The sequence below is a fragment of the Staphylococcus debuckii genome (genome assembly GCF_003718735.1).
Classification (GTDB): Bacteria; Bacillota; Bacilli; order Staphylococcales; family Staphylococcaceae; genus Staphylococcus; species Staphylococcus debuckii.
Map to the genome: position 1 here is coordinate 1,499,460 of NZ_CP033460.1, position 57,671 is coordinate 1,557,130.

General features: G+C 34.8%; 56 protein-coding genes, 1 other RNA gene, 1 pseudogene and 1 riboswitch (1 of these 59 only partly in view). Of the genes and pseudogenes, 18 read left to right on the plus strand and 40 right to left on the minus strand.

Annotated elements, in window-relative coordinates; all coding sequences use genetic code 11:
• Window positions 1-376: 376 nt before the first annotated feature.
• On the minus strand, window positions 377-1,285 hold the full coding sequence (locus tag CNQ82_RS07005; protein ID WP_123144678.1) for a CvfB family protein: 909 nt from the start codon (window positions 1,283-1,285) through the stop codon (window positions 377-379).
• A 181-nt stretch (window positions 1,286-1,466) separates the two neighbouring features.
• Here CNQ82_RS07005 and CNQ82_RS07010 point away from each other — a divergent pair, with 181 nt between their 5' ends.
• From CNQ82_RS07010 to lysA, 9 genes are all read left to right on the plus strand, one after another.
• Complete coding sequence (locus tag CNQ82_RS07010) at window positions 1,467-3,068, plus strand: ABC-F family ATP-binding cassette domain-containing protein (RefSeq protein WP_123144679.1); 1,602 nt, start codon at window positions 1,467-1,469, stop codon at window positions 3,066-3,068.
• 473 nt (window positions 3,069-3,541) lie between these two features.
• A riboswitch (Lysine riboswitch) is annotated at window positions 3,542-3,718 on the plus strand.
• An 84-nt stretch (window positions 3,719-3,802) separates the two neighbouring features.
• Window positions 3,803-5,005, plus strand: a complete 1,203-nt coding sequence (locus CNQ82_RS07015; protein WP_123144680.1) for an aspartate kinase — start codon at window positions 3,803-3,805, stop codon at window positions 5,003-5,005.
• An 82-nt stretch (window positions 5,006-5,087) separates the two neighbouring features.
• On the plus strand, window positions 5,088-6,077 hold the full coding sequence (locus CNQ82_RS07020) for an aspartate-semialdehyde dehydrogenase (RefSeq protein WP_123144681.1): 990 nt from the start codon (window positions 5,088-5,090) through the stop codon (window positions 6,075-6,077).
• Window positions 6,078-6,079: 2 nt separating this feature from the next.
• Complete coding sequence (gene dapA / locus CNQ82_RS07025) at window positions 6,080-6,964, plus strand: 4-hydroxy-tetrahydrodipicolinate synthase (RefSeq protein ID WP_123144682.1); 885 nt, start codon at window positions 6,080-6,082, stop codon at window positions 6,962-6,964.
• The gene (gene dapB / locus CNQ82_RS07030; protein WP_123144683.1) at window positions 6,964-7,692 is read left to right on the plus strand and encodes a 4-hydroxy-tetrahydrodipicolinate reductase; all 729 of its coding nucleotides are present in this window, start codon (window positions 6,964-6,966) and stop codon (window positions 7,690-7,692) included. The genes dapA and dapB overlap by 1 nt, the downstream gene beginning before the upstream one ends.
• A gap of 21 nt (window positions 7,693-7,713) precedes the next feature.
• Window positions 7,714-8,433, plus strand: coding sequence for a 2,3,4,5-tetrahydropyridine-2,6-dicarboxylate N-acetyltransferase (gene dapD, locus CNQ82_RS07035; protein WP_123144684.1), 720 nt, complete (start codon window positions 7,714-7,716; stop codon window positions 8,431-8,433).
• A gap of 110 nt (window positions 8,434-8,543) precedes the next feature.
• Window positions 8,544-9,707 (plus strand): M20 metallopeptidase family protein, encoded by a 1,164-nt coding sequence (locus tag CNQ82_RS07040; protein WP_123144685.1) that lies wholly within the window; start codon window positions 8,544-8,546, stop codon window positions 9,705-9,707.
• Window positions 9,704-10,780 carry an alanine racemase gene (locus tag CNQ82_RS07045; RefSeq protein ID WP_123144686.1) on the plus strand — a complete coding sequence of 359 codons (1,077 nt, stop codon included), beginning with the start codon at window positions 9,704-9,706 and terminating at the stop codon, window positions 10,778-10,780. The genes CNQ82_RS07040 and CNQ82_RS07045 overlap by 4 nt, the downstream gene beginning before the upstream one ends.
• A 1-nt stretch (window position 10,781) precedes the next feature.
• Window positions 10,782-12,044: a diaminopimelate decarboxylase gene (gene lysA, locus CNQ82_RS07050; RefSeq protein WP_123144687.1), complete on the plus strand. Its 1,263-nt coding sequence runs from the start codon at window positions 10,782-10,784 to the stop codon at window positions 12,042-12,044.
• Between the two features lie 271 nt (window positions 12,045-12,315).
• Here lysA and cspA read toward each other — a convergent pair whose 3' ends face one another.
• Both cspA and msaA read right to left on the minus strand, forming a co-directional pair.
• Window positions 12,316-12,516 carry a cold shock protein CspA gene (cspA, locus tag CNQ82_RS07055; RefSeq protein ID WP_015900294.1) on the minus strand — a complete coding sequence of 67 codons (201 nt, stop codon included), beginning with the start codon at window positions 12,514-12,516 and terminating at the stop codon, window positions 12,316-12,318.
• Between the two features lie 352 nt (window positions 12,517-12,868).
• Window positions 12,869-13,177, minus strand: coding sequence for a regulatory protein MsaA (gene msaA, locus CNQ82_RS07060; RefSeq protein ID WP_123144688.1), 309 nt, complete (start codon window positions 13,175-13,177; stop codon window positions 12,869-12,871).
• A gap of 158 nt (window positions 13,178-13,335) precedes the next feature.
• Here msaA and CNQ82_RS07065 point away from each other — a divergent pair, with 158 nt between their 5' ends.
• From CNQ82_RS07065 to CNQ82_RS07080, 4 genes are all read left to right on the plus strand, one after another.
• On the plus strand, window positions 13,336-13,605 hold the full coding sequence (locus CNQ82_RS07065; RefSeq protein ID WP_123144689.1) for an acylphosphatase: 270 nt from the start codon (window positions 13,336-13,338) through the stop codon (window positions 13,603-13,605).
• Between the two features lie 15 nt (window positions 13,606-13,620).
• Complete coding sequence (locus CNQ82_RS07070; RefSeq protein WP_123144690.1) at window positions 13,621-14,238, plus strand: 5-bromo-4-chloroindolyl phosphate hydrolysis family protein; 618 nt, start codon at window positions 13,621-13,623, stop codon at window positions 14,236-14,238.
• Between the two features lie 20 nt (window positions 14,239-14,258).
• Window positions 14,259-15,386, plus strand: coding sequence for a toxic anion resistance protein (locus tag CNQ82_RS07075; protein ID WP_123144691.1), 1,128 nt, complete (start codon window positions 14,259-14,261; stop codon window positions 15,384-15,386).
• 163 nt (window positions 15,387-15,549) lie between these two features.
• The gene (locus CNQ82_RS07080; protein WP_123144692.1) at window positions 15,550-16,470 is read left to right on the plus strand and encodes a diacylglycerol/lipid kinase family protein; all 921 of its coding nucleotides are present in this window, start codon (window positions 15,550-15,552) and stop codon (window positions 16,468-16,470) included.
• 109 nt (window positions 16,471-16,579) lie between these two features.
• On the opposite strand, the gene brnQ3 is transcribed toward CNQ82_RS07080, so the two are convergent.
• The 5 genes from brnQ3 to CNQ82_RS07105 form a co-directional block, all read right to left on the minus strand.
• Window positions 16,580-17,923: a branched-chain amino acid-like transporter carrier protein BrnQ3 gene (brnQ3, locus tag CNQ82_RS07085; RefSeq protein ID WP_123144693.1), complete on the minus strand. Its 1,344-nt coding sequence runs from the start codon at window positions 17,921-17,923 to the stop codon at window positions 16,580-16,582.
• A gap of 270 nt (window positions 17,924-18,193) precedes the next feature.
• Window positions 18,194-20,083, minus strand: a complete 1,890-nt coding sequence (locus tag CNQ82_RS07090) for a vWA domain-containing protein (RefSeq protein WP_123144694.1) — start codon at window positions 20,081-20,083, stop codon at window positions 18,194-18,196.
• Window positions 20,084-20,095: 12 nt separating this feature from the next.
• Complete coding sequence (locus CNQ82_RS07095; protein WP_123144695.1) at window positions 20,096-20,887, minus strand: AAA family ATPase; 792 nt, start codon at window positions 20,885-20,887, stop codon at window positions 20,096-20,098.
• A 91-nt stretch (window positions 20,888-20,978) separates the two neighbouring features.
• Window positions 20,979-21,182, minus strand: coding sequence for a DUF6501 family protein (locus CNQ82_RS07100; protein WP_095105331.1), 204 nt, complete (start codon window positions 21,180-21,182; stop codon window positions 20,979-20,981).
• 33 nt (window positions 21,183-21,215) lie between these two features.
• Window positions 21,216-22,031 (minus strand): VOC family protein, encoded by an 816-nt coding sequence (locus CNQ82_RS07105; RefSeq protein WP_123144696.1) that lies wholly within the window; start codon window positions 22,029-22,031, stop codon window positions 21,216-21,218.
• Window positions 22,032-22,203: 172 nt separating this feature from the next.
• Here CNQ82_RS07105 and CNQ82_RS07110 point away from each other — a divergent pair, with 172 nt between their 5' ends.
• Window positions 22,204-22,383, plus strand: coding sequence for a Mid2-like cell wall stress sensor domain protein (locus CNQ82_RS07110; RefSeq protein WP_123144697.1), 180 nt, complete (start codon window positions 22,204-22,206; stop codon window positions 22,381-22,383).
• Between the two features lie 127 nt (window positions 22,384-22,510).
• On the opposite strand, the gene sucB is transcribed toward CNQ82_RS07110, so the two are convergent.
• The 19 genes and pseudogenes from sucB to CNQ82_RS07200 form a co-directional block, all read right to left on the minus strand.
• On the minus strand, window positions 22,511-23,788 hold the full coding sequence (sucB, locus tag CNQ82_RS07115; RefSeq protein ID WP_123144698.1) for a dihydrolipoyllysine-residue succinyltransferase: 1,278 nt from the start codon (window positions 23,786-23,788) through the stop codon (window positions 22,511-22,513).
• 11 nt (window positions 23,789-23,799) lie between these two features.
• Entirely contained in the window at window positions 23,800-26,595 is a 2,796-nt protein-coding gene (locus CNQ82_RS07120) for a 2-oxoglutarate dehydrogenase E1 component (protein WP_123144699.1), read from the minus strand.
• 196 nt (window positions 26,596-26,791) lie between these two features.
• A complete protein-coding gene (locus CNQ82_RS07125) occupies window positions 26,792-28,156 on the minus strand; it encodes a HAMP domain-containing sensor histidine kinase (RefSeq protein WP_123144700.1) in 1,365 nt (454 codons plus the stop codon).
• Window positions 28,153-28,815 carry a response regulator transcription factor gene (locus CNQ82_RS07130; RefSeq protein WP_123144701.1) on the minus strand — a complete coding sequence of 221 codons (663 nt, stop codon included), beginning with the start codon at window positions 28,813-28,815 and terminating at the stop codon, window positions 28,153-28,155. Before CNQ82_RS07130 ends, CNQ82_RS07125 begins: the two co-directional genes overlap by 4 nt.
• 117 nt (window positions 28,816-28,932) lie before the next feature.
• Window positions 28,933-29,049 (minus strand): annotated as a pseudogene (locus CNQ82_RS13295) (hypothetical protein); the annotation flags it as partial.
• 169 nt (window positions 29,050-29,218) lie between these two features.
• Entirely contained in the window at window positions 29,219-29,842 is a 624-nt protein-coding gene (locus CNQ82_RS07135) for a phosphatase PAP2 family protein (RefSeq protein ID WP_095105316.1), read from the minus strand.
• Window positions 29,843-30,931 (minus strand): undecaprenyldiphospho-muramoylpentapeptide beta-N-acetylglucosaminyltransferase, encoded by a 1,089-nt coding sequence (locus CNQ82_RS07140; RefSeq protein WP_123144702.1) that lies wholly within the window; start codon window positions 30,929-30,931, stop codon window positions 29,843-29,845.
• A gap of 11 nt (window positions 30,932-30,942) precedes the next feature.
• On the minus strand, window positions 30,943-31,452 hold the full coding sequence (locus CNQ82_RS07145; protein ID WP_123144703.1) for a GNAT family N-acetyltransferase: 510 nt from the start codon (window positions 31,450-31,452) through the stop codon (window positions 30,943-30,945).
• A 12-nt stretch (window positions 31,453-31,464) separates the two neighbouring features.
• Window positions 31,465-32,973, minus strand: coding sequence for a S41 family peptidase (locus CNQ82_RS07150; protein ID WP_123144704.1), 1,509 nt, complete (start codon window positions 32,971-32,973; stop codon window positions 31,465-31,467).
• A 119-nt stretch (window positions 32,974-33,092) separates the two neighbouring features.
• Window positions 33,093-33,314, minus strand: a complete 222-nt coding sequence (locus tag CNQ82_RS07155; RefSeq protein ID WP_123144705.1) for a YozE family protein — start codon at window positions 33,312-33,314, stop codon at window positions 33,093-33,095.
• Window positions 33,314-33,814, minus strand: a complete 501-nt coding sequence (locus CNQ82_RS07160; RefSeq protein ID WP_123144706.1) for a PTS sugar transporter subunit IIA — start codon at window positions 33,812-33,814, stop codon at window positions 33,314-33,316. Before CNQ82_RS07160 ends, CNQ82_RS07155 begins: the two co-directional genes overlap by 1 nt.
• Window positions 33,815-33,816: 2 nt before the next feature.
• Window positions 33,817-34,257, minus strand: coding sequence for a peptide-methionine (R)-S-oxide reductase MsrB (gene msrB / locus CNQ82_RS07165; protein WP_123144707.1), 441 nt, complete (start codon window positions 34,255-34,257; stop codon window positions 33,817-33,819).
• The gene (msrA, locus tag CNQ82_RS07170; protein ID WP_095105291.1) at window positions 34,250-34,777 is read right to left on the minus strand and encodes a peptide-methionine (S)-S-oxide reductase MsrA; all 528 of its coding nucleotides are present in this window, start codon (window positions 34,775-34,777) and stop codon (window positions 34,250-34,252) included. The genes msrB and msrA overlap by 8 nt, the downstream gene beginning before the upstream one ends.
• Window positions 34,778-34,870: 93 nt before the next feature.
• Window positions 34,871-35,707 carry a DegV family protein gene (locus tag CNQ82_RS07175; protein WP_123144708.1) on the minus strand — a complete coding sequence of 279 codons (837 nt, stop codon included), beginning with the start codon at window positions 35,705-35,707 and terminating at the stop codon, window positions 34,871-34,873.
• Between the two features lie 11 nt (window positions 35,708-35,718).
• Window positions 35,719-36,201 (minus strand): dihydrofolate reductase, encoded by a 483-nt coding sequence (locus CNQ82_RS07180; protein WP_095105285.1) that lies wholly within the window; start codon window positions 36,199-36,201, stop codon window positions 35,719-35,721.
• Between the two features lie 43 nt (window positions 36,202-36,244).
• Complete coding sequence (locus CNQ82_RS07185; protein WP_123144709.1) at window positions 36,245-37,198, minus strand: thymidylate synthase; 954 nt, start codon at window positions 37,196-37,198, stop codon at window positions 36,245-36,247.
• A 107-nt stretch (window positions 37,199-37,305) separates the two neighbouring features.
• Window positions 37,306-37,740: a bacilliredoxin BrxA gene (brxA, locus tag CNQ82_RS07190; RefSeq protein ID WP_123144710.1), complete on the minus strand. Its 435-nt coding sequence runs from the start codon at window positions 37,738-37,740 to the stop codon at window positions 37,306-37,308.
• A gap of 77 nt (window positions 37,741-37,817) precedes the next feature.
• On the minus strand, window positions 37,818-38,936 hold the full coding sequence (locus CNQ82_RS07195) for a conserved virulence factor C family protein (protein ID WP_123144711.1): 1,119 nt from the start codon (window positions 38,934-38,936) through the stop codon (window positions 37,818-37,820).
• A 15-nt stretch (window positions 38,937-38,951) separates the two neighbouring features.
• Window positions 38,952-39,146, minus strand: a complete 195-nt coding sequence (locus CNQ82_RS07200) for a zinc-finger domain-containing protein (RefSeq protein WP_095105265.1) — start codon at window positions 39,144-39,146, stop codon at window positions 38,952-38,954.
• Between the two features lie 205 nt (window positions 39,147-39,351).
• Between CNQ82_RS07200 and CNQ82_RS07205 the strand changes: the two genes are divergently transcribed.
• Both CNQ82_RS07205 and CNQ82_RS07210 read left to right on the plus strand, forming a co-directional pair.
• The gene (locus tag CNQ82_RS07205; RefSeq protein WP_123144712.1) at window positions 39,352-40,059 is read left to right on the plus strand and encodes a queuosine precursor transporter; all 708 of its coding nucleotides are present in this window, start codon (window positions 39,352-39,354) and stop codon (window positions 40,057-40,059) included.
• A 46-nt stretch (window positions 40,060-40,105) separates the two neighbouring features.
• Window positions 40,106-40,498, plus strand: coding sequence for a ribonuclease HI family protein (locus CNQ82_RS07210; protein ID WP_123144713.1), 393 nt, complete (start codon window positions 40,106-40,108; stop codon window positions 40,496-40,498).
• Window positions 40,499-40,547: 49 nt separating this feature from the next.
• Here CNQ82_RS07210 and CNQ82_RS07215 read toward each other — a convergent pair whose 3' ends face one another.
• The 8 genes from CNQ82_RS07215 to CNQ82_RS07250 all read right to left on the minus strand — a co-directional run bounded on the left by CNQ82_RS07215 (window position 40,548) and on the right by CNQ82_RS07250 (window position 48,963).
• Window positions 40,548-41,435: a 5'-3' exonuclease gene (locus CNQ82_RS07215; protein WP_095105257.1), complete on the minus strand. Its 888-nt coding sequence runs from the start codon at window positions 41,433-41,435 to the stop codon at window positions 40,548-40,550.
• Between the two features lie 20 nt (window positions 41,436-41,455).
• A complete protein-coding gene (locus CNQ82_RS07220) occupies window positions 41,456-44,902 on the minus strand; it encodes a dynamin family protein (RefSeq protein WP_123144714.1) in 3,447 nt (1,148 codons plus the stop codon).
• 159 nt (window positions 44,903-45,061) lie between these two features.
• Window positions 45,062-45,958 carry an EamA family transporter RarD gene (gene rarD / locus CNQ82_RS07225; RefSeq protein ID WP_123144715.1) on the minus strand — a complete coding sequence of 299 codons (897 nt, stop codon included), beginning with the start codon at window positions 45,956-45,958 and terminating at the stop codon, window positions 45,062-45,064.
• A 25-nt stretch (window positions 45,959-45,983) separates the two neighbouring features.
• The gene (locus tag CNQ82_RS07230; RefSeq protein WP_123144716.1) at window positions 45,984-47,108 is read right to left on the minus strand and encodes a THUMP domain-containing class I SAM-dependent RNA methyltransferase; all 1,125 of its coding nucleotides are present in this window, start codon (window positions 47,106-47,108) and stop codon (window positions 45,984-45,986) included.
• 139 nt (window positions 47,109-47,247) lie between these two features.
• Window positions 47,248-47,630, minus strand: an RNA gene (rnpB, locus tag CNQ82_RS07235) — RNase P RNA component class B.
• 93 nt (window positions 47,631-47,723) lie between these two features.
• A complete protein-coding gene (gpsB, locus tag CNQ82_RS07240) occupies window positions 47,724-48,053 on the minus strand; it encodes a cell division regulator GpsB (protein ID WP_095105251.1) in 330 nt (109 codons plus the stop codon).
• Window positions 48,054-48,065: 12 nt separating this feature from the next.
• Complete coding sequence (locus CNQ82_RS07245; RefSeq protein ID WP_123144717.1) at window positions 48,066-48,632, minus strand: SLOG family protein; 567 nt, start codon at window positions 48,630-48,632, stop codon at window positions 48,066-48,068.
• A complete protein-coding gene (locus CNQ82_RS07250) occupies window positions 48,625-48,963 on the minus strand; it encodes a DUF1798 family protein (RefSeq protein WP_123144718.1) in 339 nt (112 codons plus the stop codon). Before CNQ82_RS07250 ends, CNQ82_RS07245 begins: the two co-directional genes overlap by 8 nt.
• A 270-nt stretch (window positions 48,964-49,233) precedes the next feature.
• Between CNQ82_RS07250 and recU the strand changes: the two genes are divergently transcribed.
• Both recU and CNQ82_RS07260 read left to right on the plus strand, forming a co-directional pair.
• Window positions 49,234-49,860 carry a Holliday junction resolvase RecU gene (gene recU, locus CNQ82_RS07255; protein WP_123144719.1) on the plus strand — a complete coding sequence of 209 codons (627 nt, stop codon included), beginning with the start codon at window positions 49,234-49,236 and terminating at the stop codon, window positions 49,858-49,860.
• On the plus strand, window positions 49,857-52,142 hold the full coding sequence (locus CNQ82_RS07260) for a transglycosylase domain-containing protein (protein ID WP_123144720.1): 2,286 nt from the start codon (window positions 49,857-49,859) through the stop codon (window positions 52,140-52,142). The genes recU and CNQ82_RS07260 overlap by 4 nt, the downstream gene beginning before the upstream one ends.
• 44 nt (window positions 52,143-52,186) lie before the next feature.
• On the opposite strand, the gene CNQ82_RS07265 is transcribed toward CNQ82_RS07260, so the two are convergent.
• The 5 genes from CNQ82_RS07265 to CNQ82_RS07285 all read right to left on the minus strand — a co-directional run.
• On the minus strand, window positions 52,187-52,519 hold the full coding sequence (locus CNQ82_RS07265; protein ID WP_123144721.1) for a YpoC family protein: 333 nt from the start codon (window positions 52,517-52,519) through the stop codon (window positions 52,187-52,189).
• A 13-nt stretch (window positions 52,520-52,532) separates the two neighbouring features.
• Window positions 52,533-53,204: an endonuclease III gene (nth, locus tag CNQ82_RS07270; protein WP_123144722.1), complete on the minus strand. Its 672-nt coding sequence runs from the start codon at window positions 53,202-53,204 to the stop codon at window positions 52,533-52,535.
• 4 nt (window positions 53,205-53,208) lie between these two features.
• Window positions 53,209-53,886: a DnaD domain-containing protein gene (locus tag CNQ82_RS07275; protein WP_123144723.1), complete on the minus strand. Its 678-nt coding sequence runs from the start codon at window positions 53,884-53,886 to the stop codon at window positions 53,209-53,211.
• 111 nt (window positions 53,887-53,997) lie between these two features.
• Window positions 53,998-55,290, minus strand: a complete 1,293-nt coding sequence (gene asnS, locus CNQ82_RS07280; RefSeq protein ID WP_123144724.1) for an asparagine--tRNA ligase — start codon at window positions 55,288-55,290, stop codon at window positions 53,998-54,000.
• A gap of 179 nt (window positions 55,291-55,469) precedes the next feature.
• Window positions 55,470-57,671: the 3' portion of a helicase C-terminal domain-containing protein gene (locus tag CNQ82_RS07285; RefSeq protein WP_123144725.1), read on the minus strand. The gene runs 489 nt beyond the window's last position; 2,202 of the gene's 2,691 nt are visible here — the last part of the coding sequence; its start codon lies off the right edge, out of view; the stop codon is at window positions 55,470-55,472.

A 57,671-nucleotide genomic window follows, 5' to 3' on the forward strand; every position in this document is an offset into this window, starting at 1 on the left:
TGCGTATTGTTAATTCAAAATAGAGGAATTGTAAATTAATCGTGAATGGAACACCGCTTTAAATTTACAATCTTTACAAAGTTAATATAACGTCTGAAACCCTTGTAGCAGCAACGTTTTAATACTGCGTTAATATTAAGTTCATAATTGCTCAATGCGATTTTAAAAGATAATTTGCAGAAAAAAATTTGAAAAAGATTTTGTTTAGAGGATATTTCGAGGTTTTATCTAGGATAATACTTAATTTTAAGCTATTTTTTACAGTTATATTACAATTGAGAAAGGTTGGAGATTACTATAATCTTAATTAAAATCAAGTTGTTATCCCGGTAAAAAATAAGAGCGGAGACATTATTTGGCCCCAGCTCTTTATCAGTTATTCATTTTCAGAAGCAGCAAGTGCTTCTCCTTTTTTAGTTAAACGTATTTTTCCAGTTTCAATGTCAATGATTTTTCTTTTGTAGAGATGTCCGATAGCACGCTTGAATGCACCTTTACTCATATTGAAGACTTCTTTAATGGCTTCCGGACTGGATTTATCCCAAAATGGAAGTTCACCGTCATATTCTACAAGTAAATCAAACACGACTTGTCCATCTTCGTCTAAACGTTCATGTGCAAATGGTAAGAAAGAACCATTCAATTCCCCTTTTTCATTATGACCAATTACGCGAATTTCAACAAGTTCCCCTAATCTAGGTTCAGATTTTCGTTCACTTTCGTGTACAAAAATTTTATAGCCGTCTTTAGATAATAAGAAACTTCCTACTTTCAATACACGGTAAGGTCTTGCTTCTATCATCTTATTTTGCATTTCATCATTGTTTACTGGAGTATACATTTGGCTGACGATGGTTTCAGTAGCTAAACGCGCAAACATTTGCTTCTCACTATCGATACGTAAAGTAGCTAAGACATAATCACCATTTTGCGGCCAGAGTGATTTTATCTTCGGAAGATCTTCCCAAGGAATCAATACTTCTCTTGGCAATCCGGCATCAACTTTTGCGCCGTCTCTATCAGTTTTCAATACTTTCACGTAATCATACTTGCTTGTTGTAATATCAGGCATGTTTTGAGTCGCAAACAATTCGCCTGAACGGTTAGGATAAATGAAGAAACTATATTCCTCTCCCACTTCTAAATTATCATCTTCATTGACTTCTGATTGGTTTAGTTTTACTTTTTCACCGTTAGGACCTTCTAATTCATAAGTTGAACCATTTAATCCTAATACTTTCAAGAATTCAATTGATCCAATAATATCATTTTCTCTTAAAGCCATATTTACTCCTTTGTCTTTCAGTATTAGAAACATTATAACACGTTCGAGTATTGAATTTACAGTTTCATTCAAAACAACACCTTTTAATGAAGAAACACGTCAAAAAACTTATCCCGTCGAAAGAATCGCTTATCTATGGTATAATTCATGCGTTAGAAATATCAATTTATGGAGGAACTACATGTTACAAGTTACTGATGTGAGCTTGCGATTTGGCGATCGCAAATTATTTGAAGACGTAAATATCAAATTTACAGAAGGTAATTGCTATGGATTAATAGGTGCTAATGGCGCCGGCAAATCAACATTTTTAAAAATATTATCAGGCGAGTTAGATTCACAAACTGGTCATGTTTCTATGGGGAAAAATGAACGCTTAGCAATATTAAAACAAGATCATTTTGCTTATGAAGATGAGCGAGTGTTAGATGTAGTAATAAAAGGTCATGAACGTTTATTTGAAGTCATGAAAGAGAAAGACGAAATTTATATGAAGCCGGACTTCAGCGATGAAGATGGAATTCGTGCAGCAGAACTTGAAGGTGAGTTTGCTGAAATGAACGGTTGGAATGCTGAAGCGGATGCAGCTACCCTACTTTCTGGTTTAGGTATTCCTGCAGAATTACAAGATAAAAAAATGTCTGAACTTGAAAATAATCAAAAGGTGAAAGTGTTATTAGCACAAAGTTTATTCGGCGACCCTGACGTGCTATTACTTGATGAGCCTACGAATGGTTTAGATATTCCTGCCATCAATTGGTTAGAAGATTTCTTAATCAATTTTGAAAATACCGTTATTGTAGTTTCTCACGACCGTCACTTCTTAAATAACGTCTGCACGCATATTGCAGATTTAGACTTTGGTAAAATCCAAGTATACGTAGGAAATTATGATTTCTGGTATCAATCAAGTCAATTAGCTCAAAAAATGGCTCAAGAACAAAACAAGAAAAAAGAAGAAAAAATTAAAGAGTTGCAAGATTTCGTGGCACGCTTTTCTGCGAACGCTTCTAAATCCAAACAAGCAACAAGCCGTAAAAAACAATTAGAAAAAATTGAATTAGACGATATTCAACCTTCTTCACGCAGATATCCATTTGTTAAATTTACACCAGAACGTGAAATCGGTAATGATTTATTATTCGTAGAAAATCTTTCTAAAACAATCGATGGCGAAAAAGTATTAGATAATATTTCATTTACAATGGATCCAAATGATAAAGCGGTATTAGTCGGTGACAGTGAAATTGCTAAGACTACTTTATTAAAAATCTTAGCAGGTGAAATGGAACCAGATGAAGGCAGTGTCAAATGGGGCGTTACAACTTCACAAACCTACTTCCCTAAAGACAACTCAGAATACTTTGATGGTGTAGATATGACCTTGGTAGATTGGTTACGTCAATACGCACCTGAAGATGAACAAACTGAAACGTTCTTACGTGGTTTCTTAGGCCGTATGTTATTCAGCGGCGAAGAAGTTAAGAAAAAAGCCAGTGTCTTATCCGGGGGCGAAAAAGTACGTTGTATGTTAAGTAAGATGATGTTATCGAGTGCTAATGTTTTATTAATGGATGAACCAACAAACCATTTAGATTTAGAAAGCATTACAGCTGTGAACGATGGTTTGAAATCATTTAAAGGTTCAATTATCTTCACTTCACATGACTTTGAATTTATTAATACGATTGCTAACCGTGTAATTGATTTAAATCCTGAAGGTGCTGTTTCAAAAGAAATCAGTTATGAAGAATATCTCAAAGAAACAGGCGTGTTAAGTTAAATATATACTATTATATTACGGACTGGGGCATTAATCTGCCTCAGTCCGTAATTTCTGTATTGGCAGTAGCTATCTGAATAGAAAATACGCTTGTTCCAAGCTTTTTTCTATTCTAGTTAGCTTTGCCGGGGCAGAACGACGAAATAATTTTAACCAATGTTATTTCTGTTCTGCTCCCTATTCTAGTTAGCTTGGCCGGGATGAGACGACGAAATAATTTGGATCAATTTTATTTCTGTCTCGCTCCCCTTACCATTTTTGTATGTTTTAATTAAGCATTTTAGGTTATAATGTTTCTAGCAAGGTAATGATGAATGCAAATTGGATAACGCCCTACTTTTATAGAATTTACACTAATTGAGTAAATGGATTTCAGAATAGAGGTTTTTTTCAGTAAATTTTTAAAAATCTTATTTTTCTGGTTTACTTCTCAATTTGAACTATGTATAATGTGAGTCATACTAATTAAATAAATATTTTGATGAGGCGCATCAATCAAGAGTATTTGTCGTTCTAACTGTCTGCTTACAGTCGGCAAAGAAAGGGTGAGATGCCGAAGTGATTATAAAGGCAAGTTATAATCGCTGGACTTTCAGGTTAAGAGCTAACAGTCTGTCATTATTACCAAATAATGGAGTGCATCACTTGTATATAAATCTACGAGCAAGTTCGCATTCCGGACTTGCTTTTTTATATATGTGATTCTCCCCTATTATCGAGGAGGATATTAAAAGATGAAGAGAAGTGTTTTAAAGTTCGGTGGTTCGTCGGTCAGTGATTTTACGAAAATTAAAAATATTGCTGAAATGCTGAAGGATAGAATAGAAAATGGCGAACAATTAATTGTAGTTGTCAGTGCAATGGGGAAAACCACTGATCAACTAATGGAAAATGTTGCTGCTTTGACAGCTGAACCTAAACAGCAAGAACTTGCCCTTTTACTTACAACGGGCGAGCAGCAAACGGTCTCCTACCTGTCGATGATATTGAATGATATCGGGGTGAACGCGAAAGCAATGACAGGTTATCAAGCCGGCATTAAAACAGTAGGCCATCATTTGAAAAGCAGAATTGCTGAAATTAATCCAGAAACTTTCGACAAAGCCTTTGAAACCAATGATGTTTTAGTAGTAGCTGGTTTCCAAGGAATCAATGAGGAATTTGAACTGACGACATTAGGTCGCGGCGGTTCAGATACTACTGCAGTTGCACTTGCAGCAGCTAACCAGACACCTTGTGAAATCTATACAGATGTCGATGGCGTATATGCCACCGATCCTAGAGTATATAAAGATGCAAAGCGCTTAAGTATAGTCTCTTATGAAGAGATGATGGAAATGAGTGCACTAGGTGCAGGTGTATTGGAAACGCGCAGTGTCGAGTTAGCAAATAATTATAATATCCCGTTATATTTAGGCAGAACATTATCAAACGTGAAAGGAACATGGATTATGTCACAAACAGAAATTTTAGAGAAGAAAGCAGTAACAGGAGTAGCGTTAGATACACATATGATGCACGTAACTATCAGCTATCCCCTTTCAGATAATCAATTACTGACAGCATTATTTACTGAGTTAGAAGAAGGACAAGTCAATGTAGATATGATTTCTCAAATTGTTAACTTAGATGGCTTGCAGCTTTCTTTTTCAATTAAAGATACTGATCTCACTCAAATTAAAGGGATTTTGGAAAAATTATCAGAAAGTTACAAAGCTTTAGATTATAATTTAAATGATGAATACGTCAAAATTTCTTTAATCGGTTCTGGTATGAGAGATATGTCAGGCGTAGCTTCTAAAGCGTTTATCAGTCTTATTAACGCAGGTATTCCTTTTTATCAGACTACGACTTCAGAAATTAGCATCTCTTACGTGATTGATGCTAAAAATGGTGAACGTGCTGTCGAAGAGTTATATCAAGCGTTTGATATATAAAGTTATCCGTTACACAGCAACTTAGAACAACATGAGGAAGGATTTCTCTTTCGTCTTAAAAAATAAAATGGAGTGAAAAAACATGACAAAATTAGCAATTGTAGGTGCAACAGGTTTAGTAGGAAGAAAAATGCTGGAGACAGTGGATCGTAAAAATATTCCCTTTGATGAACTCGTCTTATTTTCATCACCCAAATCAGCGGGTACTGAAATTGAGTATCAAGGCAAAACTTATACTGTACAAGAATTAACAGATGAAGCAGCCAGCGAACATTTCGATTATGTCTTAATGAGTGCAGGCGGAGGTACAAGTGCACACTTCTCTCCTATTTTTGAAGAAGCAGGAGCAATTGTCATTGATAACTCTAGTCAATGGAGAATGCACGAGGACATTGACTTAGTTGTACCTGAAGTGAATGAACCGAAATTTACTCGCGGTATCATTGCTAATCCGAACTGTTCAACAATACAATCTGTAGTTCCATTAAAACCGTTGGAAGATCAATTCGGATTGAAACGTGTAGCCTATACAACATATCAAGCAGTTTCTGGTTCAGGAGTTGCAGGCCGCGAAGATTTATTAAATGGAGAAAAAGGAGAAGCACCTAAAGCTTATCCGCATCCAATTTATAATAACGTTCTTCCGCATATCGATGTCTTCTTAGAAAATGGTTATACAAAAGAAGAACAAAAAATGATTGATGAAACGCGTAAAATTTTAAATTTACCTGATTTAAAAGTAACAGCAACTTGTGTACGTGTTCCTGTACAAGATAGTCACAGTGTCGAAATGGACGTTACGCTTGATAAACCTGCTACTGTTAAAGAAATTCAAGATTTATTTGCAAATGATGACCGTGTGGTACTGGTAGATAATCCTGAAAATAATGAATATCCATTAGCCATCAATTCTACTGGTAAAGATGAAGTCTTTGTCGGACGTATCCGTAAAGATGATTCCTTAGAAAATACTTTCCATATTTGGGTAACTTCAGACAATCTATTAAAAGGCGCAGCATTGAATACCGTTCAAATTCTAGAACAAGTTTTATCATTGAAAGGAGTTTCTTAATTATGAGTCGTTTATTTGAAGGTGTAGGTGTCGCTTTAACTACCCCATTTACGAATAATGAAGTTGATTACGAAGCACTTAAAAGACATGTGGATTATTTAATAGATAACAATATTCAATCGATTATCGTTAACGGCACAACAGCAGAAAACCCTACTTTATCTGATGAAGAAAAAGATGAAGTGTTAAAAGCTGTAGTAAACCAAGTCGATGGTCGTATCACTGTAATTGCAGGTACAGGCACAAACGCGACTAAAAAATCATTAGAAGCATCATTACGTGCAAAAGAAATCGGTGCTGACGCGATTATGCTTATCACGCCTTATTATAATAAAACAAGTCAACGTGGCTTGATTGCACACTTTACAACGATTGCTGATGCTGTCGGTTTACCTGTAATACTCTATAATGTACCGTCTCGTACTAATATGACAATTGATGTAGAGACAATGGTCGAATTAGCTAAAAATCCATTTATCGTAGCTATTAAAGATGCAACCAACGACTTCGACTATCACAATAAATTGAAAGAACGTTTGGATTTATCAGAGTTCTCTCTATACAGCGGTAATGATGATAATGTAGTACGTTACTTTGCTGAAGGTGGCAACGGTGTCATTTCTGTTGTAGCTAACGCTATTCCAGGAGACTTCCAAGCGTTATATGAAAAAGCCAAACGCGGCGAGTCGATTGATAAAGACTTTGAGCCGATCAGCAGATTATTGAATGCTTTATCAGTAGATGTTAACCCTATTCCTATTAAAGCTTTAACTGCAGTTGAAGGGTTCGGCAACTATGAAGTACGCTTGCCTCTCGTAACTTTAGAAGAAGCGGATCGCAAACAATTAGAAGAAGCATACGCTAAATATAAAGCAGGTGAACTATAATGAAGATTTTGTTAATCGGATATGGTGCTATGAACCAAAGAGTAGCACGTCTTGCTGAAGAAGAAGGTCACGAGATTACCGGTATTATTGTCCCTGATAAAGATAACGACTATCCCTACCCTTCTTTCGATCGCATTGCAGATGCGAAAGAAGCGGATGTCGCAATTGATTTCTCTAACCCGGAATTATTATTGCCCTTGCTTGATGAGGACTTTGATTTGCCTCTTGTAGTTGCTACTACTGGGGAAAAAGAAAAAATTACCGCAAAGTTAGAAGAACTCAGTCAGCGTATGCCTGTATTCTTCAGTGCCAATATGAGCTATGGCATTCACGTGTTAACTAAATTATTAGAAGTTGCAGTTCCCTTACTCGAAGGTTATGACATTGAACTTATTGAAGCACATCATAATAAAAAAGTAGATGCGCCAAGTGGTACGCTTGTTAAATTATACGATGTCATTAAAGACTTAAAAGAAAATGTTAACCCTGTATATGACCGTCATGAGAAAAATGAAAAACGCCAACCTGATGATATTGGTATCAGCGCAATTCGCGGCGGTACTATTGTAGGTGAACATGATGTGTTATTTGCAGGCGTGGATGAAACGATTGAATTGACACATCGCGCACAGTCAAAAGATATTTTTGCCAATGGCGCTTTAAAAGCAGCAGAGCGATTGGTTAAAAAGCCTAATGGGTATTATAACTTTGATAATATCAATAATTAAAACAGAGGAGATGAAAGTTAAATGGTTAAAGACTTTTCAGCAGAGGAAATTATTCAATATATCAGTGATGCAAAGAAATCAACACCACTTAAAGTATATGTGAATGGTGTATTAGGACAAATTAGCTTCCCTGAGAATTTTAAAGTGTTCGGAAGCGAAAATTCCAAAGTGATTTTCTGTGAAGCTTCAGATTGGGATACTTTCTATAATGAAAATAAAAATTATATCGAAGAAGTAGAAATCGAAATGGATCGCCGTAATTCTGCTATTCCATTAAAAGATTTACGTAATACGAATGCTCGAATCGAACCAGGTGCTTTCATCAGAGAGCATGCTGTTATTGAAGACGGGGCAGTAGTGATGATGGGCGCTACTATCAATATCGGTGCAGTTATCGGCGAAGGAACAATGATTGATATGAACGCTACATTAGGTGGCCGCGCAACTACAGGTAAAAATGTACATGTAGGAGCAGGCGCAGTATTAGCTGGTGTAATTGAACCGCCAAGCGCTTCACCTGTTGTTATTGAAGATAATGTTTTGATTGGTGCAAACGCTGTTATTCTTGAAGGTGTAAGAGTCGGCGAAGGTGCGATTGTTGCAGCAGGCGCAATCGTTACGCAAGACGTACCTGCGGGTGCAGTTGTAGCTGGTACTCCGGCAAAAGTCATCAAACAAACTTCAGAAGTAGAAGATTCAAAACGTGAAATTGTTTCAGCATTACGTAAGTTGAACGATTAATAATCGAGCAGCAATCAATTTAGAATGAATTTGAAAGGCGTATCGTGTGCGTTGATTAGAGCAGCACATACGCCTTTTATACATATCTCAGTATAAAAAGGAAGGATATTATGACACAAAGTGAATTAGAATTTGTAACACAACATCGACGCCATTTACATCAACATCCTGAATTAAGCTTTCAAGAGCATGAAACTACTCAACATATTATTGAGCTTTTAGAAGAATTAGAGATTCCTTATGAACGTCCTCTTGAGACAGGCGTTATTGCATATTTAGCCGGCAATGGCTCTCATACAGTTGCTTTCAGAGCTGATATCGATGCATTACCTATTCAAGAACAAAATGATATTGAATTTAAGAGCAGCAAACCTAATGTAATGCATGCTTGCGGTCATGACGGCCATACTACTGCCCTATTATTATTTGTTAAACGCTGCAAAGCTTTAGCGGATCTTGGCAAACTGCCTCAAAACGTGGTCTTTATTTTTCAACCAGCCGAAGAAACAGGCGGCGGTGCTAATCATCTGATTAAAACAGGCGCATTTGAAGATTATTCTATTGAAGCAGTATTCGGAATTCATGTCATGCCTTTTAATGATGAAGGTACTGTTACGCTTTTAAATGAAGAAATTACAGCAAGTGCCACTGAATATCGTTTCTTTTTAGAAGGACAATCAAGTCACGTGGCTAACAAAGAGCAAGGACATTCATGCGGTGAAGGTCTGCAACATATTTTAAATCAAGTAAGTACAATCCAGCAGTATCATTTAAATGGGTTGCAACGTAATATCGTGCATATAGGACGTTTTGAAGCGGGAGAAGCGATTAACACAGTGCCAAGCCATGGATATTTAGAAGGCACAATTCGTACCTATGATACTGAGGATTTACAAGTTGTCAAAGACCAAATGACTAAGATTGCACAGAGCGTCCAGTTATTATTTGGAGTGAATTGCGAAGTGAAGTTTGAAGAAGGTTACCCCCCTACTTATAATGATCCGAATCTTCATGACGAAGTGGTCAATGCTTTGCATCAAGCAGATTTTAAAGTTGTAGAATTAGATAAACCTTATTTGTTTGGCGAAGACTTCAGTTTCTACAGTCAACTCGCTCCAAGTTATTTTGTCTTTGTGGGAATCCGCAATGAAGAGAAAGATTGGGTGCATGGCCTGCACACGCCAAAGCTTAATTTTGATGAAAGCCAACTTATACGTGTCGCGGATTATTATGAAAATTTATTGTTCCAGTATGGTCAGGAGGATGAATCATGACAGCAATTTGGTCAGTAGATAAAAAGAAATTTATAGAAAATGCTCAGCAAGTTAAGGCTCAACAAAATTTGATGGCAGTAGTTAAAAATAATGCATACAATTACGGATTGGATTTTTCTGTTGAAGCTTTTCAAGAAGCTGGAATTGATACCTTCAGTACGACTTCATTGAAAGAAGCGGTACGTATTAGAGAAATAGCGCCTGAAGCTACCATCTTTTTAATGAATGCAGTATATGACTTTGAAACTGTACGCAATAATGAAATTCATATGACACTACCCTCTCTCAATTACTATTATCAATACAAAGAGGATTTAGCAGGGATACATGTACATTTAGAATTCGAAAATCTTCTGCATCGTTCTGGGCTGCGTAACCTTGAAGAAATTAAAGAAGTTCTGCAAGATTATTCAAACAATAGTAGCCACAAGAAAATGATTATTTCAGGATTGTGGACGCACTTTGGCTATGCTGATGAATTTGATGTTCCTGAATATGAAATTGAAAAAGAAGCCTGGTTGAATATTGTAAATACTTTATTAGAAGATGGATACGAATTTGAGATGATTCATGCTCAAAATAGTGCAGCCTTTTATCGTGAAGGCCAAGAATTACTGCCCCATCATACACATGGACGTGTCGGTATTGCGCTCTATGGTTCTCGTCCTTACAGTAGTTTGTCTGAAAGTCAAATTCATCAATCTTTAACCGTAAAAGGTAATGTCATCCAAGTGAGAGACGTTAATAAAGGTGAATACTGCGGATATAGTTTTGCTTATGAAGTAGAAAGTGATCACTCGAAGCTTGCAGTAGTAGATATCGGATATGGAGATGGCGTATTACGTGCAAGAGCGCAACACGAAGCGATTATTAACGGAAAGCGTTATCCGATTAAAGCTTTAATGATGAGTCATATGTTTGTGGCTGTGGATGATTCTGTTACTGCAGAAGATGAAGTCATACTATATAATGAAGATATGCGTATCGATGAATATACGTTTAAAGGGGTCGGCGCGAATTCAGAGCAACTAAGTGCGCTAAACCATGATTCTTTAATAAAGGAGATCAGATAAAATGGTTGTAGAGTATAAAAATGGCGAATTGACTATGGGCGGTACAAGTTTAAAAATGATTGCGCAAAGTTTTGGTACGCCTACTATTGTTTATGATGAAGATCAAATCCGTAATCAAATGCGTCGCTATAAAGAAGCATTCGATAAAAGCGGTATTAATTATAATATTTCTTACGCATCTAAAGCCTTTACTTGTATCCAAATGGTGAAATTGGTACAAGAAGAAGGATTAGACTTAGATGTTGTTTCCGAGGGAGAACTTTATACAGCTTTAGAAGCTGGCTATGACGCCTCTCATATTCATTTTCATGGCAATAATAAAACAAAACATGAAATTCAATATGCTTTAGAAAATAAAATCGGCTATTTTGTAATTGATTCATTAGAAGAAATCGAATTAATCGATAAATATGCTTCAGAAACTGTGGACGTAGTATTACGTGTTAATCCTGGCGTGGAAGCACATACACATGAATTTATCCAAACAGGTCAAGAAGACAGTAAATTTGGTCTTTCAATTAAACACGGTCTTGCAGACAAAGCAATTCACAAAATCAATTCAAGCAAACGTCTGCATTTGAAAGGTATCCATTTCCATATCGGCTCACAAATTGAAGGCACAGATGCCATGATTAAAACTGCTGAAATTGTGATTAAATGGTTAAAAGAATTGAACTTGGAAGTAGAATTATTAAATATCGGCGGAGGTTTTGGTATTCACTATGTTGAAGGTGATGTCAGCTTCCCTATTGAAACAGGAATTAAAGAAATTACAGACGCGTTGAAAGATATTTCTAAAAATAATGACTACCCTCTTCCTACTATCGGTATTGAACCGGGACGTTCAATTGTGGGAGAAGCGGGTGTAACTCTTTATGAAGTGGGAACGATTAAAGAGATACCTGGCATTAATAAATACGTTTCTATTGATGGCGGTATGAGCGATCACATTCGCACAGCTTTATACGGCGCTCAATACGAAGCATTATTAGTCAATCGCGAAGAACCTGCCAATGAGACAGTAACTATCTCTGGTAAATTATGCGAATCTGGCGATATTATTGCTCGTGATGTTAGGTTACCTGAATCTGTACATCGCGGTGATTATCTTGCTATTTTATCAACAGGTGCTTATCATTACTCAATGGCTTCAAACTATAATCAAATGCAGAAACCATCTGTTTTCTTTATTCAAAATGGTAAAGCGCGCGAAGTCATTAAAAGACAATCATTACGTCAATTAATTATTAATGATACAAAATAAACATACAAAGATTAGCTATGAAGAAATCTGTAACGATGGATTTCTTTGTAGCTATTTTTTTATAGTTAGTTCGGAAACCCAGGACTTGAACATTATTTTATGGTCAGTCCCTTTTCTGCGTGGAGTTAAATTGAGTGTGCCGGATCAAAGTGTCGAGGCACGCTATCCTCGCCCACACCCTTTACACGCCCTCCCGTAAATTAAATATGAAAAAAACACTTTACTTAACGTAAAGTGTTTTAAATGAAAATCAATAAAAGTAATCTATTAATTATAGTTTAACAACGTTTGCAGCTTGAGGACCGCGGTCGCCTTCAACTACTTCAAATTCTACTGCTTGACCTTCTTCTAATGATTTGTAACCTTCTTGGTTAATTGCTGAGAAGTGTACGAATACGTCGTTTTCTCCTTCAACTTCGATAAAACCGAATCCTTTTTCAGCGTTGAACCATTTAACTGTACCTTGTTTCATAATTTGTGAAACCTCCAAGACTAAAATTCAATATGCGTTATTCGCATATTACAAAAAATACTTAAAAATCTATGATTCTGGTTATCGCTAGGATCATTCAGAAATATCTTTGTTAAAAATCACTTCTCAACTGTATTATGTATAAAGCTACAGGTGGATTAATAACTGCCATTGACTCAACAAATTATAAATCGTACGATACCACCCTTGCTGAAAATGCAAAAGCAATGCTATCAGTATGTTTCTATATATGTTTGAGCTAAATATTCTTTGCAATATGGAATAAGACTATTGCTTAAAACCAATTATAGTCTATTCGCCTTACCAATGCAATACAAATAGTAAAAAATAATTAGTCAATAATTGGAAGGTCGTAATAAACTTCTTCATTATATAAAACGATAAAGCTATAAAATATTTGCATATCTTCATCACAATCTACACAAAATTTCATATCGCAATTATTATAAAAAGCGTAAATATTATACTTTCCTTTTACGAAATTATCATACTTTAATTTGGACCAGCAAATTAATTGTTTATATTTTTCAATCATCTCATCATATGAAGTGAATTGATATTGTTCAGTAATTAATTCTTTCCAATCATCAAACAACCACCAACCCTCATAATCAGCTCTGATTTTATTAACAGTCCACATGACAATTACCCCTTCCAGTCAAAAAACTTTTCTATTTAATTTTAACTTTCAAGAGAATATTTTCAAGCAATGTGAACTGAAGACAGAAACAATCAAAGTGTAGCAAATATTAGGATTTTGCCTTGAAAATTCGTATAATATAACAAAGAGGTGATCTTATGCAACGCAGAAAAATTGAAGTGTTCGGACAAGTTCAAGGTGTAGGATTCAGATATTTTACGGAACGTCTGGCACAAAAATATAATATTACAGGTACAGTACAAAACGTCGAACAACATGTAGAAATTTATGCACAAGGTGAAGAGAATGAGTTAAAACAATTTACACAAGCTGTCATAGATGGTGCTTCCCCTGCTTCAAATGTAACTGATTATAATATAGAACAACAAGATACAGATCCATCTTTAACGAGATTCAGAACTATTTAAAAAGGAAGATGTAAATTGAGATATTATATTTCTCGAATTTATGGAACGCTCATTGGAGTTCCGGCTGCAATCGTCGCTTGGGTCACAAGTTTATATGCATTCGATATTGCGTTTATATATGATTTCGGTATTGGTATAGCAACATTCTTCGTGCTATATGTACCGACTCAATTATTAACATCTAAACAATATTTAAAAGAAATCGGTTTGACGCGCAGAGACTTTCGATTTGTGCGTCATCAATTAAGCAATGCACAAGTAAAGATTCGTAAATTATTGAGAGCCTTTGTGAATGTTCGTTCAATCAAAGACTTTAAACAAGTGAATGAAATACATCGCTTAGCGCGTACTATATACTTTACAGTGAAGCAGCAACCTCAAAAGTTCTTTATTGTAGATAGCTTTTTTTATTCTCATTTAGATAATGCATTGAATTTAATTGAAAGTTATACGAGATTGTCTAGAATGCCTGGGAAAACAAAAGAAGAAAAACAAAAATTAGAACAAACACGCATTACGCTAGATGAAGTAAAGCGTACGTTAGTTGCAGATTTAAAAAGATTGAATGAAGACGACTATAACCGTCTAGATGTAGAAATGGAAATGAATAGAATAGAACAGAAACGTAAATAATGGTGAAGGGAGAATCAAGGATGCCGAATGAAAATGAAATGCCTACTCAACCTCAGTTAGAAAGTGACATCAGTACAGATAAGACATTGATGGAAGCGGACAAAGAATTTACGCCAGAGCAGCGTAAACAGATTCACGACTTAGCAAATCAAATTGAACCTATGAATTACGATTCTTTAATGAAATTTGGAGCTAATGCGCAATCGAGTATGTCTCAATTTTCTCATAAGATGTTGAGTGAAGTTAAATCTAAAGATACCGGCCCTATCGGCGATACTTTAAATCAATTAATGCTTAAATTAAAAGAAGTACAGCCGGATGATTTTAAAGAAGGTAAAGATTCATTTATCAAACGTATTTTTAAACGTGCTAAGGCTTCAGCTAATGAGCTTTTTTCAAGAATGCAATCTGTGGGTTCACAGGTAGACCGTATTTCAGTTGAATTGACGAACCATAAAAATTCACTGAATCGAGATATTCAACTCTTGAACACGCTATATGATCAAAATAAAGATTACTTTGACCAATTAAATTTATATATTGCTGCTGCGCAAGAAAAGAAACAAACTATCTTAGAAAAAGAATTACCAGAAAAACGTCAGAAAGCTTATGAATCAGGGAATCAAATGGATATTCAAGAAGTAGCTGATTTAGAGCAATTTGCTGACAGACTAGATAAAAGGATTTATGACTTGCAATTATCTCGTCAAATTTCCTTACAAACTGCTCCGCAAATACGTATGATTCAAAACGTTAATCAAACTTTAGCTGAAAAAATTCAAAGTTCCATTCTTACGAGTATTCCTTTATGGAAAAATCAAATGGCTATAGCACTGACTTTGATGAGACAAAGACAAGCAATGTCAGCGCAACGTGCTGTAACTGATACTACTAATGACTTGTTGACTGCTAACTCAGAGTTATTAAAACAAAATGCTGTAGATACGGCAGTAGAAAATGAGCGCGGTATTGTAGATATTGAAACGTTGAAATCTACACATGAAAATATTATTGAGACCGTTGAACAAACTTTACAAATTCAGGCTGAGGGTCGTGAAAAACGACAACAAGCAGAACAAGAATTACAACATTTAGAATCAGATATGAAAGAACGCTTGCTAACTATGAAAGATAATAAAATTCAATAACTTAAAATACGATTATCCGATATCATGCTAAGGATAATCGTATTTTTTGACTATTTAATATAGTGGCAGAATATATTCATTAGCTAATGATTTAAGGTGTACAGTTTGCATCTTTCTGCTGTGGGTATGTATAACAGGAAGCGATACAAAGGAGAACGATATCATGACCCAACATTTTCATAAAGGAATTCTATTTTACCACGAGGCAGCTGGTCAAGGTAATTTATATAAATCATTAGGACAAGTGACAGAACATCTCACTCAAATGTGTGATGAACTTACACTCAAATTAAGTAAAGAAGAAGGAGACATTAAAAAGTTTTGTGATGAATTGGCGCATAGTCAAGATGGCGTTGAGTACGATGTTTTCTTTTTATTAGGTGGAGATGGAACTGTCAATGAACTTATAAACGGCGTCGCAGGCAACAATTTAGAAGTGCCTATCGGAATTATTCCAGGAGGTACATTTAATGATTTCACTAAATCGTTGAATCTTTCTCCAAGACCCTCAGCAGCTGCTCAAGAATTATTAGACGCTAAAATCAAAGCCTTTGATGTGTTAAAAGTAAACGACACTTATGCTTTAAACTTTGCAGGTATCGGTATGATGGTTCAAAACTCCGAGAATGTAGATTCCAATAAAAAGAAATTTTTAGGTAAGTTCAGTTACATCTTTACAACGTTAAAAGTAATTGCGAATCCAGACATTTATCATTATTCTATTGAAGCGGATGGTAAAGAATATACCGGAGAGACTTCGATGATTTTAATTGCTAACGGCAATTTCGTAGGAGGCAGCAGAATTCCATTAGAGGATCTCTCCCCTTGCGATGGTGAGATGAATATTTTTGTCTTTAAAAATCATAATATGAGCTTGATTAAAGATTTCTTCCAAGTTAAAGACAGCTTGAGTTGGAATGATATTACTGAAAACATTCGATTAATTACGACAAATAGAATGAAATTAGAAACACGTCCTACTACTAAATTAGATATTGACGGTGAAATAACGTTCGATACGCCGGCAGACATACAACTTTTAAAAAATAAAGTGAAGTTATTATATGTAGATATGGATGTATAGAAATAAATTAAAAAGCTGTGAAGGAATCTTTAACAATTAGATTCTTTCACAGCTTTTTTTATAGCTAGTAGAGTTGAAAAAAAATAATACTCCACTCTCTAAACTTTAGTTAATCTTTTTCATAAACAATAGGTTTTTGGTTTTTGAAACCTATGCTGATTAAGTAACCGATAATAACTGCTACCACAGCGATTGGGAACCATTCTAAACTACTTTCTACTAATGGTAAGTGTTTCCAAGCATCAAAGTGAATCCATTGGTTAGCTACGGCTACACTGATGATAGAAACAATAGTTACGACGCAGATTGTAAATTGTTGTACAATCGGTTTCATTGGTACGAAACGCGCCATTAAAATCAATAGTACTGTTGTAATACCGATTGGATATAAGATACTCAATACAGGCACTGATAATGTTATGACTTGGTTTAATCCCATATTTGCTAGTATTAAACTAATCAATGTGAATGCAACTACGTACACTTTATATGGAATTTTAGGAATAATACTATGGAAATATTGACTTACAGCTACTACAAGTCCGCAAGCTGTTGTTAAACATGCAAGTGCTACAATAATTCCTAATAAATATTTACCAAATTCACCATATCCTGTGCTGGCAATTGTTGTTAACAGATAAGTACCGACGTTTTGGTCCGCATCTGTTAATTCTTTTAATTTTGCTGCTGAGACGACCATGTGATTACCGATATATCCAAGAGAAATATAGATAAACATCAAGCCTGCTGCCGCGATAACACCTGCCATCGCTGTTTGTTTAAATATTTTATCGGCATTTGTAATTCCAGTCGCTTTCACTGCATTTACTACAATCATAGAGAATGCAATTGCTGCTATAGCATCCATTGTAAGATAGCCGCTTGTGAATCCTTGGCTGAAACCAGCAAGATTAGAAGTATAAGCTTCTGCACTTGAACTTGATGGGTTGCCGCCGAAGTCAACAAATCCTTTAATAATCATTGCTACAATAGTAATTAATAATAAAGGTGTTAATAAAGATCCGATTCGGTCGACCATTTTACCAGGACTTAAGCATAAGTATAATACGATTGCAAAATAAATCACTGAGAAAATAAATAGACCAAGTGGACCATGACTGTGTGTAATCGGCGTAACTGTCATTTCATATGAAGTTGATGCAGTACGCGGAATCGCAAATAACGGTCCGATTGTTAAGTAGATTGCGATTAAGAAAATAACTGAAAATACTGGTGATACTTTATTGAAAGACCCGATATAACCTTCTTTGTCCAAAGCCCCTACTACTACGCCTAATAAAGGTAAGCCAATACCTGTTAAGACAAAAGCAAGAATGGCTGGCCAGAAATAATGCCCGCTATCAAGCCCTAAATTTGGCGGAAAAATAAGGTTTCCGGCACCAAAGAAGATAGCGAATAAGGTAAACCCGATGATCCATGTGTTTTTATTCATTTTTGATGTGCTCCTTCTATTACAATAAATCTTAAATATTGTTTAATTTTAGCATACAGGTAATCAGAAAGCTATATAAAATTTCTGAAAATTTAAAAAGTAATAGTTGATACATTTCAACCCTGTAAAATGAGTGAAAGAATGACCATTACTATATGCTAATTTAACTATTAAGAAATTTAAAACACAGATAATGAAATGATTACAGACTTATTCTGAAATCATACATATCTGCGTTTAGAATTATATTACGATATATTATTATATCATTTATACAGATTTGAGCAATAGTTTTTTTAGAAGCGGAGATAGCTGACTTGGAAGATTTTCGACACCTTCTACAAATAACGCGAACTGGCCATAAATGTTATGGATTGTTGTTTCAATATCCTCAGTAATTGCATCTTGGCTTAAGAACACATTAAAGACTTCTAGTCCGTATTTTCTTGCTTCTTCGACAGCTTCGTAAGTATCAATAATACCATCTTGATCATAATTATAAGCAGAAGGTTCACCATCAGAGAAAATAATTAAGAACCGTTGATGATGTGGACGCTGTATCAGTCTTTCACTTGCTATCCTAATCGCTACGCCGTCACGATTATCATCTTGCGGCGATAAGGCCATGATTCTGGCACTGTCTTTTGAAATTGTGGAGTAATCATAATTGATAATTTCATCAATGATATTAGGTTGTGTCTCATCATCAGCTTCAAATGCATCTTCATTAAATGCCAAGATTTCATGTTTTACATTTAATGCTTTCAAAGTTTCATGAAATAAGACGACGCCTTTAATTGTCTCCTCCATTTTATCAAACATACTTGCAGAGGCATCTACTAATAAAGTGAAGGTCGCATCAAATGAACGACTTAAATCTTGTTTTTTATAGAACATTTTATATTGATCATCTATAAACCAATTAATTAAATCTTTCTGTAAACGCCCTTTAGTCAGGTTATGGCGCTCATCAATTTGTTCTCTATCAATCGTCTTTTGAATAATTTGAGTTAAGTCTTTTATTTCAAATTGAACATCTTTATGGACTTCATGATATTCGGGAATGTATTCAGGTAATATTTCAGGAACATTCCATTTGATTTCTACATTTTCATTGATACCACGCAAAGTAAAAGGTTGAGAGCCGCCAGTTTGGCCACCTTCTTGATTATCAATTGTATCATTCGAGCCTTTACCTTTCTTCGTCATCATGTCAGTCATATCATCTGAAGCATCGCCTTCTCGTGCTGTATCATTATCGCTCACTGCTTCACTATTCTCACCCTCATGCAGTTCCATTTCTAAATAAGCGCCGCCTTGGGATTTTGAATCCTCAGCCTTAGTTTCAGCTTCAGCAGTCTCAATGTCATCCTCTTTAGATGAATCATCTTTGCCATCTACATTACTAGCATCTTTACGTTTCAACTCTTCAAAGGTCTGCTCTTTTAATTCTTTATAAACTTTACGTGGAATATGATAATATTCATTCAACATATCTTCATCAAGTAAATCATCTAATTGATAACAAATGCGTTCTGCTAAATATTTGTTATCTTCAGAAGTATAATTCATAAAGAAGTTTGGTAAATAAAGATACATACTTTGAATAATAGGATCCAAATCAGCACGTATGGATGGGACATCGTAAAAGTCCTCAGTTAACAGAGATTTTTCTAGATAAAGAAAAATTAAATCTGTATACATCGTTTTTGTGCGATACACATTAATTTGAGATTCTGTATAGTTTAAACGAATACGCTTGCGCATATCAATTGCTGCTTTCATACTTGGGCGAATACGGGTGATGGCATTCAGTACGCGCATATCTTCTAATAATTTAAATACTTGTTGATAAAAACTAGAATGTTTGAATTCTGTATTATCTAAGACTTCATTCACAATATATTCATCCATAAGCTGATAGCCATATGTCGCAAGCAGCACATCAGTTTTTAACCCTGTTATCTCAATTTGGCTTGGCCGGTGCGTCCAAAAAACACTTGCAATCAATTCATTATTAATTGGATCATAATAAGGGAATTTTTGAATTTTCACATGCGTTTGATTATTTTTTAGAAGTAAGCGTGCCAAGTCTTGCAACATCATTACTTTTTTAGCATCTAAGATTTCATCATTAAATTTGATAAATCGATTGCTCATAACTATCCCTCACTAAAAATTTAATTCGATAGCATTAATAATTGCTTGTTGTTCACGTTCGTCTTCTAATTTATCTATAATCGCTCGTCTTACAGCACGCTCAATCGGCATAACAGTAGCCAAATCACTTAAATCAATAAGTGCACGAATACTTGCAGCTTCTTCTGAAATTTGACCTTGTTTCGACATAGTACGTAAATCCTCATTAAAATCTACAATTTTTTTAATAAGTAAGTCATCTTCTAAGCGACTTTGTTCTTTTATCACGCGTTTTAATATTTCACCATCAATATAATCAACTTGAATGACTACAAAGCGGTTTTTCAAAGCTTCATTCATTGGCAATGTACCTACATAACCTTCGTTAATGGCAGCAATCACATTGAATCCGGGCTTAGCCTTAATGACTTCTCCAGTAAATGGATTCGTTAAACTGCGACGATAATCTAATACACCATTTAAAATGGGCAGTGTTTCAGGTTTAGCCATGTTAATTTCATCGATATATAAGATGTGCCCTTCTTTCATTGCTTGAATCACTGGTCCATCGATAAATACAATTTCTTGGTTGCCTTCTGAACTAGTTTGAATGGTTTTAAATCCAAGTAAGCTTTCTGCGTCTAAATCTACAGAACAGTTGACTTGATGCATGGGAGTATCTATTTTATTACTTAAAGTTTCAGCTAGTTTTGTTTTCCCTGAACCTGTAGGTCCTTTTAATAAAATGTTTTTGTTTAAGCGCATCATGGCATATGCATCGCCAAATACAGTCTGGTCTGAGTTAATGTATTGGTGTTGTTCCATCGTTTCTACTCCTTTATAAATGCTAAAAAAGAGACCGGGACATTCAGAAATGCCCTAGCCTTTGAATAATATATGAATTTAGTAAGAGGCATTACACTTCTTTGAAATAATCTTTATAATAGCCGCCAACTTTACCAGAATTATCAATAATTTGATAATATTCTTCTGTTTCATTAATGACGTCATATTGTTTGCCGATTGTAAGCATATCTGAAACTGTGAATTTTTGAGCGTCAGTATGCACCACTTCTACTTTTTTAATCGGTTCTTTATCTTTCCATGTTTCATGCAACATTATAATCACATTCCTTTCTATATTGAGTTTGTTCTATGCATTTTCATAAGTGAAAATAAATGATAATCCGCTCGTCTCAGTAATTCTGAGTGATTCTGAATCATCTTGTTTCAGTGTTTGATAAGGTATGCCGATTGATTCTAGTTGCTGCAATGCATTACGATATTGCGCTTTAGAATCAATACTGATTTCTATTTGATCTACTGCACCATACTCAGGCAACGAGATAGGTTCTTCTGCTTCAAAAATATGCAATTCTCCGCCTAATCCGCCTTCTCCTAAACGAAAGACTTGAACTTTGAAATCAGCATCTTCGGTTGGTGTATACTCTGCAAAATGTTCCAAACCAAAGACTTGAGATAAAATTGAAGTCGTCAATAATAATTCATTGACTTGGACAATGACAGGTCCTAAACCCTGAATTTGGTGAAGCGGATTAACAGTACTATTTTCCACAGGCATTCCTAGAGGAACACCACTATTTTGTTCGTTTGAATAAATATCAATGAATTGACCGTTGACATCTTTAAACTCAAAGTGCTTGTGATTGTTCATTTCAATCACATCGCCATATTTAATATCTTTATCATCTAAAATTTCTTGATATTCTTTTAATCCTGAATCAGTCGGTGTTCTCAAACCGATACTCAATATTTGATTAGCGTCAGCTGAATAATTTGGCACTTCAATAAAATGTAACCGTGTGCCTGGACTTAAATCAGCATCACCAAAGCGGACTGCATTCTTTGAACTTTGTTCTTCATAATTCAATCCTAAAATATTATGAAATAAGTTGATTGATTCTGATAAATTCTGTGTACCGACTGTAACACTTCGCAAACCTGCCATATTATCCCACACCTTCTTATATGTTTTCCTAATCATTATAACTTATTTGATTAAACTTTTGTATGATGAGATGTTGTTTTGAATAAAACCTTTGAATTAAAGGTATAATAATAGTGTATACCTTAAAGACAGCGCTAGAGTGTTGCTCTAATTGTAAAGGAGATGAGTAAAAATGATGAACTTTATGATACTCTTTGCGATTACAGTTTTAATTGCAGCCTACTCTGGAATTATATTTTTTACAGGCACAATTAAAGAAAATGCGAGATTGAAAAAATCACATTATGGTATGTTATGTATCATTTTTATAATCTTAGCGATTATTGAATTAATCGTTTACAATGTGATGTAATTGATATGGTTAAGACAGCAGCTTTCTAATAAGCTGCTGTTTTTTTAGTCTTTTTTATAAAAAAAGAGGGAGCTTGGACAAAATTGTCCCGCTCCCCTCTTATTGAGCCTACTTATTAAATTTAAGATTAAGATTCTAAAAGTAAATCTTCTGGGCTTTCAATAAGCTCTTTGATTGTTTTCAAGAATCCAACAGCTTCTTTACCATCAATAATTCTGTGATCGTAGCTTAATGCTAGGTACATCATAGGACGGTTTTCAATAGTATCTTTATCGATTGCAATTGGACGTGTAATAATTGAGTGCATTCCTAAGATAGCAGCTTGACTTCCGTTAATGATTGGAGTTGACATCATTGAACCGAAGATACCGCCATTTGTGATAGTGAATGAACCATTCATTAAATCGCCAAGTGATAATTTGTTATCACGTGCTTTAACAGCTAAGTCTGCGATTGAACTTTCGATTTCAGCAAAGTTTTTCTTATCACAGTCACGTACGAAAGGAACGATTAAACCGTTATCAGTAGATACAGCGATACCGATATCATAGAATTGTTTAGTAATCATGTCATCGCCGTCAATTTCAGCATTAACTGCTGGGTATTTTTTCAATGCTGCTACAGCAGCTTTAGTGAAGAATGACATGAATCCTAATTTAGTACCATCATGATCTTTGATGAATTGTTCTTTCTTACGTTTACGTAATTCCATAACGTTTGTCATATCTACTTCATTGAAAGTAGTCAACATTGCAGTATTATTAGATACTTCTAATAATTTTTTAGCAGCTGTTTGTTTACGACGAGACATTTTTTCACGTACAACTGGTTTAGTCGGTTCTTGGTTTTGTTTTTTAGCAGGTGCTTCTGATTTAGAAGATTGGCTGCTTTGAGATGATTGACCACCTTGTTGAGAGCGGTCTACATCGTTTTTACGTACAACATCTGAGTTTTTAGCTTCAACTTCACTTAAGTCGATGCCTTTTTCACGTGCATATTTACGTGCAGATGGTGTTGCGTTCACACGTTGATCATTGCCAGTATTACTTTCATCTTTAGAAGAAGATTCTGAAGATGCTGGCGCTGATTTTTCTTCTGATTTAGAAGATTCTTCTTTAGCAGAAGTGTCTTCTTTTTTATCATCAGAAGATGATTGAGCTGGACTGCCGCTGCCTTCCCCAACTGTTGCAATTGCTTGTCCGACTTCAACTGTGTCTCCTGGTTCTGCTAATAATTCTTGGATAACACCTGCTTCTTCAGAAACGACCTCAACATTTACTTTGTCAGTTTCTAATTCAACAACTGCTTCACCTTTATCTACTGAATCGCCAGGATTTTTTAACCACTCAGCAATTGTACCTTCCGTAATTGATTCTGCTAACTCTGGAACTATAATCTCAGACATACTATTTCCCCCTATTTTTTATTAAGACTCTCTTCAATAATAGAATTTTGAACAAGTTTATGGTTTTCGCCGTCACCTTCAGCTGGAGCAGAACGTTTAATACGACCACTATATTGCAATTCGTATTGATCGCTTGCTAAGTCGCTTAAGTAAGGATATACAAATGACCAAGCACCTTGGTTTTGAGGTTCTTCTTGAACCCAAGCAATTGTTTCAAGGTTTGGTAGTTGACTAATTACTTCACGCACTTCTTCAACTGGGAATGGATATAATCTTTCAACTGCAACGAGTAAGATTGAGTCATCCGGTTCTTTTTGCAGACGTTCTTTCAAATCGATAAACATTTTGCCTGACGCTAAGATAAGTTTTTTAACTTTCTTCTCATCATGTGCTTCTGGAAGGATTGGTTGGAAATGTCCTTCTGTAAATTTATCAATAGTATCTGCTACCGTTTTATTTCTCAATAAACTTTTAGGTGACATCACTACTAACGGACGCATTGCATCCGTATCCAAGCTTGCTGCTTGCGCACGTAACAAGTGGTAGTAATTGGCAGAGCTTGATAAGTTGACAACTGTTGAGTTGTTTTCAGCTGAAAGTTGCAAGAAACGTTCTAGTCTTGCAGATGAGTGTTCAGGTCCTTGACCTTCATATGAATGAGGTAAGAATAAAGTTAAGCCTGAACGTTCGCCCCATTTTGAGTAACTACTGAAAATAAAGTTGTCGAACATCATTTGTGCCATATTTGCGAAGTCGCCATATTGGGCTTCCCAAATATTCATAGTACCCTTGTTTTCTACATTATAACCGTATTCAAATCCTACTACAGCAGCTTCAGATAATGGTGAGTTATGAACATCAAATGAAGCTTTTTGGTTTGGAACATGTTGTAAAGGTACATATTCGTCACCGTTGTCTGGGTTATGCAATACTGCATGTCTGTGGCTGAAAGTACCACGTTCACTATCTTGTCCTGTTAAACGAATTGGCGTACCATTTTGCATGATTGTAGCAAATGCTAATTGCTCAGCTTGTGCCCAATCTACTAAGCCGTCTTCTTTTTCGAATGGTTCTCTACGTTTTTCTAATACTTTATTGAGTTTTTTCAATACTTCAAAGCCAGTTGGATAAGATAATAATGCATCGTTGATAGATTTCAAATCTTCATAAGATACATTGTCTTTATCAGGTTGAAGCGGTTCTTCAAGGCTTTCAGGTTTAGACATATCTTTAGTAGTTGTTTTATCGTTTTTATCAATTTTGTCATGCGATTGACGCAATTCTTTTTGAACGTCGTCGAGAGTCTGATCCATTTCTTCTTTTGAAATTACACCTTCATCTACGAGTTGTTCCCCATAGATAGTATCTACTGTAGGATGTTTACGAATTGCGTGATATGGAATCGGGTTAGTAATTGACGGTTCATCCATTTCATTATGACCATAACGACGATACCCCACTAAATCGATGACTACATCTTTATGGAATTCTTTACGGAAATCCATAGCAATATCGATTGCTTCGATAGTTGCCTCGACATTATCAGCATTTACATGCATTATCGGAATATCATAACCTTTGGCTACGTCTGTAGAGTATGTCGTAGAACGTCCATCTCTAGCTTCAGTAGTAAAACCAATGCGGTTATTAGTGATGATGTGTAATGAACCACCTGTTGAATAACCATCTAAGTTGCCTAAGTTCATAGCTTCAAAGTTGATACCTTGACCTGGGTAAGCAGCGTCACCATGAATTAATATCGGCATTGATTTTGTGAAATCAGTTTGTACTTTACCGCCTTCATGTGTGTCATCTTGAACAGAACGTGTTTTACCTAAAACAACAGGCGCTACAATTTCTAAATGACTCGGGTTGTTCGCAAGTGAAATACGTTGCGTTGTACCATAAGTGTCTGTAGTTTTGATACCGCCTAAATGGTATTTAACATCGCTTGTCCATGCATTACCAGAAGTCAATTCAAGACTGCCGTCTTCAGGCAAGAATTTCATTGGATCAGTGTGCATGAATTCTGAAATCATCATTTCATATGGTTTTTCTAAAACGTGCGTCAACACATTTAAACGGCCACGGTGCGCCATACCAATTTGAATGTTTTTGATTTCTTCTTCACCAGCACGTCTCAAAGTCTCTTGCAACATTGGAACAAGAGTGTCTACACCTTCAATTGAGAATCGTTTAGCCCCTACGAAGTTTTTATGAAGATATTTTTCAAATCCTTCGACATGTGCTAATGTTTTAAATAAATTAATTTTTTGATTTTTGTTTAAATTTGCTTTATATGGCGTTTCAATACGTCGTTTGAGCCATGTACGCTCAGTATTATTATTGATATGTGTGTATTCAAAAGCAATTGGTCCTTTGTAACGTTTCTCCATACGTTTAATTGCTTCATACGCATTGTCATAAATATCAGAAAAATGATCCGATACTATTCCTGGAGAAATTTTTTCTAAATCATCTTTAGAAAGATTAAAATCTTCAATTGTTAACTTTGGAACGTGTTTACGTTCTGGACGGTTAACTGGATAGATATCTGCCTGCAAATGGCCGTATTGTCTGATGTTATCAACTAAACGCATTACTTGTTTAATTGTGCTATCTCCAGAACCTGATGCAGGACTCGCTGCTACCTCTCTGTTGTCGTTATTAATTGTACTAAATAAAATTTGTAAATCTTCAGAGACTGAAGTTGGATCTTGTAGATATTGATCATATAAATCTATGATAACCCCTAAGTTAGCTCCGAAATTTACAGGTGCTTCACTTACCTGTTTATCTTTCGTCATATTACTCCCTCCACAAAATATTGAAACGCTTACAAATAAATAATATCATTAAATCTTCACAAATTAAAGAGAGAATAGGCAATTGACACATAGAAAAAGAGCCGTCATTACGGCTCTTTGTAAACATATATAAACTAACATTACAAAATAAACGAATAGAGTATAATTATTTTAAATGAAATAAGATACCACTTTTTTAAATATTGAAAGTAATACTGAAAGTTGTATAAGAATTCAATTCACTTTTAACTTGAATTGTGCCATTATATAAACTTACAATTTTACTTGCAATAGACAAGCCTAACCCGTTTCCGCCTTGCTGTCTAGAACGAGATTTATCTACTCTGTAAAAACGATCAAAGATAAAATCTAATTCTTCTTTAGGAATGCCAGGTCCATGGTCAGTTATTTCAATAGTAGCTTGGCGGTTTTTTAAGGTAGTAGAGACATCGATTTTCTTCTCGCGAGTATCATATTTTATAGCGTTATCAAGAAAAATCAAGAGTACTTGTTCTAATTGGTAACGGTTAATTTCTAAAATAATCGGTTTATTAGAAGGGTTAAACGTAAAGGTATAATCAGGATGTAATTGTTTAAGTGATTTTAATCGTGACTTAATTTCCTTATTTACTTTTACCGGTTCAACATCTTTAGCATCTTTGTAAGTCGACTCTTTTGTTAATAACAATAATTCTTCAACCAATTTGGTAATTCTATTCATTTCTTCAATAGTAATATTTAAAGATTCTTCCAAGATTTCAGGATCTTTTTTACCCCATCTTTTAATTAAATTCAAATGACCTTGAATAATCTGTAAAGGCGTACGAAGCTCGTGCGATGCATCTTCCACAAATTGCGTCTGTTGGTCGAAGAGTTCTTCGATTTGCATCATCATATCATTAAAGGTATCAATTAAGTCATTGGTTTCTTCATAATTCGTCGGCAGTTCTAATTTTTCTTGGAAACCATCTCTTCTGATCTTTCTCATTTTATTAGCCATAATTACGATAGGTTTCGCAATTTGAGCTGAAAAGATATAACTGATGGTTGAGGTCACGATAATTGCAATTACCCCGAACAGTACAGACAATATAACTAAAGAATGCATAACGCTGTCATAACTCGCTAGAGAATGGATAATTACGGAATAACCTTGGAATTTATCGGTATTGATAGGATGAGAAACAATTAAAAAATTAGCACCCTTTAATTTTACGACAGAGACACTATGATATTTCGAAGGTCTTATCGGCTTCGTATCATTAAGGTAATCCCCCATAGTCGAAGTTTCTGTAATTTTGTCGCGGTCTTCATCGAATAAAACAACTTTTTGAAAGTTCCCTAACGACGCATTCAAATCCAGCGGCTTCACATGCTCTAACGATTTAGTTGCTAGCAGTGTCGCTACATTATCAGAGCTTTTTTCTGCGTCATTAATTTCATTATCTCGTAACGTAATACTTAAGAAATAAATAATTACTAAGCTAAAAATAAATACGATGAGAAAGGTAATACTCGTCGTTACAAGCATCCATTGTATTTTTAATTTACGCTGTTTCATTGTCTTATCACATATCCGACGCCGCGCACAGTTTCAATCACTTTTTCTTTATTAAAAGGTTTGAGTTTATTGCGCAAATAACGAATATAAACATCGACGACATTTGTTTCTACTTCACTATCATAGCCCCATACGTGATTTAATATTTGTTCGCGTTGCAGTACATGATTTAAGTTTTCAGTCAGTAACTGCAATAAATCATACTCAGTTTTAGTGAGCTCCAACTCTTGACCATCTATCGTAACGCGAAAAGCATCTTTATCAATCGTGATTCCTTTAATGGTCAGAGTATTCTTTTTAGGCTGTCTACGTAAAGTGGCTCTGATACGTGCGAGTAGTTCTTCGATGTCAAAAGGCTTAACAATATAATCGTCTGCTCCATAATCTAAACCAGCCACTTTATCGTAAGTATCACCTTTCGCAGTAATAATGATAATCGGTGTTGATTTTATTTCGCGTATTTTTTTACAAATCTCTAAACCATCCATGTTAGGCAACATCAAATCTAATAAATATAAATCGTAATCTTTAGAAAGCGCAGTCTCGAGTCCAACTGCTCCATCATTTTCAATATCTACTTCATAATTTTCATGTAATAATTCAAGTTCAATAAAACGTGCAAGATTCTGTTCATCTTCCACTATTAAAATTTTTGTCATGATCAGCACCTCGAAATAATTTTATCATAAAAAATTATAACCGGTAATTTAAACCTGTAAAGTAAGTGCTGACAGTGACTGTTCCTACTTTCAAAATAACTTTTTCAAAAAAATTGAAAAAATTTGTATTTCTAATTGACAATCATTCTCACTCATGTATAATAGTAATTGAAAATGATTATCAATACCAAATGAGACATCCCCCCACATTTTCGTTCTTATTGTATTGGTCATTTTCATATCCCCTTTTATATATGCCCGTAAATACTGACGTTATGGAATATACATAACGTGACATACTTACCGATTCTGCTAGAAAAGTAGAATCGGTTTTTTCGTATAAAGAAAGACAGGATAGAAACTTAAATGAGAATCTATCCTGTCTTCTATTATTTATCAAACTTTAAAAACGAACGGGTTTTAATTTCCCTTTGAAAAATACTGATACTGTCAGAATACAAATAATTCCAGCTGTAATACCACCGATAATATCAGTTGGGTAATGTACGCCTAAATAAATACGAGACATACAAATCATCGCAATCATGAAAATACAGAATGAAGTCATCATTACTCTCGGTGTACCATGCAGATAGCGAGAGGCAATGTAAATAATACTTCCGAAAAATGAAGTAGAACCCATTGCATGACCACTTGGGAAGCTATAGCCGCCGATTTCTACTAAACGTAATTTTGACGGACGTTCACGGTCGAATGTATTTTTCATAATCGGATTCGAAATACTCGATACCGCCATCACAATTGCAAAGAATAACGCATCAATCTTCATTTTACGTAATAACAAATAACTGACTACACATAGAGAGAGGCAGATCATTGAGAAAACTTCTCCGACCCATGTAGCGCCCATAAATATGCTTGTTGTAATAACACTATGTGATGCGTAGATTAAATCATAGACTTCGGTATCAATCCAGTTGCCTAATCTGCTTTGATGGAAAGCAGCTATGACACTGAAAATCAGTGTAAATACCAAAATTAATGAAATTCTTTTAATTCGGCTCAATTAGCTGTCCCTCGTTTCCTTTTGATTAGTATCTTTCAGAATCTTATCTAGCAAGTCTTCTTTAGTAAATAATTGATGATAACTTGCCATTTGCTTTATGATCTCACTTCTATTACTTTCAATAGTCTGTAATGCTTCTTTAAATCGTTTCGGATCTGCTTGATCTTCAGGAAGTGTTTGCGCATAACCTTTATTTTGGAAATTCTTAGCATTATCGATTTGGTCCCCGCGAGATTGGTCTAAACCAAGAGGAATTAATAACATCGGAATATTTAAAGTTAAGAATTCATAAATCGCATTTGCGCCAGCTCTGCTGACAACTGTATCAGTAATCGCTAATAAATCAGTCAGTTCGTCAGTAACAAATTCGAATTGTTTATAGCCTTCACGATTAATTGAATTGTCTTTTAAACCTTTTCCTGTTAAATGAATAATTTGATATTCCTCTAACAATGAATCCAGGTTAGTACGAATCAATTCGTTAATCTTCTTACTTCCTAAACTGCCACCCATTACTAATAACACTTTTTTGCCATCTTTAAACCCAGTTAATTGAAAACCTTTGTTGCGATTGCCCTGTTTTAAGTCATCGCGTACAGTAGCACCGACAAAGTCTGCTTTATCTTTGGGTAAATATTTCAACGTATCTTCAAATGTTGTATAAATCTTTTTAGCGAATTTCAATGAAATTTTATTCGCTAAGCCTGGTGTAATGTCAGATTCATGAATAACAACTGGTATATTTAATGAACGTGCTGCAATCACTACAGGTACAGATACAAATCCGCCTTTTGAGAAAAGGAGATCTGGTTTCTGTCTTTTTAATATTTTTCTTGCATCAAAGACACCTTTTAATACTTTGAAGATGTCTTTGATATTTTCAACAGAAAGATATCTGCGTAATTTCCCGCTTGAAATAGGAAAGTAGTTGATTCCTGGAAGTTGCGATTCGATCATTTCTTTCTCGATTCCATTTTTAGAACCTATATAGAAAGCTTCAAATCCTCTTTCTTGAGCAATCGGAATTAAACTTAAATTGACTGAAACATGCCCAACTGTTCCACCGCCAGTAAATGCAATCTTCGTCATTTTTTATACCTCTATTCTTCTAAAATTCTATAATATGCATAAAAAGCTTCTTCCTTGTCGAAAGGATGATAGTCTAAATCAGCTTCGCCTACTTTTGTAAAGCCGAATTTTTCAAATAGATTTTGTGCTCGATGATTCACTGCATAGGTATCTGTGAGCAATACATGAACATCATGCTCTAAAGCACGCTTGACAGCAAAATCAAATAGAGCAGTGGCTGCCCCTTTATATTCTGGAGAACCAGCTAATCTATGAATCACATAGCCGCCTTTTCTGTCAACTGGCCATTCTAGTTCATCATACCACTTTGACTGATTTTGGTCGATAACTATATAACCATAAATTTGTGCGTTTTCTTCCAGCACAAATAAAGATTTATGATTAATATCTTCTTCAAAATGCTCTATTAACGGATAATCTTCATCCCATTGCGGATTGTTGTCTTTCTGCATAATTTTTTTGGCGTCTTCAGTTAAAGATGAGATAGCATCTAAATCTTTATGTGTCGCGAGTCGTATCATATGGTAACCCCTTTATTTTAATTTTTTTAATAAAGACTTAAGAACTTCATCATCTTTACTAGATTTATCAATCAATTTTTCCGTGAATTTACGATTGGTTTCCTTATCAAATTTACCGTTAACGTCAAGTTGATTATCTTTTTGGAATGATTCAACAGCTGATTGTAATGTACTGTCGTAGTTTTCATCTTCATTATTAATATTATAGCCTAATGCTTTCAAACCGATTTTTATAGATTTAATATCTTTGCTATGATCACCATCTTTGAAGACTTTATCTTCTGGAATCATGCTTAACGATTGATATTGAGGTGCATCTATTTTCACATCAGGTTGAATACCTTTGCCATGAATATAATGGCCTTTTGGTGTGAGCCATTTCATTTCAGTATATTTAAGCAATGAACCATCTTTGTATTCTTTGGTTGTTTGAACAATGCCTTTACCAAATGTTTTCTCACCATAAACTTTGGCTTTGCCATAATCTTTCATAGCCCCTGTGAAGACCTCAGATGCACTGGCGGAACCTTCGTTTACTAAGATAGATACTTGCATATTTTTAGCTTCTTTTAACGAATCGCTTGGCGCACGAATTACTTCCGTATCTTTGCCTTTTTGCAATTTAACTACGGGTTTATCTTTATCGATAAAGATGTTAGCCATTTTTACGGCTTCATTTAAAAGACCGCCAGGATTATTTCTTAAGTCAAGTACAATTTTATTAACACCTTCGTCATGCGCTTTTTTAATACTTGTTTTTAATTCTGCGGCAGTATTTTCTTGGAATTTGTTAATAGTAAATACGCCGACATTGTCTTCTTTCTTATATTCAACACTTTTAACATGAATTTTATCTCGTTTAATTTTCAATGTATGTGTTTGATGAGCGCGTTCAATCGTTAAAGTGACATTTGTTCCTTCTTTTCCGCGAACCATTTTAACTACATCTGTCAATGATTTGCCTTTAACTGATTTGCCATCTACTTCTTTTACAACGTCTTTAGGTTTAAGGCCGGCTTTTTCAGCTGGTGAACCTTTCATAGGACTTGTCACACTGATTTGATGGTTGCGTTGTTGCATCTCTGCCCCGATTCCTACAAAATCACCAGAAACATCTTCGTTAAAGGATTTTGTTTCATCTTTCGTCATATATTGTGAATAAGGATCCTTTAATTCTTTCACCATACCATTGATGGCTGCTTCAGATAATTTGTCGGGATTTTGTTGTTTATAGTAATCATTTGCCAATGTAGCATAAGCTGCTTGTACTTTTTTAAAAGACTTCCTTTGGTCATTATCTAACCCACTCATTTTGTGCGTAATTGCTATGGTTGATAACACGGTTAATAAAATAGTTACTAAAATAACAGCTATTAATAACGTTATAAATTTCCAACGTTTAATATTAAATGTTTTCGGAGATTTATGTATGTCATTTTGTTTTTGCGATGGTTCTTTGTTCTGATCTTGATCCAATATTAAGTCTCCTTTCTGATCAAAATAGATAGTGCCTCGCTTCATTGAGTGTAAATGAAACGATAATTAATTTTACCAAATACATGGTAATCATCAAGAATTATCACCTTTAAACAGAGAAAATAAGGGCCAGAACAAGTAAATGTCCTAGCCCTCATAACAAATTAAAATTTCAACCATTCTTGGTATTCATCATATAAATCATCAAACACTGACATAGGTTCACTGATTGAAGCTTCAGTTTCAATATAGTCTGAGAGCACATGGAAATCTGATTCATGTTTCGGAAAAGATAAATCATCAAAAATTTGTTCAGCTAATTTTCCTTTTTCATCAGGACGTCCTCGTACAGTGAGTGCAAATTGGTAAAAAGAATAATCTTTCATTATGACATCGTCACATCAATGACTTTAGTTTCATTTCTTTTTAATTGCTCTGTTTTCTGAATATCAATGTTCTCAACTTGATCAGTGTTAGTAATAATAATCGGTGAAATAGTTGATTTAGCATTTTGATCGATATAATCTAAATCAAATTCAACTAACGGATCGCCCACGCTTACCGAATCACCGCTTTCCACTAACACTTTGAAGCCTTCACCATTCAATTGCACAGTATCTAAACCGATGTGGATGAGCAATTCTAAACCGTTGTCAGCTTTCAAACCTAATGCATGGCTTGTTGGAAAAACATTATCTACTTTACCGTCAATCGGCGCAACAACTACACCTTCTGAAGGTTTAATGCCAAACCCTTCGCCCATCATTTTTTGAGCGAATACCGGATCTGGAATATTTTCAATATCTACAAACTCACCCGTAATCGGTGCATATATTTCAATATTTTTATCTACTTTATCTTCTTTGCCGAATAATTTTTTGAACATAATTATTTCTCCCCTTGGTCCTTGAAGTGCGGGATTAAGTCGCCGTATCCAAGTTCTTCTAATTTATCATAAGGAATAAATTGAACTGCCGCAGAATTAATGCAATATCTCAGACCGCCGCTTTCTGCAGGTCCGTCATTAAATACGTGGCCTAAATGACTGTTGCTGTCTTCAGAGCGCACTTCAGTTCTAACCATACCGAAAGATTTGTCAACGAGTTCAACAACTTCGTCATCGCTTAATGCTTTGGAAAAGCTTGGCCAACCGCAATCTGATTCGAATTTTTCTTCGGAAGTGAACAACGGTTTACCAGAAAGTTTATCGACATAAATACCTTTTTCAAAGTGATTCCAATATTCATTTTGAAATGGTGGTTCAGTACCGTTTTCTTGAGTTACAAGATATTCAAGATCATTTAATTCATCTTTGTTCTTTTTAAGCATCTTGATTCCCCCAATGGTTTTCTATAAAGTCTTTTCGTCCAGAGCCTTTTTGGTATTGCTCATAATGCATTGGATTTTTCTTGTAGTAATCCTGATGATAAGATTCAGCAGGATAGAAATTTTTGTAAGGTTTAACTGGAGTAATAACTGGTTTGTTAAAGATCATTTGCTCATTCAATTCTTGAATTTTAGCTAAAGCTGCTTTCTTTTGTTCTTCATTATGATAGAAAATAACGGGCTGATAACTTTCTCCGCGGTCAAAAAATTGACCTTTATCATCTGTCGGGTCAAAAGTTTTAAAATAAACGTCCAAGATATTTTCAAATGAAGTGACTTCTGGATCATATTCGATTTGAACTGCTTCTACGTGACCCGTCGTATTTGAGCAAACTTCTTCATAAGTTGGATTTTCTACATGGCCACCACTATATCCTGAAACCACACTTTCAATACCAGGATATGAAGTGAATGGTTTTACCATACACCAGAAACAGCCGCCTGCTAAGGTTGCATATGCCAAAATATTACCTCCATTCAGTATCTAGTTATTCCTTAAGTTACCACGATTATTTAGATTTTTCTATTAGTTTGCTTTCTGCTCGCCTGTATTCTCTTATGAGCGTAGGAAAGTGAGCCCGATAGCGCCTTGGCCTGTATGTGTTGAAATGACAGGAGTCGTATAGCTGAGTTCGTAATCTGTAGTATACTCATCATTTACAAATTGCTGCTTTGCTTTTTCGACAAAGTCCAAAGCATTGGCGTGAGCGATACCGATTTTTTTAAGAGAATGATTTTCTAAGAAGTTAACTAAATCTTTCTTTATAAATTGCAGGCTTGCTTTTTGTGTGCGAGGATTAGACATTAAATTAATACGCCCATCTTCCAAAGTACCTGTCGGCTTTAAGCGCATGATATTACCGATCATACCTTTTGCTTTACCGATACGGCCGCCTTTAATCAATTGTGTCAATTGACCGATAACCACATACACCTTAATGTTGCTTTGCAGATGTTGGACTTTTTCTACTATTTCTTCAGTAGAAAATCCTTCATTCATCCACTCAACAATATGTTCAAGTTGGAAACCTAAACCGTAAGATATTGATTTGGAATCAATGACGGTAACTTTAGAATCTGTCATTTGACTTGCTTGATATGCAGTTTGATAAGTACCGCTCAAACCGGAAGTCATATGAATACTTATAATTTCAGAGCCATCTTTTCCTAATTCATCATACATTTCAATGAATTTACCAATAGGAGGCTGACTCGTTTTAATATCAGCGTCATCCTCGATAAGATGAATCACTTCTTCAGATGAAACTTCGATTTGGTCAATATAAGATTCACCATCAATCGTTAAATTGAGTGGAACTACATGAATGTCATGTTCCTTCAAAAATTCTTGCGGTAAGTCTGATGTGGAATCTGTAACAATTTTCTTGTGCATTTGAAACCCTCCTATTGCTTCTTGCGTACTAAATGTAGAAAAGTATGAGGAATCGTATTCTTCTCATCTAATTCCCCTTTGACTGCTGATTCGACTTCCCAGTCTTCGAAAGTATAAGGCGGGAAAAAAGTATCTCCTTGATACTTATCTTCTATCACCGTGATGTACATATCATCAACTTTATCTATAAATTCTTCAAATAAAGATTGGCCTCCAAAAATAAATACATGGCCAGGCAAATCATAGATTTCATCAAAATCATGGATGACATCCACGCCTTCAGGATGAAACGCAGTATTACGTGTCAATACTACATTACGGCGGTTAGGAAGCGGCCGTCCGATTGACTCGTAAGTGTTGCGTCCCATAACCAGCGTATTGCCGGTAGATAATTTTTTTACATGTTTTAAATCGTTAGGCAGATGCCAAGGTAGTTGGTTGTCTTTGCCTATAATCCTGTTTTGATCATGGGCAACCAAGATGGATAGCGTCATTTAAATATCCCCTTTCGTTTATCTTTAAGTTGAATTGAATGATTTAAACTGCAATTGGAGCTTTAATACCTGGATGTGATTGATAATCGACTATTTCTAAATCTTCATATTGTATATCGAATATAGATTTATTAGTGTTTATTTTAAGTGTCGGCGGATTGAAGCTATCTCTTGCAAGTTGTGTTTGAATTGCATCAATATGATTAGAATAAATATGTGCATCGCCGAAAGTATGCACAAATTCTCCTACCTCTAAGCCGCATTCCTTTGCCACGAGATGAGTAAGCAAGCTGTAACTTGCAATATTGAATGGCACACCTAGAAAGATATCTGCACTTCTTTGATAAAGATGGCAACTTAATTTGCCGTCTTGAACATAAAATTGAAACATCGTATGGCATGGCGGCAAGGCCATATTGTCAATTTCAGATGGATTCCAAGCAGATACAATATGTCGGCGAGAAGTCGGATACTTCTTAATTTGTTCGATAACTGTAGCAAGTTGGTCATAATGTTGTCCATCTGCTCCTACCCAATCACGCCATTGTTTGCCGTAAACATTTCCTAAATCACCATATTTTTCAGCGAATGCATCGTCATTTAAAATGTTTTCTTTAAATTTTTTCATTTCTTCTTGATAGCGTGCGTTGAATTCTGGGTCCTCTAAAGCGCGATGTCCGAAATTCGTCATGTCAGGTCCTGTATAGTCTTCAGATTGGACATATTTCTCAAAAGCCCATTCATTCCAAATATTATTATTGTATTGCAGCAAGTATTTAATATTAGTATCGCCTTTAATAAACCAAATCAATTCAGTAGCTAATAATTTGAATGAGACCTTTTTAGTTGTGAGTAATGGAAATCCTTTAGACAAGTCAAATCTTAATTGATGACCGAATTTAGAAATAGTACCTGTATGTGTGCGATCATCACGTTGATTGCCGATTTCTAGAATTTCTTCACATAAGTCATGGTAAGCTTTATCAAATGGGTTCATATTAAGCCCTCCTCTTATATGTATCTTATTATGAAAAAAAGGGACAAATGATGTAGTGTGAGCCTTCCATCTTTGTCCCCAAACTTTACATAGTTAAAAACGATATCTTAGCAATTTTCGTCAAACATATCTTTAATGTCCATGCAGATATCTTGTATATCTCTACCTTCAATATATTCACGCGGCATAAAATGTTTAAGTTCAGTACCTTTGAATAAAGCGTATGAAGGGCTGGAAGGAACTTGTTGAATATATTCTCTCATCGCTTGTGTAGCTTCTTTATCTTGACCAGCAAACACAGTCACTTTGTGATCAGGTTTTTTATCATTTTGCTCAGCAACGGCCACTGCTGCTGGACGCGCTAAGCCAGCAGCACAACCGCATGTAGAATTGATCACCACAAAAGTTGTTTCATCTTGACCGATATTTTTCATATAATCATTTACTGCGTCTTCAGATTCCAAACTTGTGAAATCGTTTTGAGTCAACTCGCTTCTCATACCTTGAGCCAACTCTTTCATATATGCTTCATATGCATTCATCCAGAACACTCCTTGTAATTATTATAATTTATTTTACATGAATTTTGTAGTTTTGTAATGCGGATGGTTTCTAGAAATTATTTGTTGCGGTTCGCAATTTGCTTCCAGACCGAACCTAATGCTTCATCCCCATTTTCAATACGCGAAATCGCCATCTGAATTTGTAGTTTCACTTCATAAGCATCATCATCTTCATGCGCTTTTAAAGCAGGTAATTGATCTGGTCCGCCCTCATCAAAGATGAACATGGCTGCGCGCCAACGTACTATTTTTTGCGGGTCTGCTAGTGCTTTTTCCATTTCTGGGAGCGCTTCTTTATAGCCCAAATCACTTAAGCCGTCTCCAGCAGTACGTCTGACACCTGGGTTTTTATCGTGCAACCCTTGATAAAGATATGGCAATACTGATTGATCTTCCACCATACTAGCCAGTACTACAGCTTCACGTCGAATTGGTACCTTAGGATGATTTAAGGCAGCTTCTATAAGAGGATAATCCTCTTTAGTAGGCGTAGGGAAAGATTTTAACATTCTTAATTGCGCTTTCCAGTCATCAGCTTGATTAAATTCTTCTAATGTAACGTGTTGATACTGAGTAGTAGGTACCACAATATCTGTATTCAGTGCTTCTTTAAGCATATCGTCTAATTTTTCAGGTGGATAGAGTGCAATGATTTCTTCTTCTACTTCTTTCATGACTTCATCCATTTCGCCATAGCGTTTGCCTAAATCTTCCCATTTACGCATAAATACCACATTATCATCGTCTTTTTGTGCATCTAACATAGTATCCACAAATTGAGTTGGTAATTGTTTACGTTCTTCGTTTTCTGTGGTAGATAATTTAATTTGATACGGGACACCTTTAAATTTGAGTACTTCGGCTTTGATTTCACCGTAATGTGCATCTGGAACGGGTTCATCACTTTGATCCACTCCAGCGTCTTCATTTAGTACATGTGTAATTTTAGGCAATACTTCTTCCCAATTTGCTTTCGGTGTCTTATCTATCGCTAGGAAATCAATAACATAGAAGATTGATTTTACGCCTTCTAATTCTAATAAGTGATTAATAAAGTCTGGTTGTCCTTCTTTCACAGATGTATAAGTGGAGGATTGATTGTCCTCTCTTTGTTTATTTAACACTACTTTCATAGTATTAGGACTTGGTGTCGGTTCTATACGAACGATTTCCATCGAGATTCCCTCCATTTATTGTAATTCGTTTCCAAACTGCTTGATTTGTTTACCTACTGAGCACTCTTCTATGCAAAAATGATGGGCATAGGTTTTACCATTTTCTTTGCGATTATATAATTTAAGTTCACAATTCTTGCAATAAGTATTCAGCAGTTCATCAATAGAATCAAGGGCTTGCTTTTCAGATTTAGTAAAAATAATCGTCACTCCTTTATTAATTAATGCGTTTACGTTACTCGCTTTAAGACGATTAATTTTACGCTTATTATATCACGTATGCGCTATGAGTTCATCTAATCAAAATACCCTTAATTAAAAAGACATTGCATTTATAGTGCAAATTCTTTAGAATATATAAGTTGAGTTTGCGGTTTCTAAACACCCGCATTATCAAAATTTAGGAGGAAAGAATATGTTTTATAATGAAATAATGGGAATTATTGCATTCCTAGTTACCTTTACGTTAATGGTAACGATGTTTAGATTATTTGGAAAGCAAGGCTTAATGGCTTGGGTAGCAATGGGAACGATCATTGCCAATATTCAAGTAATCAAAACAGTAGATATCTTTGCGATATCCGCCACTTTAGGTAATGTCATGTTTGCTTCGATTTATTTAGCAACTGATATTTTAAATGATATTTATGGCAGAAAAGTAGCGAAACGTGCAGTTTGGATGGGCTTTACCTCTTCATTAATTATGATTATTCTAATGCAGCTGTCATTGCATTTCATCCCTGCTCCAGAAGACATGTCTCAAAAGGCCCTCAGTACAATCTTTAATATTGTGCCGAGAATTGCGCTAGGCTCGATTATTGCTTATATCATTGGTCAGCATATTGACGTCTTTATTTTTAATGCTATTAAGAAAGTCTTTAAGTCAGATCGTACTTTTATTGTCAGAGCATATGGCAGTACTATTTTAAGTTCTATTATTGATACAGCATTATTTGTCTGTATCGCCTTTATTGGATTATTGCCAGGAAATGCGGTTTTTGAAATATTTATCACTACTTATGTCTTGAAACTTGTAGCTACTATCTTCAATGTGCCTTTCGGTTATCTTGCGAAATCAATGTATAGAAAAGGTAAAATTCAAGCGAAAGATGAAGGTTATTAATATTCGGGTAAACAAAAATGTAGTAAGACATTGAGGTGAGACTGAAATGGCTAAAATATATTTTGATGCAGCTGTTAAAGGAAATCCAGGGCCTGCTTCAGTTGCGGTTGTGATTGCAGAGGAATCTGAACATCAAATCTATACGAAAGACATCCCTTCAACAGATAACCATTCTGCTGAGTGGGAAGCCTTTATCTACGCGCTTGAATGTGCAAAAGCACAGCATGTAGAGACAGCTTTAGTTGCGACTGATTCAAAATTAGTTGCAGACACTTTGGAAAAAGGCTTTACAAAAAATGAAAAGTTTAAAGCTTATTTATTAGAAGCCGCTAAAAAAATGAAAGATTTTGATCTGTGTTTGATTAATTGGATACCGCGCGCTCAAAATAAAGAAGCGAATCACCATGCCCAACAAGCTCTATATCAGCAATTAAAATAAACAGGATTGAACAAATTGGGTTTCCATTTTGTTCAATCCTGTTTTTGCTTTAGAATGGCATAAATTCTCTATTAATATATTTACTTGAAACTTTCAAATCATGTTCATCGCACACTTGTATCGCGTTGATATAATCGACTTGATATTGCATTTGATTAAATAAAGACTCGATATCTAACGGTACTTCGGTGTGTATTTCGGCAAGCTGCTTGGATAACTTGAGGTCATCCATATGACTGATAATTTTCTTTTGTTGTGCAGGCGTTAAATCTTCAATATGTTGAATGACATTTTCGACCGACTGATATTGTTGAATCAGTTTAAGTGCCGTTTTCTCACCGATTCCTTTCACACCAGGGTATCCGTCTGCGCTGTCCCCCATGAAGGCTTTAATATCAATGAGTTGAAGCGGATTCAAATTATATTCTTGCTGATAGCGTTCTAAATCGTATTGGTTGTAAATATTGAAACCTTTTTTAGTCAGCCAGACTTGAACATTTGGATTAATACATTGCAGAATATCTTTATCTCCGGTTACGATGTAGATCTCATTCTCTTTAGATAAATGGCGACTTAAAGTTCCGATTACATCATCTGCCTCATAATTTTGTACTCCTACATTAATAAAACCAAGTGCTTCTGACATTTCTTTCACTAAATCAAATTGCGGTCTGAGTTCTTCAGGAGGAGCTGGACGGTGTTGTTTATAAGCCGTAAAAACTTCATTTCTGAAAGTTTGTTGTCCCATATCCCAACAAACAGCAATGTGTGTTGGTTGGATGTCCTCTATAGCAGAAAAGATATGTCTGATAAAGCCTTGTACCCCATTTGTAGGTACGCCTTCTCTATTTCTCATATATTGATGATGGATACTTGTAGCATAGAAATGGCGAAATAATAACGCCATTCCATCTACAAGTAGTACTTTGTTACTCATTTAAATATCCTCTTTCTAAGTTATAAAATTGATTTAAGTTGTGTATTTGCATCATCGATTTGCTTAATCAATGATGTATCTATTTTCACTTTAAGCAATTCATCAGCTTGATGATGAATTTCATCAGAAATATCACTGATTTGTGTTTCAGCACTCTGCCCCATCAATTTCACTTGTTGTTCAAGTTGTTGACGTAAAAGATTGATTTCATCTTGCAACAGCTCGACAGTATTCATCGTGATATCTTCTTGGATTTCTTTTTGAGCTTTAGGTTGCAATAAGCGTTTTTTAGATAATTTTCTAGGCAATGCTTGATTCATAGCTTCAAAATCAATATGCAGTGTATCGATAGCATCTTTGTTCATATCGATATTAAAGTGTGGATGAATCAAAATGTGCAAGTGATTTAATTTTTTTTCCACAGGAGCCAGTTGTTCTTCTAGTTGTTGATTAAAGAATTTTTTAATGCGTTCAGCAATTAAAGTCTGTTCCATATAGAGTCTGCCATGAATTTGCTCTAAATAAGTTTTGACAGCGGTACGTTTTTCATCTTCAAAGTCTTTGTTCTTAGTTATCTGTGCATTAAAAACTGTTCGAACTTCATCAAACAATTGTAGCTTTAAGCGTTCATTCAAATGATAAATTTGATCTTCAACTTCATTATAAGTATGTTGCTTAGATGTAGATAAAGTAGTTTCTGGAATAGCACCTTGTTGTTCAATTTCTTGTATTTTAGTTTGACGTTTTTCCATTTCTTGACGATTATTTTGGTAATCCTCGGACATCTCTGTAAAGGATTGACTGATTTGTTCTAATTGTGACTTCATTTGATGTTGCAAGACTACTTTGGATTCAACAGAAGCAAAGTAATCTAAACTTTCTTTGAGTGCGTTAAGACCGCTGTCGCCTTCTTTTAAAGCGCGTCGACTAGACACTGAATAGATTTCTGCAGGCATATTAACTTGGTTCAATGCATCTAATACATAATCTTCAACTGCTTCTAAATCATTATTAGTTTCTGCTAAATCTACAGCATTAATGACCATTTTGAAAGTTTGATTTTCATTTAATTGATTCATTTCTTTCATATATTCAATAAAGGCTTTGTCATTATCTGTAAATGAATGATTGAAATAACTTACATATAATATTAAATCTGAAGATGTAAGGATTTTTTCTGTTTCATTTGAATGACGTTGGTTATTTGAATACAGTCCTAAAGAATCTACAATAATTTTATTTTTCAGCCATTCAATCGGTAATTTTAAATGCACAGTTTCTACAAATGCAGCATAGGCATCTTCTGCACTCCATTTTTTAACTTCATCTTGATTAATATCGTGAGTTAAACCATTCTCTATCATATCTTGATATAAATCCACATGAGATTTTACTGCATTTACGAAAGCTAATTGTTCTTTTTTGAGAGAATTTTTTAAAGCAGTTGTATCCGTAGCTTTAAAATCATTTAAGCTGTCAAAGTGGAATTGCTGAGATTCAACAAGTTGGTTTAATTCAGCTAATAGTTGTTCTTCTTTCTTCAAAGTTATAGCACTTGAATCACCATAAGACAGTTCAGTTGTTGCTGCTGTCGTAGGGTTAGGCGAACTTACAAGATACGTATCTCCGAGTAAAGCATTGATTAAGCTGCTTTTACCTGCACTAAATGTTCCGAATACCCCGATTTTAACAATTTGCTGATCCATTCTATCGATCGCCGCATTTAAATCATCTTTCGTTTGTTGGAAAAGTGGTACAGGTTCGATAATGTCGATACCTTGTTTGATTACTGACAGGTCAATATCCTCTGTTTCTTGATTTGTAACCTCTTTAGTTGCTTTTTCTTGGCGTTCAGGTTGATTAAGTTCCTCTTTAGTATATTTAATTTCCGTACGGTCAATGAGTTTATCCAAAGAATCATCTAAATGAATATAATAATGTTGGTAGTTGTGTGTTTCTAAGGACTCTCGCAATTCGCGCAGTTTAATATATTTTTCATATTCACCATAATCTGCTGATTCATCTTCATCTGCAATATTTTGTGTTTCAGCATATTTTACAGCGTCTTTTAATAATGGTTCTGAATCTTTTTTAATAAAGTTATGAATTGCTTTCACGACATCATCACAAAAGTTCAAGACGTATTGATTGCTGATACTCATTTGTTCTTGATATAAATCTGAAATTAAATTTTCGGGAATTTCATAGTGCTGGTTTAATATAGCTTGGTTGACTGAAGATTGGTTGATGAATCGTGTTAAGAATGACATGTCTTCGCGCATCGGCTGTCTTACTTGCTGATTCACTAAATCTTGCAGTTCCGACATTACTTTATCCAGACGCGCTTGTCGTTCTTCTTCAGTTTTTTTCTTTTTATTAAAAAGCCCGCCGACTTTGAAAGTCTTTACGCGACTCTCTAAATATTCACGAATTTTTTCACGCATTTCATGTGGCATCAGATAAGCATTATCCAGAATTTTTTTGCGTTGATACTTCAAATAGTTAAATAATTTATCAGGATCGTTGAGTAATTGCGCTTCTTCACTCACTGACTTATTTTGCTGAAAATTTAAATAAGCTTGATCAAACTGTGCTTCTTCAATATCTAGAATACTTAATATATCTTGCATCTCTGATTGGATATAAGAGAGTTGGTCATCTGTAATAAATTGTGTAATACGTTGAATGTAATCTTCCATTGACTCACGATGGTTATCTTGTTCGATTAAAAAGTCGGAAAGTTCGTTGATTTGATTTTCAGGATAATCAAATTTTGAGACATAGAAAGTTCTTAATATGTCTAAATCCCACTCATTAATAGCATTTTCGATATTTTGTTTGAAATCTTTAAAGGATAATTCCTCATCATTATGTTTATCAATTTGGTTAATCACAAAAACCACTGGAATGCCTGCATGATTAAGGCGTTTCATAAATTGAAAGTTCATTGCAGATTGAACGTGATTATAATCTACTGTATAGAAAACAATATTACTGGTAAACATAAATTGTTCTGTTGAAGCTTGGTGCATGGATACATTGGAGTCTACTCCAGGTGTATCTTGTAGCGTGAAGCCTTTATTGAATTTATCGGATTCAAATTTAATTTCGACAGACTCAACATCCCCATTTTGTCTGTTTAATTGTTTCACTTCTTCGTAGTCGCTCAACCTTGTATATTTTTGGCCTTCTAAATTAGCGATAATCTCACTCTCATCTGCTACAGAGACAATCGCTGTATTACTAGTTGTAGGCACTGGAGAGCTTGGCAAAATCTCCTGTTCTAATAAAAGATTGATGAGTGTAGACTTCCCTGCTGAAAAGTGCCCCACAAAAGTGAGTGTAAATTGATTTAAATATACTTTTTTAATCACTTGATTAATGATATGTACTAAATCTTCGTGGTTAGACTTTTCTACTTCTTTTTTTAATTTATATAAAATATCTAATTGGTTCGTACTAGACATATATGTTGTTCCCCTTTTTCAATAACGTTGTATTAATTGTATAACAAATGAGACAGACTCTAAAGGATAATTATTTCGGCTGTGCTTAAAAATAAAAAGAGAGTGGACGACGAAATAATTTTAATAACTATTATTTCGATCCCACTCTCTCGAAGTGCATTATACCGCTGGATTTTTATCTTTTTTCATTTGAATATATCTAGAAATACAATAAATGATAATACCTGCCCAAATAAAGATAAAGGTAATTAATTGGTTGGTATTAAATGGTTCTTTGTAGACGAAGATACCGAGTATAAACATTAATGTCGGGCCTATATATTGAATGAATCCCATTAAAGATAATGGTATTCTACGTGCGCCTGCTGAGAAGCTGATAAGCGGTATAGCTGTGATGGCGCCTGAGAACACTAACCATAATGTCGGCATATTGAATCCGACTGATGATTGATGCGTTGTCCAAAGATAAATGATATATATTATCGCAGCAGGTGTAGTCACGATACATTCGTAAGTAATACTGCTGAGCGCGTCTATAGGTACTATTTTTTTCAATAGTCCATAGAATCCAAAGGATAATGCCAATAGTATTGATACGATTGGAAACTCCCCGATTCGGATAGTCATATATAATACGCCGATAACAGCAAGTATGATAGCCAACCATTCCATTTTATTAAAACGTTCTTTTAAAAAGATCATGGCCAAGACGATGCTGACTAAAGGATTAATATAGTAGCCTAAACTGGATTGTAATACATGATTATTATTGACAGCCCAAATAAAAGTCCCCCAATTAATCGTAATAATATAACCTGCTGCCGTCAGAGCTATCAGTTGTTTCATTGTTAATAATTTAATGCTATTTACAAATTGAGAGTATTTACCTATGGCAATGATTAAAACGACCATAAATATCATAGATAAGATGATTCTATAAGCAAGAATCTCAAATGGACCAATATCATTGAGTAATGACCAGTAAATAGGAAGAGTTCCCCATAAAATGTAGGCGATTAAGGAATAAATTACCCCACGCTTAAATTCTTGATTCAATTTTTATCCTCCTATTCAGTTGTATTTATTTTTTATTTGCCCAATATTGATAGTAAGTACATTCAATATAGCCATTGAATAATTTTCTGCGTTTTGTTGCTTTACGCTGAGTTAAAAATTCAAACTCTTTGTTGCTTGTTAAAATATATTCAGATAAGTTGGGATGTTCTTTCATTAACTTTCCAAGATAGCGATACATTTCTTCAACCTCATCACGATCACCAATACGTTCACCGTATGGCGGGTTACCAATTAAAGCAATAGGTTGATCGGTATGGATGTCTAAAGTATTGACATCTTTTACTTCGAAATGAATCATTTCACCTAAACCGACTTCATCTGCATTACGCTTTGCGATTTCAATCATCTCAGGATCGATATCATAAGAATAAACTTCTACTTCTTTGTCGTAATCAGCTTGTTGATCTGCTTCATCGCGTAATTGGTCATATAAACCATCTGGCATGATGTCCCATGATTCTGAGACAAAGCTTCGGTTAAAGCCAGGCGCAATGTTCTGAGCAATCAAACATGCTTCGATTGCAATTGTACCTGAACCGCAAAACGGGTCAATTAATGGCGTATTGCCGTTCCAGTTAGCCAAACGAATCATAGCTGCTGCTAAGGTTTCTTTAATTGGTGCCTCACCTTGCGCTAAACGATAGCCGCGTCTATTCAATCCTGAACCTGAAGTATCAATAGTTAATAACACTTGATCTTTGTGAATTGCGACTTCCACTGGATATTTAGCACCTGTTTCGTCTAACCATCCTTTGTGTGAATATGCATCTTTCAAGCGTTCTACAATTGCTTTTTTAACAATTGCTTGCACGTCTGGAACGCTATGCAAAGTAGATTTGACACTACGTCCTTGTACAGGAAAATTGCCGTCTACAGGGATAATTGTTTCCCAAGGTATACTTTTAGTTTGTTCAAACAGTGAATCAAATTCAGTTGCTTTAAAGCGCCCCATTACTAGACGAACTCTATCGGAAGTACGTAACCAGAGATTACTTTTAGCAATAGCTGTTTCATCACCTTCATAAAATATTCTGCCGTTTTCAACTTCTGTATCATAACCAAGTTCATTCACTTCTTTAGATACAACTGATTCTAAACCCATTGGGCAGACAGCTAATAATTGATACATGTGCGTTTTCCCTTCCTTCTCTATCTTGTTTACTTAACAATTGTAGCAGAGATTAACCTGTTTATGTGGAATGATTCCACTTTTTTAACTCAAATTAAAAAAGCTCTCCTGCACAGGAGAGCTAAACTAGCAATGATATCTCTATAAGCCATGTTCTGTACCTTAGTACTCATCACGTGCACTAGTATGCACTGGTACGCTGGTGGTAACCATCTGTCTGAAATACCGATTTATGCACGGTCATTTCCTTGTTTATACGTTGAATTCCGCTAAACAAGTGCTCCTACCAAATTTGGATTGCTCACTCGAGGGGTTTACCGCGTTCCACCTTTTACATTTCTGCAAAAGCTACGTCACTGTGGCACTTTCAAGCTATTTTAACCTTATCTTGAAGACTTAGGTTATTTCGCTGCCGTCATATTGCCTTGACTTATTGTTTCATCAAGCACGAACACTACAATCAATCTCAGATTGTGTGAGCATGGACTTTCCTCTATATCGCTATAGCGATTACCCGAAATATCACTCTTAAAATTATAACACGGTTGAAGTATCAAGGTAAAGGCAATCTTAAATAGATAAAGTATTCAGATTATGAAATAAATGCTTTGAGATTTATTTGCCGAATACTGCCTTTTCCAAATTAGAAATGCGTTTAAGTATATCCACATTATTCGTACTGCCATTTGATGAAAAATTCTTGTTTTCTTGTGGTCTAGAAGTTGCTACACGTAAACGCAGTTCTTCAAGTTCTTTCTTCAACTTATGGTTCTCTTCATTTAATTTAACGACTTCACTATCTAAGTCAGCCATTTTTTGATAGTCTGCAATGATGTCATCTAGGAATGCATCTACTTCTTCCCTTCTATAGCCTCGGGCAAGAGTTTTTTCGAAATCTTTTTCATAAATATCTTTCGCTGATAATTTTAAAGATACATCTGCCATTTTTTCTCCACCTCATTCGAAACTTTCTTCTTCTGACCACTGCAAATCATTGATGAAAACATTTATTTCATCAAATGTTACAATATCACAAGTATAATTTGTTTGTTCTGCAAAATCAACTAACATTCGCTTGAAGAACTTAGGACTCGCCTCTTGTTCTTCGTCATATAACAATACTGTTATATCAGAGTGTTCCAACATAAACAAATCAGTTTGTTTAAACTGATAAGGTCCTTCATATGGGGCATGGTGAACAGTATCTATAAAATCCGCGTGTGCTGTAATTTGTTGATATTGTAATTGATTTTGTTCATTCCACCGTTCAGTATGGTTTTGAAAAGGTGGGATGACCCCTAGTTTCAACTCAGGGTATTCTTTTTTTAACGCGATGACAACTTCAGCTGCCCACAATTCAATGCCTAATTGACCTTGTATTAATACCCATTCTAAGCCTTCTTCAATCAAAGTTTTAATCTTATTTTCAATAAAGGCTTTTAAATATTTTATTTCAGGTGCATCCTCTTTAAATATATTTAATTCGTAAGATTTATATCCTGTAATATAGGCAGTTTTAACCATATTGCGTTTCACTTTCCTTAATATATTTTAAATCGTATTTCACACTTTTCAATTTTTCCATAAAGATTTTTCTGCTGGTTTTAGCATAGTGACATTCTACAGAAAGTTTTTCAATATTTTGTATCAATATATGATATTTCTTATTATTCATATAAGGAAGCGCAATGACATACTCAGCCTTTCCATTTAATTGAGAAATCAAATTGTCAATTTCTTTAGTAAAAGGTACAACATCTTGGTGAAAAGAATACTGAGTTCCCTCACGTGCTAGCTGGTAGCGTTCTTTCATCGTTTGAGTATATTGGATCAACTGCTGGATAATTGTGTACATCCTCTATTCCTCCTATAACAATAATTTATCACAATGCGTTTTGAACGTCATTTTTGCAAACCCTAGTGATGATAGGCTTGAGTTTGTGTAATGGCAGATTTAACGTTAAAATAAAATGTATACGAAAGAGGTTGGATATCTTCTAATGATTAAAAAATTACTAGAAGTATATTTCAATCTTAGTATATAAATATATTCACAGAGTTTGCATAAAACTGTGAGTACTGTATAATAATTACGGTTTTAGAAACCTGTAGTGTGGTGAAAAAAATGAATTATCCGAATGGTAAGCCATTTAATACAAATAAGACTAAAGTTGGACGCACAAACAACCATCAGTCGAGTAAAATCAAATATGGTGGTCGCGGGATGACTTTGGAAAAGGAAATTGAAATATCCAATGATTACTACCTTTCGATAGGAAAAGCTGTGATTCATAAGAAACCGACACCCGTCCAAATTGTGGACGTTTCTTATCCAAAACGCAGTAAAGCAGTCATCAAAGAAGCTTATTTCCGAACACCTTCTACAACTGATTATAATGGCGTATATAATGGCTATTATATTGATTTCGAAGCAAAAGAAACTAAAAATAAAACTTCTTTTCCTTTAAAGAATATACATGAGCATCAAGTGAAGCATATGAAGTCGGTATATGAACAAAAAGGCATTACCTTCTTATTGATACGTTTCAAAACTTTAGATGAAGTGTATCTATTACCATATGTACCATTTGAATATTTCTGGAAAAGAGCACAGCAAGATATCAAGAAATCTATTACAGTTGAAGAAATCAGAAAAAATGGTTACCATATTCCTTATCAGTATCAACCACGTTTGAATTATCTCAAAGCCGTTGATAAGTTGATATTAGATGAAAGTGAGGACCGCGTATGACGGAAAGAAAAGGGACTGCTAATTCGAATAATAGCAAGTCCGGTAAAAAACAGAATAAAAGTATTAAAAGGACAATCATCAAGATTATCGGCTTTATACTTATTGCCTTTATCGTTTTAGCATTAATTGGCGTTCTTTTATTTGCATATTATGCTTGGAAAGCACCTGCTTTTACAGATGCGAAATTAAAAGACCCGATTCCAGCAAAAATTTACGACAAAAATGGAGATCTTGTTAAAACGCTTGATAACGGTCAAAGACGTGCTCACGTCGAACTGAAAGATGTTCCGCAACATATGAAAGACGCAGTGTTGGCAACCGAAGATAACCGTTTCTATCACCATGGCGCTCTAGACTATAAACGTCTGTTCGGAGCTGTAGGTAAGAATATTACTGGTGGTTTCGGTTCACAAGGGGCTTCAACTTTGACACAACAAGTTGTTAAACGTTCGTTCTTAACAGATCAAAAATCTATTGGACGTAAAGCGCAAGAAGCATACTTATCTTATCGTCTTGAACAAGAATACAGTAAAGACGACATTTTCCAGATTTACTTAAATAAAATCTATTATTCTGATGGTGTGTATGGTGTTAAAGCAGCTGCAAAATATTACTTCGATAAAGACTTGAAAGATTTAAGTCTTCCTGAAGAAGCATATTTAGCTGGTTTACCGCAAGTACCTAACTTGTATAATGTGTATGATCATCCTAAAGAAGCGGAATCACGTAAAGATACAGTATTATACTTAATGCATTACCACCATAGAATTACTAAAGCAGAAATGGAAAAAGCACAAGATACTCCAATCGAGAAAAATCTTGTAAAACGTAATGCTGACCAACGTGCTATTAAGGCTGATGACAAAGATCCAGAAATGGATTCATATGTTAACTTTGTGAAAACAGAACTAATGGCTCATCCTAAGTATAAAGATAAAAACTTGGGCGACATATTAAATAGTGGTGTAAAAATTTACACTAATATGGATGCTAGTGTTCAAAAATCATTGCAAGACCATATTAATAATGGTAATTATTACAAAAATGATGACCAACAAGTCGGTTCTACCATCGTAGACAGTAAAAATGGTGGCCTGGTAGCCATTTCAGGTGGCAGAAACTTTAAAGACGTCGTTGATAGAAACTTAGCTACTGACGCTCACCCTACTGGTTCATCATTAAAACCATTCTTAGCATATGGTCCAGCTATTGAAAATATGCAATGGGCTACAAACCACGCTATCCAAGATGAATCAGAATATATGGTTGACGGCACTACATTCCGAAACTATGATACGAAGAGCCATGGTGTTGTATCTATGTATGACGCTTTAAGACAAAGTTTCAACATTCCAGCGCTTAAAGCTTGGCAACAAACGAAACAAGATGCTGGTGGCGATGCACCTAAGAACTTTGCTAAAAAAGTTGGTCTTGATTACAAAGGTGAAATCGGACCTTCTGAAGTACTTGGTGGTTCATCATCTGAATTCTCACCTACCGATTTAGCTTCAGCCTTTGCAGCATTAGCTAATGGCGGTGAATATAACCAAGCACATGCAATTACAAAAGTTGTAGATCAAGATGGTGCTACAACAGAATTTGATTGGAAACATCATAAAGCAATGCAAGATTATACAGCATATATGCTTTCTGAAGTCTTGAAAGGTACATTTGAAGCTTGGGGTTCTGCATATGGACACGGCGTTTCAGGTGTTAACCTTGCAGCTAAGACTGGTACTGGTACTTACGGCAGCGAAGCTTACCAACAATACAACTTGCCTGATGATGCAGCGAAAGATGTTTGGATTAATGGTTTCACTCCTAAATACTCAATGTCAGTATGGATGGGCTTCAATAAAGTAAAAGATTATGGTGAAAATTCATTTGTTGGTCACAGCGAACAAGAATATCCTCAATACTTGCTTGAAGATGTAATGTCTGATATCAGTCCACGAGACGGAGCAGACTTCAAAAAACCATCATCTGTTGATGGATCAAGCAAAGAAAATTTATCTGTTGCAGGCCATCCAGACAATGATACTACTGGCAGAAAAGTCAATAGTAATGGTTCTGTTGGAGGCAACTCAAGTGGCAGCAGTAATAATTCAAGTCAGCAAGGTAATAACAATGGCCAAGGCAATAACAACCGACAAGGTAACAATAGCGGCCAAGGCAATAGTCAACAAGGCAACAACCAACAAGGTAATAACAATCAAAGCGGTGGAAATGCATTAACAAAATTCTTTAACCTTAATGCAATTTTCAATAATAAAGCTTCATAACAAAAAAGTGCAGTAGCTAGTTGAAAATCTAGCACTGCACTTTTTTATTGCTTACGATGTGATTGTCTTACTTTGTAGGCGGCATTCATTTTAATCAGTTCCGAAACTAAAGTTTTCATTTGACGGTATCCCATAAAATGGTGACGACGTTCTTGTATATAATCAAAACGTTCTTTGAAATTAATAGGCACAATCGGATAATTTTCAATTTCTTCAAAATTAATAACCGAAATATTATTAATTTGACAGAAGTAATTTTGAATTAAATCTAAGTAATCATCGAGTTGGCTTTTCCCTTCCGGAGAAGTCAATTTTTTATTTTTAGCAATCTGATCCAAAATCACTTCTTTTTCTTCGAAGTCAGCTTTTGTAATCATTAGCATTTCCCCCCTATGATTGAGCAGCTTCTTGCTTAATTTTTTGTCTATAACGTTTTTGCCCTTCTCTACAATCATCGAATAACGGACAAACATCACATTTAGGAGCGCGTGCTAAACAATGATAACGCCCAAAAAATATGAGTTGATGATGGCTCTTGGTCCATCTATCTTTAGGTATAATAGAACAAAGTCTGTTTTCAACTTCTTTCACACTATCTTTCCAGCGACAAATACCTAATCTCTTAGAAACTCTTTCAACATGAGTATCCACTGCTAAAGCGGGTTCGCCGAATGCCACACTCATCACTACATTTGCCGTCTTTCTCCCTACACCCGCTAAACTTTCTAAGTCAGTTCGGTTGTGCGGAATTTTGCCATCAAATTTATCAATTAGGGAACGACAAAGTTTTTGTATATTCTTAGCTTTATTACGGTATAAACCAATTGAGCGGATGTCTTGTTCTAATTCATTAAGATTCACATCTAGGTAGTCTTGAGGAGTTTGATACTTTTTAAATAAATGAGCTGTGACTTTATTGACTAGCACATCAGTACACTGCGCAGATAACAATACAGCTATAGTTAATTCAAAGGGATTGTTATGCTTTAATTCGCATTCTGCATCAGGAAACATGTCAGCGATGACATCTATCATACTTAAAGCTTTTTTCTTGCTTAACATACATTTAATTCCCCTCTCCATTCAACCAGTCAAATTTAGGGATATTTTTCACGGTATGCTTCATCTGAGGTGTAGTATATTGCTGGCTGATTTTTTTAGAATCATCTACGGTTTTGACATTATGTTTTTTCCAGTTCAGAAGGATACGGTCGATATACTTGAAGTTAACTTTATCTAGACTTAAAGCTTCATTTACGGCTGCTTGTATGACTGATATATCGTGTTTATCCACGTCTATCCATTGATTTAAAGTATCAATTTCAATTGGTGAAAGTGGTCTTCCGAAAGATTGTTCAATAAATTGAAACAGCTCTTTGAAAGCTTCCTTATCATCGTTTTGTTTATCATTTAACTCTTGCGCTTGCAGTATTTTATTAAATGCTTGATAAAAACCCTCTAAGTCCATAAATTCTGCAAATCTTCCGTCTTCATCCTTTTGTACGGTAAGATTGAACAGCCCAAGTTGAATTAAATGCTGAATTACAGTAGTAATTTCACGTTCTTTCATCGTTGTACCTTGACTTAAGTACTGAATAGAAGGTTGTTTATTTGAATGTTCATTTTCATAAATTAACTTTAATAATATGACTAAATCTGTTTCAGTCAGACCTAGTTCATAATAATGATCCAACAGCTCTCTTCTGATAACGACAGGTCGTTTTCTTAAAAAATCAATATTCAAATACGCTTCCCCTTTCTAGATTTTTCATCTATTTAAAAGAGTCCAGTCGAATGACTTATAGATATATCATTTGACTGGACCGTTATATAATTTATATTTAACTATTAGATATTATGGGTACAAACGATTTAATAAACGTGGGAATGGTGCAGTTTCTCTAACGTGTTCAACGCCAGAAATCCATGCCACTGTTCTTTCTAAACCTAAACCGAAACCACTATGCGGCACTGAACCGTAACGACGCAAATCTAAATAATAGTTGTAACTTTCACGATCTAATTGGTGCTCTTCAATACGTTGTTCTAATAAATCTAAATCGTTAATACGTTCTGAACCGCCAATAATTTCACCATAACCTTCTGGAGCAATCAAATCTGCACACAATACAGTATCCTCATTTTCAGGATTTGGTTGCATATAGAATGGTTTGATTTTAGTTGGATAATTTGTGATGAAAACAGGCAAATCAAAATGATTAGCAATTGCTGTTTCATGTGGTGCACCAAAATCTTCGCCCCATTCGATATCATCGAAGCCTTGTTCTTTCAAGTATTCAATGGCATCATCGTAAGAAATACGTGGGAATGGTGTTTGAACTTTTTCTAATTTAGAAGTATCTCTGTCTAAAATTTTCAATTCAAGTTCGCAATTTTTAAGTACAGATTGAACGACATGTGTAACATATTGTTCTTGGACTTCTAAACTGTCAGCATGTTCATAGAATGCCATTTCGCCTTCAATCATCCAAAATTCGATTAAGTGACGACGAGTTTTAGATTTCTCTGCACGGAAAGTCGGTCCGAATGAGAAAACTTTGCCATAAGCCATAGCTGCAGCTTCAAGGTATAATTGTCCACTTTGAGATAAGAAAGCATCTTCATCAAAGTATTTTGTATGGAATAATTCACTTGTACCTTCTGGTGCACTTGCTGTTAAAATTGGCGGATCAATTTTTACGAAACCAGTGCCATGGAAAAATTCATAAGTGGCACGAATAATTTCATTACGAATTTTCATTACTGCATGTTGTTTTTTTGAACGTAACCATAAATGACGATGATCCATTAAGAATTCAGTACCGTGATTTTTTGGTGTAATCGGATAATCATGTGCTTCTTGAATGACCTCAATTGATTTGACTTGCATTTCATAGCCTAAATCTGAGCGATTATCCTCTGAAATGGTACCTGTCACGTAAAGTGAAGATTCTTGAGTAATATTTTTAGCAGTAGCAAATGTTTCTTCATCGACTTCTGATTTTACTACTACGCCTTGCATGAATCCTGTACCGTCACGCAGTTGTAAGAATGCAATCTTACCGCTAGAGCGTTTATTATGCAGCCAAGCACCAATAGTGACTTCTTGGCCGATATGATTCTTAGCATCTTTAATTGTAGTCTTCATAACCAAACTCCTATACTTCATTTGTATTATTTTAAGCTCTTTAATTATAGAACTTTATCTCGGGACAATGAAATAATTTCAATTCAATATTATTTCTGTTCCCTTTCATTCTACGTTTTATTAATTCAAACCCGACCTTATTTTATCAAAATTATGCCATTACTGCTAGTTGCTAATTTTTACTGAGCTTTTAATTTCTTTAAAATTTTGCCGAATTGTTGAATGTTGCCATTCACTTTTTTAAATGATTCTAAGGCTTGAGTGAAAAAGTGTTGATAATTGCTTTTTATCAAACGGTCATCAAAAGACACCACAATACCTTTATCTTGTTCATTTCTAATTAAACGGCCTAAGCCTTGTCTAAAACGAATCACCGCATCTGGTAATACATAGTCTTTAAAAGTTGAAACAAATTCAGAATCCATAAGCCAATATTTAGTGTTGTTTTGATTCATAAACGGCAACTTCGCTATCATCACACATTTAATGCCTTCTCCTTGAAAATCAAAGCCTTCGAAGAAAGTACCGGTACCTAGTAAAATCGATTTATCAAAATTATTGAACTGCTGGGCAATTTTATAATTTTGATTATTGTTTTGTTGTGAAAGAATAATATAATCTTCAAAATCAGGTAATTCATTCAGCAGTTCTTGTACGTGATACATCATTTTGTAACTTGTAAAGAGCACTAAACACTTAGATTGTGTTTCATTCACATACTCACTGATATAACTCACAATCGCATGCTCATATTTCTCTACATCCTTATAGTGATAAGGTGCTACATCACTTGGAATGAATATAGTTGCCTTATTATCGTTTTTAACGACGTCATCGATAATAAAGGTATTAAAGTGTTCATCTTCTTTAAACCAATTTTTAAATGAATCAAATGAGCGATTAAATGTAAGGGTGCCAGAAATAAAGGTAAGCGCATTGAATTTATCTAATATACGTTCTGTTAATATTTCTCTTACTTTATAATCTTTAACATAAATTGTAATTGTTGATTTTTGTTCTAAGTTTTTAATAGATAAGAAACAAGTATGGTCGTCTTTCAGACTCTGTTCGATGGCACGAAAATGATCATTTAAATATAAGAGATGTTTGCGAATAGATTTAATTGTTTTATGACTCATTCCATTAAAATATTCTAGTGTTAAATTAAGGCTGTGAATAATTTCATGGATATCTTTTAAAATTGGTGCAGTATCAAAATCGTTCACAAAATGTATTTTATGATTATCATCATCATGAATATCTGAATCATGAATGATATCAAAGATAGTTGTAAACAGTTTTTCATTAAGTTCGTGAATGTCGTTGATAGCATTCTTTAATCCGAAAATATCAATCGGTGGGATATCTAATCTTTCTAGAATCCGTTTTTGTTCTAAATTATCTACTGCTTTTAATAATTTTTCATTTTCAGTTTTACCAATAAGACCTAATTGATATTTAATATCAGAGTAACTCAATTCATTAGTTACTTGATCTAAAGCATAATCAGGTAAGCGATGTGCTTCATCTACTATACAATCTTCAAATAATTGATAAATCTTATTTTCTTGTGAAGCGTGAATTAAATGTGCATGATTGGTAATACCGATTTGAATATTTTGAGCATTTCTTTTTAAGAAATTATAGTAATGGATATCATTACGAACAGGTACATAAGTTTCTGCTTTTTGTTCTAAATACATCTTTTGTCCGCCCTTGAGATTCAATTCTTGAATATCTCCTGTTTCTGTTTGGGTAATCCACACTAGTAATTCCATTTTTAATAGTGAAACATCATAATTTTGTGTTTCATCTTTTAGAATTTGACTGATTAAACCTAAAGAAATATAATCTTTTCTGCTTTTAATAATTGCAGCATTAATACGGTATCCTAATACTTGTTCAAGTGTCGGAATGTCTTGTTCCAATAACTGATTTTGCAATAACTTTGTATTAGTTGAAATCATCACATGTTGTTTTGTTTCAATATTGTACATCAATGCTGCTATTAAATAGGCTAATGATTTACCTGAACCTAGAGGTGCTTCTATCAGTGCTTTTTCACTATGCATCAGCTGATCTAATATCGTTTCAGCCAAATATAACTGTTGAGGACGGAAAGTGTAACCTAAGGCTTCAATCACCCTATTATAAAAAGTTTCAGTTGAACCTTCAAAGTCAACTGACGGCGACTTTAAATCTTTTTGTTTCTTATAAATAATTTGCTCAAATTGGTCAAATTCCTTACCTAATGGTTGCGTCTCTCTTTGGCGCACCATTTCGAATATGACATCATGCAACTGATATTTTAAATCTTTACTGAGGTAATAAAGTTGTTTCAAGGTATCAGTTGGCAAATCATACAACACTTCAAATGCTTT

What these genes read in the sequence shown, in the direction of transcription:
- brnQ3 (WP_123144693.1), bottom strand. Translation starts at nt 17,923, where the DNA reads ATGAATAAAAACACATGGATCATCGGGTTTACCTTATTCGCTATCTTC.
- asnS (WP_123144724.1), bottom strand. Translation starts at nt 55,290, where the DNA reads ATGAAGACTACAATTAAAGATGCTAAGAATCATATCGGCCAAGAAGTC.
- CNQ82_RS07045 (WP_123144686.1), top strand. Translation starts at nt 9,704, where the DNA reads ATGACAGCAATTTGGTCAGTAGATAAAAAGAAATTTATAGAAAATGCT.
- CNQ82_RS07160 (WP_123144706.1), bottom strand. Translation starts at nt 33,814, where the DNA reads ATGTTCAAAAAATTATTCGGCAAAGAAGATAAAGTAGATAAAAATATT.
- CNQ82_RS07120 (WP_123144699.1), bottom strand. Translation starts at nt 26,595, where the DNA reads ATGACGAAAGATAAACAGGTAAGTGAAGCACCTGTAAATTTCGGAGCT.
- CNQ82_RS07145 (WP_123144703.1), bottom strand. Translation starts at nt 31,452, where the DNA reads ATGATACGACTCGCGACACATAAAGATTTAGATGCTATCTCATCTTTA.
- CNQ82_RS07265 (WP_123144721.1), bottom strand. Translation starts at nt 52,519, where the DNA reads ATGATTACAAAAGCTGACTTCGAAGAAAAAGAAGTGATTTTGGATCAG.
- CNQ82_RS07220 (WP_123144714.1), bottom strand. Translation starts at nt 44,902, where the DNA reads ATGTCTAGTACGAACCAATTAGATATTTTATATAAATTAAAAAAAGAA.
- brxA (WP_123144710.1), bottom strand. Translation starts at nt 37,740, where the DNA reads ATGAATGCATATGAAGCATATATGAAAGAGTTGGCTCAAGGTATGAGA.
- CNQ82_RS07005 (WP_123144678.1), bottom strand. Translation starts at nt 1,285, where the DNA reads ATGGCTTTAAGAGAAAATGATATTATTGGATCAATTGAATTCTTGAAA.
- CNQ82_RS07180 (WP_095105285.1), bottom strand. Translation starts at nt 36,201, where the DNA reads ATGACGCTATCCATCTTGGTTGCCCATGATCAAAACAGGATTATAGGC.
- dapA (WP_123144682.1), top strand. Translation starts at nt 6,080, where the DNA reads ATGAGTCGTTTATTTGAAGGTGTAGGTGTCGCTTTAACTACCCCATTT.
- CNQ82_RS07065 (WP_123144689.1), top strand. Translation starts at nt 13,336, where the DNA reads ATGCAACGCAGAAAAATTGAAGTGTTCGGACAAGTTCAAGGTGTAGGA.
- CNQ82_RS07230 (WP_123144716.1), bottom strand. Translation starts at nt 47,108, where the DNA reads ATGTATCAATTATTAGCTGTCTGCCCAATGGGTTTAGAATCAGTTGTA.
- CNQ82_RS07020 (WP_123144681.1), top strand. Translation starts at nt 5,088, where the DNA reads ATGACAAAATTAGCAATTGTAGGTGCAACAGGTTTAGTAGGAAGAAAA.
- CNQ82_RS07090 (WP_123144694.1), bottom strand. Translation starts at nt 20,083, where the DNA reads ATGAGCAATCGATTTATCAAATTTAATGATGAAATCTTAGATGCTAAA.
- CNQ82_RS07130 (WP_123144701.1), bottom strand. Translation starts at nt 28,815, where the DNA reads ATGACAAAAATTTTAATAGTGGAAGATGAACAGAATCTTGCACGTTTT.
- CNQ82_RS07080 (WP_123144692.1), top strand. Translation starts at nt 15,550, where the DNA reads ATGACCCAACATTTTCATAAAGGAATTCTATTTTACCACGAGGCAGCT.
- msaA (WP_123144688.1), bottom strand. Translation starts at nt 13,177, where the DNA reads ATGTGGACTGTTAATAAAATCAGAGCTGATTATGAGGGTTGGTGGTTG.
- CNQ82_RS07185 (WP_123144709.1), bottom strand. Translation starts at nt 37,198, where the DNA reads ATGAACCCATTTGATAAAGCTTACCATGACTTATGTGAAGAAATTCTA.
- CNQ82_RS07245 (WP_123144717.1), bottom strand. Translation starts at nt 48,632, where the DNA reads ATGGTTAAAACTGCCTATATTACAGGATATAAATCTTACGAATTAAAT.
- sucB (WP_123144698.1), bottom strand. Translation starts at nt 23,788, where the DNA reads ATGTCTGAGATTATAGTTCCAGAGTTAGCAGAATCAATTACGGAAGGT.
- CNQ82_RS07110 (WP_123144697.1), top strand. Translation starts at nt 22,204, where the DNA reads ATGATGAACTTTATGATACTCTTTGCGATTACAGTTTTAATTGCAGCC.
- dapD (WP_123144684.1), top strand. Translation starts at nt 7,714, where the DNA reads ATGGTTAAAGACTTTTCAGCAGAGGAAATTATTCAATATATCAGTGAT.
- CNQ82_RS07140 (WP_123144702.1), bottom strand. Translation starts at nt 30,931, where the DNA reads ATGACGAAGATTGCATTTACTGGCGGTGGAACAGTTGGGCATGTTTCA.
- msrB (WP_123144707.1), bottom strand. Translation starts at nt 34,257, where the DNA reads ATGCTTAAAAAGAACAAAGATGAATTAAATGATCTTGAATATCTTGTA.
- CNQ82_RS07215 (WP_095105257.1), bottom strand. Translation starts at nt 41,435, where the DNA reads ATGAGTAACAAAGTACTACTTGTAGATGGAATGGCGTTATTATTTCGC.
- CNQ82_RS07095 (WP_123144695.1), bottom strand. Translation starts at nt 20,887, where the DNA reads ATGGAACAACACCAATACATTAACTCAGACCAGACTGTATTTGGCGAT.
- CNQ82_RS07075 (WP_123144691.1), top strand. Translation starts at nt 14,259, where the DNA reads ATGCCGAATGAAAATGAAATGCCTACTCAACCTCAGTTAGAAAGTGAC.
- CNQ82_RS07125 (WP_123144700.1), bottom strand. Translation starts at nt 28,156, where the DNA reads ATGAAACAGCGTAAATTAAAAATACAATGGATGCTTGTAACGACGAGT.
- CNQ82_RS07015 (WP_123144680.1), top strand. Translation starts at nt 3,803, where the DNA reads ATGAAGAGAAGTGTTTTAAAGTTCGGTGGTTCGTCGGTCAGTGATTTT.
- dapB (WP_123144683.1), top strand. Translation starts at nt 6,964, where the DNA reads ATGAAGATTTTGTTAATCGGATATGGTGCTATGAACCAAAGAGTAGCA.
- CNQ82_RS07105 (WP_123144696.1), bottom strand. Translation starts at nt 22,031, where the DNA reads ATGGCAGGTTTGCGAAGTGTTACAGTCGGTACACAGAATTTATCAGAA.
- CNQ82_RS07205 (WP_123144712.1), top strand. Translation starts at nt 39,352, where the DNA reads ATGTTTTATAATGAAATAATGGGAATTATTGCATTCCTAGTTACCTTT.
- CNQ82_RS07155 (WP_123144705.1), bottom strand. Translation starts at nt 33,314, where the DNA reads ATGAAAGATTATTCTTTTTACCAATTTGCACTCACTGTACGAGGACGT.
- CNQ82_RS07175 (WP_123144708.1), bottom strand. Translation starts at nt 35,707, where the DNA reads ATGCACAAGAAAATTGTTACAGATTCCACATCAGACTTACCGCAAGAA.
- CNQ82_RS07250 (WP_123144718.1), bottom strand. Translation starts at nt 48,963, where the DNA reads ATGTACACAATTATCCAGCAGTTGATCCAATATACTCAAACGATGAAA.
- gpsB (WP_095105251.1), bottom strand. Translation starts at nt 48,053, where the DNA reads ATGGCAGATGTATCTTTAAAATTATCAGCGAAAGATATTTATGAAAAA.
- nth (WP_123144722.1), bottom strand. Translation starts at nt 53,204, where the DNA reads ATGTTAAGCAAGAAAAAAGCTTTAAGTATGATAGATGTCATCGCTGAC.
- lysA (WP_123144687.1), top strand. Translation starts at nt 10,782, where the DNA reads ATGGTTGTAGAGTATAAAAATGGCGAATTGACTATGGGCGGTACAAGT.
- CNQ82_RS07195 (WP_123144711.1), bottom strand. Translation starts at nt 38,936, where the DNA reads ATGGAAATCGTTCGTATAGAACCGACACCAAGTCCTAATACTATGAAA.
- CNQ82_RS07260 (WP_123144720.1), top strand. Translation starts at nt 49,857, where the DNA reads ATGACGGAAAGAAAAGGGACTGCTAATTCGAATAATAGCAAGTCCGGT.
- CNQ82_RS07040 (WP_123144685.1), top strand. Translation starts at nt 8,544, where the DNA reads ATGACACAAAGTGAATTAGAATTTGTAACACAACATCGACGCCATTTA.
- cspA (WP_015900294.1), bottom strand. Translation starts at nt 12,516, where the DNA reads ATGAAACAAGGTACAGTTAAATGGTTCAACGCTGAAAAAGGATTCGGT.
- CNQ82_RS07150 (WP_123144704.1), bottom strand. Translation starts at nt 32,973, where the DNA reads ATGAAGCGAGGCACTATCTATTTTGATCAGAAAGGAGACTTAATATTG.
- CNQ82_RS07010 (WP_123144679.1), top strand. Translation starts at nt 1,467, where the DNA reads ATGTTACAAGTTACTGATGTGAGCTTGCGATTTGGCGATCGCAAATTA.
- recU (WP_123144719.1), top strand. Translation starts at nt 49,234, where the DNA reads ATGAATTATCCGAATGGTAAGCCATTTAATACAAATAAGACTAAAGTT.
- CNQ82_RS07210 (WP_123144713.1), top strand. Translation starts at nt 40,106, where the DNA reads ATGGCTAAAATATATTTTGATGCAGCTGTTAAAGGAAATCCAGGGCCT.
- CNQ82_RS07100 (WP_095105331.1), bottom strand. Translation starts at nt 21,182, where the DNA reads ATGTTGCATGAAACATGGAAAGATAAAGAACCGATTAAAAAAGTAGAA.